The following is a 48797-nucleotide window of genomic DNA, read 5'->3' as shown; positions in this document are numbered from 1 at the left end:
TTAATAAATCCATATATTTTCTTTGTTATGTACTTTAAAATAATAATCATAAACTTTTTATAATTTTATTAATCTCTTAACCTATTTTTATTAACAACGGTAGTATTCCTCCCCTTTTCCTTAGCCTCATAAAGGTTTATATCTGCTCTATATATTATATCTTCGGTATTCATATCTAAATCTCTAAAGCCATATACTCCGAAACTACAGGTTATACTAAACTTATTTCCTTTATGTTCAAGGGTCGTTTCCTCTAAATTCTTCCTAATTCTTTCTGCAATAATTTCTGCTTTATCTTCATCTGTATCATTTAAAACAATTAAAAATTCTTCTCCACCATAACGTCCAATCCAATCACTTCCATTGCTTCTAATATATTTTGAAGCAATTCTCGTAAAATCTTTTAATACATTATCTCCAACTATATGACCATAGGTATCATTAATTTCCTTAAAATAATCTATATCTGCCATTATAACAGACATAGATTTTTGTTCCCTTATAGATTTCTCAACATCAACTTCTAATCGCTCTCTTATGTACCTTCTATTATATACACCTGTAAGATCATCTATTAGGGTAGTTTCTTGTATATTTTTCAAAAACTTCTCAATAGATTCTGCATATTCCCTCTCTCTATCTATAATAGCTCCTCCTTTTGATATATCCTTCACTAACTCAACTATATAGGTTTCCTTGCCAATATTTATAGGAGAAGCCATAACTAGAAAAATCCTGTTTTTGTTATACTCTATTTTTACTACTGTTTCATTGCTTTCATATGCTTGTTTAGAAATACAATTTTCACATATACCATTCCTATTCCATAACTCATAGCAATGTGTATCAGTATTTATAGTATTGTTATCTGTTGATAAAATTTTATTATTATTGGGATTAATTATTCTTATCATATCATATATATTTTTAAAGATTGAAAGTCGCTCTTTCACATCATCCATTATATCCATACTTCAAAAACCTCCTTGTTTAAAATATGGCTTCATTTGTTATGTATTTTTTATTTTTCAGCTGTAATAAAGTACATCTCTACATGTAATTCTAAAATATCTTTTATATATATTTTGAAAAAATGATCTAGAATATACTTCTATTTAACTATTCATCTATAGAAAGTACATCTATATATTTCTCTGATACATCATTTGTCAAACTTTCTACACTCATAAGTTTTTTATTAATCTGCTTAGTCCTTGTACCTACAAGCTTATCTAAATCTGTACTTGCTTGATTTAACTTTTTCTGTGTAGCTTTAAGCACCTCTTCAAATTTTCCAAACTCTGTTTTAACTGCTCCAAGTACATTCCAAACTTCACTAGATCTTTTTTCAATTGCAAGAGTTCTAAATCCCATCTGTAAACTATTTAAAAGTGCTGCTAAAGTTGTTGGGCCTGTTATATTTATCTTATATTCTCTTTGAAGAATTTCAACTAAATTAGTTCTTTTAACTACCTCTGCATAAAGACCTTCTATTGGTAAAAACATAATTGCGAAATCAGTGGTGTAAGGTGGGTCTATATATTTATCTCTAATATCCTTAGCTGATTTCTTTATAGCTGTTTCTAACTTTTTATAACCTTCTTCTATTAAACTTTGGTCTCCAGTATCATAGGAATCCACCAAATTGTGGTATACATCCAAAGGAAACTTTGAATCTACAGGAAGGTATACTACATCAGAGGTTTTATCCTTACCTGGAAGTCTTATTGCAAATTCCACATTATCTCTAGATCCCTTCTTAGTTACTACATTTATATCGTACTGTTCTTTAGTAAGAATTTGATCTAAAATTCTTCCCAATTGAATTTCTCCTAAGATTCCTCTAGTCTTAACATTGGAAAGAACTTTTTTTAAATCTCCTACTCCCATAGCTAAGGTTTGCATCTCACCTAGTCCTTTATGCACAACTTCCAATCTTTCACTTACCAACTTAAAGGATTCTCCTAATCTCTTCTCCAATGTACTTTGTAACTTTTCATCCACAGTTTCCCTCATTTTTTCTAACTTATCCTCAGTAGACTTAAGCAACTCACCTTGTTTTTGGGATAAATCATTAAATTTTTCTTTTTGAAGATTATTAAACTCATTAACACTTTTAGAAAATTGATTTTCAAAAGATTTAAGTGATTTTTCTATAGTATTAGAATATGTATCTAGTTGATTCTTTTGAAAATTTGCTATTTCACTCATTCTACCTAAAATAGCATCACTTAACCTTTGTATTTGAAGGTTCAACTCAATTCTAGCTTCTTTTTCACCTTTACGAGATTCTTCCCTATTTCTAGAGATTTCATCTCTAAAGGCTTTTTCTAATTTATCAACACTTTTATCTATATCTCCTACCCTTTGTTCTATATGTAAGATTGAATTCTCAATATCGGCTGCACTGCCCTTTTGCATTCTGCTTCTAGAATCCTTTAATTTTAGAGTAAAATATATATTTATAATTAACAATATAATTACAATAACCAATAAAACTTCCATTATCTCATCCCCAATCTTAAAATTTATATAAGAATATTACTCTCAAATACCGTTTAAAGGCTAAATAGAAAATTTTATCTATTTAGCCTTATATTTAAGGTAAAATAAGAAACATGAAAATATGTTCCCTTGGTCATTATATCATTTTTCAGTATAAAATTACAAATAGATTAAATTGTTAAACTCTTCAATGTTTTTACTATCTATTTAATTTATATTAGATACTTTTCATAAGTACAATTTTAAACTCAGTACCTATGTCCACTTTACTTTTAACTTCTATATATCCTCCTTGGGCTTCAATAATTGATTTACTAAGAGATAATCCAATTCCAACAGACTCAGATTTTCCCCCTTTATAAAATCTCTTAAAAATATTAGGAAGATCCTTTTCACTAATTCCCACTCCATTATCCCTTATTACAATTTTTGTATTTATGGGATTTTCTTCAAGTTCTATATGGATTTCACCATTATAACTATGTTCTACACCATTCTTAACTATATTAATCAACGCTTCTCCTAACCATTTCTCATCATAATTAAACATAAACTTATTTTTATTTTTTTTATTAATCTCTTCTATATTACTTATTACCGTTTCTTCATACATATTACTTTCAAATACTATATTAACTTTATTTTCTGCTGCCATCATTGCAACATTGTCTATAACTTCATAAATAGTATTAACTAAGCTATTTTCCTTCATGTTAAATTCAATTGCTCTTGCATCTACCTTGGCTAGCTTCAATATACTTTTTATAAGCCAATCCATACGATTTAATTGTGTCTTGCTATTATGTAAGAATTTTTCCCTATTATCTTCACTAATTTTCTTATTACTTAAAATATCATTATAAATAATAAGGGCAGATAGTGGTGTTTTTAATTGATGAGATATGTCTGATAATATATTTACTAGAAACTCCTTTTCTTTTTTTAAATCTACCATCTGACTTTGTAAAACTTGTCTCATATTTTTAAATCCATAGGAAAGTTTTGCAAAATCTCCTTCCTTCTCTTCATAAAGATTTACATCATAGTTTTCCTCTAATATTTCCTTTGAGGCTCTTGTCAAATTTCTTACTCGACTATATATACCTCTATACTGAATATAATTTAATAATATTAATAAACCTCCAAATGTACTACCTATAATTATAAATATAAATTTACTATTTTTAAAAGCTTCATTTATTCCATCTATATACATTATATTTATATTGTCTTTATAACCATAATTATCTATAATTTTTTCTCCTAATTTTATCCCTTCCTTTGTTGGCACTTTAAAGGTTGCCTCTACTAAATCCGCTTCAAGATTAGGAAATTTTTCTACCATTGTAGATAACATTGCGGCCTTGCCATCTATATATTGACTCTTTATGTTATTAAAATAAAAAGTAATCCACATATTAACGATAAATATAAATATTATAACTATAAATAATAACACTACGGAACTCTTTTTTAATTCTGGATTTATAAGCTCTTTCATTAATTTCTCCTACTTTCCATTAACAACTTCTTTTATCCACATATAGCCTAGTCCTCTTTTCGTTATAACATATTCTGGCTTACTAGGATTATCTTCTATTTTTTCTCTAAGTCTTTTTATATAAACTGAAAGAGTATTTTCCTCTACATATGCGCCTTCTTCACCAAATAATTCCTTTAATATATGATCCTTGCTAAGTAATATTTCTGGACTCTGTAGAAATGCTAAAAGAAGCCTATATTCCTTTGCCGTTAATGATATCTTTTCATTACCCTTGGATACTTCTGCACTAGATGTGTTAATAATTATATCTCCGGATCTTAAAGTTGTTATATTATTATCACCTTTGCCAACTCTTCTTAAAACTACACGAATTCTTGATAATAACTCCTTTACTCTAAAAGGTTTTGTTATATAGTCATCACCACCTATATCTAATCCCAAAATTATATTTACCTCTTCATCTAAAGCAGTTAAAAATATTATAGGTGTGTCCTTCTTTTCCTTCACGTATTTACAAAAGTCATATCCACTTCCATCAGGTAAATTTATATCTAGAAGTATTAAATCAAACTCCTCATTATTAAATTTTTCTTTTCCATTCTCTATAGAACCCACTCTAAAAACCTGATACCCTTCTTCTTGAAGGGTATATTCTACTCCTAAAGCCAATGCCTCATCATCTTCAACTAATAAAATTCTATTCATTACATAACCTCCTCCATAAAAAAATTTTCAAATTATTTATTAACACTACTTTAAAACTTGCATTTATAACTTAATTTTATCATTAAAATCATATAACATTATAGGGATTTTAAAAAGCTTAGGTTATAATTATATTAAAACAAAAATCCAAAGAATATTTCCTTGGATTTTTGTTTTATCTATTTCTTATTCTTATTTTGGAATAACTGTTTTATTTAATAATATGTCTATATTATTTACTCACCTCTTATACTATCAATAATATTTTGTTTACTTAATCTTCTAAGAGGTATTAATGCCGAAACATATCCCATAATAATTACAGCTACAATAGAAATAACAATACTATTCCATGGTAATGTAAATTTGAAATCCCTAATATTTGACATAGGATTATATAGTATATATGCTAGTATAGTACCTGCTACTGAACCAATAATTCCTCCATATAGTCCAAATAATACACCTTCAAAAGTTATCATTTTTCTCACTTGTTTCCTTGTCATCCCTATAGCTTTTAAAGCTGCTATTTCCTTATTTCTAAGAAGAATATTTGTAGTTACCGTATTTACAATGTTTACTGCACTTATTAAGGTTATTACTATTATAAATCCCATAAGCAATATACTCATTTGCAATTTATACGCCTTTTCACTTTTAGCAGATTCTATTTTATTATAATAGCCAATTCCTGCATTAGTATTTTCTATCTTTTTTAGCGACTTATCTATTTTATCTAAATAGCTCTCATCATTAATTTTTATTCCCATATCTGTAACTCTAAAATTTTTCATCTGCTGCTGATTGCCTTCTATTATATTCTTAACAGTATTCTTACTTCCTATAACATTTAATACTCCTTGATAATCTAAATCACTAAAAGGCTGAACATCCATAATTGCTGCTACCTTAACCTTCTTAAGCTCCTTACTATTAAAGTTCTCTTGTCCATCTGAATATTCCACATCACTAATTAGTATCTCATCTCCTACTTTAAGTTTAGCCATGGGTGCAATAAGACTTCTCTTATCTCCAAAGAATGTTGTTTCTCTAACTATAATTACTTCTCCATCTTTAAGATTATCAATGCTACCTTCCTTAATATATTTCTTAGCCACATTTAACTTATTTTCTTCATAGGCTTGAAATACAACACTAATTTTCGATTTGTCTTTTCCATCAACTTTACTCTTGAATAAATCTTCATCCCTATTTTCTGCTGCCCACTGTCTTACTTCCTTAGGTATAGCAGAATTCTCAACAAATCCTTGAGTTAATATGAAATTATAATGTTTATAGATTTCACTTACCCCTGAAATATTTCTTACTTCTTCAATTAATTTATTATTTATAGCATCTAGTTTTTCAGTATTACCATTATCATGAATGGTAAATGCAATGTCATTATCTTCAGTAACCTTCTCAGAAAAATTATCTGAGAACTTAGCAAAGCTCATAAACGTTACAAATAGAGTTACACTTATAGCCATAGATAATACAGTGATATAAAATCTTCTTTTATTTCTCTTAACATTTTTTAGAGCCATGGCTGTATCTATTTTAAAGAATTTCCCTAAAAATTTACCACTCCTATTTCTCTTTTCTTTCTTAATTAAAGATTGACTACTTATAGCTATTAATGGTGAAATCTTACCTGCACTTCTAGCTGGTAGATAAGCTGAAACATATATAGTTGCTGCTCCTATACCACTACTTAATAATAGTACAAATGGTGATGTTACTACTTTAAGGTTTGAAAATTCACCCAATCCTGACATCTTATTAAAGGTAAATGCAATACAATATACAGCCACTATTCCAAAGAATACTCCAAGAGGAATACCTATAAATATCATAATAGATGCTTCTCTAATTACTAAATTCATAATTTGTTTTTTAGTAGTTCCAATAGCTCTTAACAATCCAAACTGCTTCATTCTTTCTGCTATGCTAATATGGAAAGCATTATAAATAACCACTACTGTAGCCAAAACAACAATTCCTATAACAATGAAAACTATCATAAATAGAGATTTATTCATATCCGCATTACTAGACTCCCCTATAAGTCTTAGTAAATCTTTATTTTGTACTACTTTACTTTTACTACTAACAAGATTAGATACTTCCTTAATCACTTCTTGTTTATCAGCTTCATCCTTAATTTCAACTAATACTGTGGAATCTTCTTTCACATTACTATCATTCTTTATTAAATAAGCCTTTGATATTCCTTCACTTTGATTTTGCCAATCATCTTTAGCTATTCCAGATAAGGTATAATCTTTTTCATCTCCATCTTCATCTTGTATTTTAATTATATCGCCTACTTTAACTTCTTCATCAAAATATCTAAGAATCCACCTTTCAATAACAACTTCATTATTACTCCTAGGTAATTGGCCTTCTTCTAAATTTATATTCATAAGTTTAAATGCAGCTTCATTTAAATAGTTAAGTTCAATGTTTTTATCCTTTATAAATGGAACAGCATTTTTACTAATCATAACCCCTAAACTATTAACATTTATATTAGTTTGAATCTTATTTATTTCATCTTCAGATACATTAGTTATAGCAAGATGAAATGCCCCCATACTTTTCTTTGAATTTTCAATCATAGAATTCTGCACTGTTAATATAAAAGTACATATTGATGTTATAAGTGCTACTGACAATATTATTCCTATTATAGTTAATATTGTCCTTTTTTTATTATCCTTTAAGTATTTTCCACTTAAAGCTTTATAACTATTAATCAATGTTTCTTCCCCCTATGCCATAGTTTTATCACTTTCAATTTTTCCATCACTTAAAGTTATAACTCTATCTGCTTGTTCAGCCACATTCCTATCGTGAGTTATAAGTATTAGAGTTTGATTATACTTTCTAGCGGTAACCTTTAAAAGCTCTATAACTTCCTTAGAATTCTTACTATCTAAATTACCCGTTGGCTCATCTGCAAGAATTATAGATGGCTTATTTATAAGTGCTCTTGCTATTGATACTCTTTGTTGCTGCCCTCCTGAAAGCTCTGATGGAATATGTTTTCTTCTATCTTCAAGACCGATCATAGATATAATTTCATCTAAATATTTTTTATCTACCTTCTCACTATCAAGAAGGGCAGGTAAAGATATATTTTCTTCTACATCGAGAATAGGCATTAAATTAAAGAATTGAAATATAAATCCTATATTTCTTCTTCTAAAGATACTAAGACCAGTTTCATTTTGCTTGTATATGTCTATATCATTTATAAATACTTTTCCACTAGTAGGTATATCTAATCCTCCAATTAAATGAAGTAATGTAGACTTTCCAGAACCTGAAGCTCCTACTATAGCTACAAATTGTCCTTTATCAATGCTAAAGCTAATATCATCTAAAGCACGAACCTGACTATTTCCTTCTCCATAATACTTCTTTAAGTTTTCAACTCTTAAAATCTCCATACATAATTCTCCTTCAATCTATATTAAAATTTTGTAGTTACAATAATTTAACTCTTAGCCTCAATAGTATTTAGATTAAGGTTGTATTAATCACTACACTTCTCTTTACAAATATCATTATATATATTTAACTATTTTTTCACCATAAACCTTACCTTACATAATTAATAGTTTTCTTACATTTTAGTCATATAAGAAAGAGTGTAGCAAATTGTCATTAAACAAATTTAACTACACTCTTCCAATTCTAAAAGTTAATTATATAACTCCATTTCTAAATCAGTAGTAGATGAATGTTCAAATTCACATATATCATATCCAGATACACTTAATTGAAAATCCTTCTTTTTTCCTCTCCCTATATACCCTTCATAACTACTATTAGAAGTTACTGAATTAAAGTTTTCTTCATTACCTAAATCAGCTCCATCAAAGTATACTCTACCTCCAAGATTATCTTTTAAATTAACCTTCATAGCATAATTGTCAAAATCAGTGGTATACTCTACATCCCTTCCAACTAATATAACATTTTTTCCTATTGGCATGTAGGATTCTATATTTATATAATTAGCATTGATGGTAACATTATTAGGTAGCACTTTTCCTTCTCCATAATCCTTATAAGTACCTCCTGAATATACCCTAGCATTATTACAATCTATTTTAACATTTTCAGCATTTATAAATTCCCTTAAGTCTATTTCTAAATAATTGCTAGTTTTAATATTAATATTTTTAAGAGTATTATTATGTGGTAAATTTACATATCCCCCTCTAGGACTTGTAAAAATCAATGTATCTTTCAAAACTTTACTATCCTTTATTGTTAGGTTTGTATAATAATTACTATTAAAATTAATGTCTACTCCCACTGGAACTTCTATAACAATTTGAGCATTATTATTTTTTTCTTCCATAAGTGTGTAAATAATTGCATCATAAGATTTTTCAAAAAATCCCCTTATATTTTTTGCTTCAAAAAAATTATACATAGTTCTGTCTCCTACAACTTTAAGACCCTTTGTATTAGCATCATAGGAAGTTTGTACCTTCATATCATTTTCTATATATTCTAGTACCTTAACCCTTGTATTTTTATCTGATGAAGATTTAATTTCTACATTATACCCTTTATTTTCTAAGGATGAAATATCAACAACATCAACTTGTTTATCTGTTGCGAATACTTCTCTTTCCGAAGGAGTTGCATTTATTATTTCTCTTTGAACTCTATAAACTTCATTTGCAATTTTAGGCATCATATATGCTCCACTTATAATGGACCCTGTAATTCCTACTGCAAGAAACACTCCAGCCACAATAAGAGATTTTTTCCATCTATTCATTAAATTTTTCCTCCTTATCATCTATATTTTCTGCTTTATAATCTACATCTATATCTTCTGTAAAAATAGGCTTTTCTTCGTAAGCCTTATCTTCTACAGAAATTTCTTCTATCTCTTCATTTTTCTCAGTAGCACTTTCAGTATTCTTCTCATTACCTTCAGTGTTTTCTTGTTGATTTTTAACTCTTACATACATATTTCTAGTTTTAACCCAAGATATATAGCTCACTACTAAGTATTTTAATCCTTTATATACTAAACAGTATAAGATCCAACACAAAATAATAAATCCAGTCCATGCTATACAAGCAAAGAATCCAAACACTCCCATAGATATATCAATTCCACACAGGAAGGCAGCTCCTAGATAACCTATAAAGTTTGCAATTGACATTCCAACAAGTCCTAAACCACTGGCTATCATAGACATAACTATTGTTAAAGCTGGGAAAAATAATAAAATACTTATAACAACTATTATTAATTTTACTCCAGCAGAAGATATCTTTCCGTTAATTACTGAATTGGAATCTAAAAATTCCTTAGTCTTATTACCTGCCTTTTTTCCTTGTCTCTTTACATTTTTCCAAAGATTTTTAGCGTCCTTAGAAACTTTATCTTTAAGTTCACTATTGCTACTACTTGTAGATTTGCCTTGTCCCTTCATCTCCTCAGTTAATTCTTTTGCAATGCTCTTAGGAGAACCTAATGTTTTTATAATCTCCTCATCACTCTTTCCCTGTAATTCTCCATTTAAGAAAAATTCTTCATAGTCTCTTAATATATCATTTATCTCAAGTTCACTAAAAGCTCCCTTTAAGTAATCCCTAAGTATATCTAAAAAATCATTTTTAGTCATTATTCTTATTCTCCTTCCTATAACATCCTAATATTAAATTTACATCCCTTACAAACTCATCCCATTCTTTAACTAAAGTACTTAAATTACCTTTTCCATAGTCTGTAATCCTATAGTATTTTCTATCTGGGCCACCTTCTGACTTCACCATATAGGTTTCAAAATTTCCTTCTGTAGTAAGTCTTCGCAATAATGGATATATAGTGCTTTCCTTTACTGACATAACTCTTGAAATATTTTCTACAATTTCATACCCATACATATCTCTGTCATTTATAAGTGTGAGAACACAGATTTCAATTACACCCTTTCTGAGTTGTGTACTCATATCTAAACCTCCTTTATTAAGTTTTAACAACATACTTTTCTTTATATATATTTTAACTATCCTTATACTATGTAAAACACAATAGTGTCTTAAAAAATATAGAAGTTACTGTGTATTACACAATCCTTCTAAACCTTTAGCAACTTCACTATGTAAAACATAGTAGTCCCTTTTAAATTTGGTACTACGTTTTACATAGTACCCTTACATACTTATGTTATCATAGTATTGTGTTATACACAATAGATACATATTAAAAATTTTATAAATATATTTAACTCCTATATTCTAATTAGTGTACAAGTTCTTTATATTAAAATAACCAAGGCTTTAAGCCTTGGTTATCCAATGTTAAACTAAATTATTTATAGCTTTCATATACTTCTTGAATCTTATCCCAGTTAAATAAGTTCCAAATACTATTAACATAATCTGGTCTTACATTCTTATATTTTAAATAATAAGCATGTTCCCAAACGTCGATTGTTACAAGTGGTTTTTTACCTTTACTTAAAGGAGATTCTTGATTTAAAGTAGCCATAACTTCTAGCTCACCATCACTATTTAAAACTAGCCATCCATAGCCTGAACCAAATTGTCCAATAGCAGCTTTAGAAACAGCTTCTTTCATATTTGCAACACTTCCAAAAGCTTTATTGATTTTTTCAAGTAATTCTCCCTTTGGTTCACCTTTTCCTCCTGGTGTTAAAATACTAAAGTAAAAATTGTGGTTTGCCACGCCTCCACCTTGATTAATAACTGCTTGACGAATTTCATTTGGAATACTATCTAAATTCTCTAACAATTGTTCTAAAGTTTTACCTTCAGTAAGAGCTTCATGTCCTTCAAGTAATTTGTTAAGATTATTTACGTATGTTTGTAAATGTTTGCCGTAGTGAGTTTCTACTGTTAAAGCATCAATGTGTGGCTCTAATCCATTGTATTCATAAGGTAATTTAATTTTATCATATGTCATTTTAATCCACCTACCCTTTCCATTTATAACATATGCTTATATTTTACCACTTTTCATCCATATAAGCACTAATAAAAATTTTTACTTACAATTTATTATTATAAATTATTTAATATATTATTCATTAATATTTCATATACATTAATATGTTCAAATTTATTTTAAAAATCAATAATTAAGGAGCGATATTTTATGAAATCCACACTATTAATGTGGGAATGCATTGGTGCAATCATGATTTTCCTAATAGGTGCATTAATACATTTTGGCTATGAAGCAACAAACAAATTATCTTTTACTTCTGGTATCTTTGCCGTTAATGAAAGTATATGGGAACACTGTAAGCTTACCTTTTGGTCTCCTCTAATCTTTGCTATTATAGAATATTTTTTCGTGGGTAAATATGTAAATAATTTTCTCTTTGCAAAGACTCTAAGCGCTTATATTACAACAATTTCAATGTTAGTTCTTTATTATGAAATGCTTAAAAAGAATGGCCATCACTCACTGCTTAAAGATTTAATTATCTTTGAAGTTAGTATTCTAATAGGACTATTAGTAAGTTATAACTTAATGTTACTACCTGAATTTCCACCAATAATGAATAAGATAGCCATTATTATGTTAGTTGGAGCTACATTCATATTTTACCTATTTACTTATTGTCCACCGAAGTTACCTATATTTTATTGTCCCGTATCCAATTCCTATGGTATCAAGAATTAAATTCTCACAACAAATATTATTAAAAATGACTGTATCAAAATTAACTAAATGTTAATATTTAATATAGTCATTTTTAAAATTTATTATACCTTAGGTATTTCTATTATAAATTCCGTTCCTTCATTAACTTCACTTTTAACTTTTATATTTCCTCCATGAGCTTCTATTATTGCCTTTGATATGGTAAGACCTATACCAGCTCCTCCTGTAGCTCTAGTTCTTGATTCATCAGCCCTGTAAAATCGCTGAAAAATATAAGGTAAGTGCTCTTTAGAAATTCCTATGCCACTATCCCTTATGTGTATTATTGCTATATTTTTTCCTTCATTACAGGTAATTTCAATTATTCCCCCTTGTTCAGTATATTTTATTCCATTTGAAATGATGTTTATTAACCCTTGAGTAATTTTATCTCTATCTACATTTATAATAAAAGTTTCTAATTTATTGTTCACACTGATATTTTTATCATGAAGTTCCTTTTCAAAATTAATTAGAATCATTTCTACTAATTCCTTTATATCAACTTCATTTTTATTTAAAATCAAATCTTCACTTTCATATCTAGAAAGATGCTCTAAGGAACCAACTAACCTACTTAATCTCCGTACTTCCTCATGAATACTTTGCAGCCTTTCTTCTGTAGGCTCCCAAATTCCATCTATTAATGCCTCCAGTTGTCCTTGCATGGTAGTTAATGGAGTCCTAAGTTCATGAGAGATATCCTTAGTCATGATTTTTCTTATCTTTTCTTCTTCATCTAAACTAAAAGCCAAAGTATTTACTGAACTAATCATTTCATTAATTTCTTTTATATTGCTTTCCTCTTTTATTTTATTTTTATATTTGCCTGTAGCTATGGAATTTGTGGCTTTAACTACGCTTCCTATAGGTTTACTTATTGAAGTAGAAATTAAAATTCCTATAAATATGGAGATACCTAAAGAAAAAATCCCCACAAAAATTAATATATTATCTAAGGTTTTAAAAAAAATCACATCAGAATCATTATAATAAAGGGGACCATAATAGCCTATTTCAAGAATCCCCGCATATTTTTCATCTATTTTCAAATTATATACTTCCTCAGTATAATCACCTTTATATCCTGGATTTACAATGCTCATATTGTAACCCATTCTACTCATCATTGCCTCACACATACTACTATTATGAGTTTTAGCACTCCATATTACATTATCTGAAATATCTTTTATGCTTATAATAAATCCATTATTTATAGCTTCAATCCCTATGTCTTCTATATTTTTATTATCCCATTGTCCATTTTTATAAGTATTACTTATATCTTTAATCAGTGATTTTTTTCTTCCTTCTATAATATCCTCTAGATATCTATTAAAGTTTTTTTTCATAAATATATGAGATGAAAAACTAATTAAAAGAATAATTGTCATAGAAAATAATAAAAAAGTCAAAGTAAGCCTATGTTTCAATTTCATCAAATTATTCACCACCAAACTTATATCCAATGCCGTGAACTGTTAATATATATTTAGGATTTTTACTATTTTCCTCTATCTTACTTCTTAAATTCTTAATATGAGAATCTATTATTCTATCATAAACATCACTATCATCCCCTAGAGCTCGATCAAGAAGTTCTCCTCTAGAGAATACTTTCTTTGGACTTTCACATAAAGCTAAAAGTATCTTGAACTCCGAAGGAGTTAATTCTACTAAATTATTACCTTGTCTTACCTCATAAGTATCTAAATTTATAACTAGGTCTCCCTTATTAAAGGATAAAACATTATCCTGTTTATAATTCAATGCTCTTTTTAACACTGCATTTACTCTAGCCACTACCTGCTTAGGGCTAAATGGCTTTGTTATATAATCATCAGTCCCTAGAGAAAAACACTTCAAGATACTTTCTTCCTCTACCTTGGCTGTTAACATTATTATAGGAACCTCTGATTCCTTTCTTATGATTTCACAAATTTTTTCTCCTGATATATCTGGTAACATTAGATCTAGTATTATTAATCTAGGATTGTATTGTTTATATTTATATATAGCTTCACTTCCATTTATTGCTGTTATAACACCATAACCAGCTTTCTTTAGATATGCTTCCAAAACTTCTAAAATTTTAACTTCATCTTCTACAATAAGTATATCCACTTGCATCTATACTCCTCCATTAATTTAAAACTTATTATAATATACTTTCTAATTATAATAAATCATTATGAAGATTCTATGTAGAATTCCTCCATAAAATCTACACAACTTAAATATATACTTTAGCTACTATCTTAAAATTAAGTATGAGGTGATAATTTTGTCTAATAAATCTATAACCCTAAATATTGATAATATGGTATGTACGTCTTGCGAGAATACTATAATAAGACATTTAAAAAAGATTTCAGGAGTTACAATTGTAAAAGCAAACTATACTAAGGGAACCGTCCATGTTGAATATGATGCTGAGAAAGTATCCTATTCTACCATAGTTGCTACTATTGAAAAATCCGGCTACAAAGTTACTAGTGATAAAAAAAAGAGTAACTCAGAACTTTTACCCATTATGGGAATAGTCCTTATAGCCTTACTTATGATACGCCTTGGCAAAGGTACTGGCGTATTTGATATGTCTTCTGCTTTAAGTAGTAAAGTTAGTTACATTGCTCTATTTACTATTGGTGTTTTCACATCTCTACACTGTGTGGGTATGTGTGGTGGAATAATGATGTCCCAAAGTATTACATCTTCTATTGTACCTGAAAAAAACAAATTTAAACCTGGACTTATGTATAATTTAGGCCGTTTAATTTCTTATACGGTTTTAGGTGGTATCGTAGGTGGTATTGGTAAAGCTTTTTCTCTTTCCTTTGGAGTTCAAGGCTTCATAGCAATAGTTGCAGGTGTATTTATGGTAATTATGGGTTTAAACTTATATGGTTTTAAAGCCCTTAGAAAATTTTCTATAAAGCTTCCTTGGAGTAACTGTAACTCCCAGAAAAAATTTAGAAACCCTCTTATAGTAGGATTTTTAAATGGGTTTATGCCTTGTGGTCCCCTACAGACAATGCAGCTTTATGCTCTAGCTTCTGGAAGTGTCATAGCTGGTGCAACTTCAATGTTTTTCTTTGCCCTAGGTACAATTCCTTTAATGTTAGGCTTTGGAGCTATTGCTAATGTACTTAGTCAGAAAAATTCCAAAAGATTAATTAAATACAGTGGTGGTATTATCATAATTTTAGGTATTATTATGGCTAATCGTGGCTTGTCTTTAATAGGAGTTAATTTAATGCCTAATTCCTTATCTTTAGGTGGAAATAATAATACAACTATATCCGATAAATCTTCAGCTAGTAAAGCAACAATTTCTAACGGAAAGCAAGTTATAAAGATTGCAGCTAATAATCAAGGATATACTCCAAATGTAGTTTATATTCAAAAGGGAATTCCTACAGAGTTTATAATTGATGGTGAAAGTATTAACTTCTGTAATAATAAAATTGTTATTCCATCTATGAATATTGAAAAGACTCTATCCTCTGGAGAAAATGTAATAGAATTTACTCCAGACGCTGGAGACATAAACTACAGCTGTTGGATGGGCATGCTTAGAGGAACAATAAAGGTAGTAGATGATTTAAATTCTATAAATGATTCTACTATACAAAATGATATAGATAGTGAATTTTATTATCCTTCTAATGATTCTAATAACCAATTTTTTAATGGTGGTTTTTCTTGCCATTAATAAAAAAAGAAGTATTAAGGAAATTTCCCTTTAATACTTCTTTTTTATATGCATTTTATATAATATCTACTTTTAAATAACTCTTTAATATTAATTCACTTACTAAATTCATCTATTAATATTATACTTTTATTTTTAAATCTAGAACTTCAGAAATAGTTACTAGTACCTTACTATCTACTTCAGCAATTATACTATGGTCTATTCTTGCATCGAAAGGAAGGAAATCACCTTTTTTTAATCTAAACTTTTCTCCTGTTTTAAATTCCATAGTTATATCACCTTCATATATTTGAATTGATGCATAACCATTATGAGTATGATAAGGCTTACCACTCCCTGCTACAAAGTTGAAGAATATAGTCTTAAACTTTTCATTTGATGCTATAACTTTAGTCCTAATATCTATATCATTCATACTTATAGGTACTAATATATTTTTATCTAAACTCATTTTTATTTCCTCTTTTCAAACTTATTTTGCTTCTTATAATACTTGTATACTAAGGTTCTATTATATATACATAAGTAAAATCTATGTGAAAGATATTAATTTAATGCAGCTAATAATTTCTCTATGTCTAATCCATGAACTATAGCAGCTTCTGCAAGAGTTTCTGCTTGAGCTGATGGGCAACCTACGCAACCCATACCAAAACTCATTAAAATTTCAGGAGCTCCTTCTTTCATTCTTATAACTTCACCTATTGTCATATCTTTATTTATCATATTCTTTTCCTCCTATAATTTGAATTTTTATATATAACTAATAATTTAAAATTATTAGTATCTCTTACAAGTTAAAGTATACTAAAACACTCTGCTATATTCGGTAACATAGGTTACAGAATAGAAAATTTTTATAAAAAAAGTATTCAAAGGTAAACTCCATTTACCTTTGAATACTTCATTACTTGTAATTCTAGCTTTCCATGAACATTTTCATATCATCTTCTACATTAGTTATTCCACCAATACCAAAGTTATCTACAAGAACTTTAGCAACATTTGGTGATAAGAATGCTGGTAATGTTGGTCCTAGATGAATATTTTTAACTCCTAAGTATAATAGTGATAATAATACTATTACTGCTTTTTGCTCATACCATGCAATATTATATGATATTGGTAGGGCGTTTACATCATCAAGCCCAAAGACTTCTTTAAGTTTTAGAGCTATAACAACTAATGAATAAGAATCATTACATTGTCCTGCATCTAGAACTCTTGGGATTCCTCCAATATCTCCTAGGTTTAATTTATTATACTTATACTTTGCACAACCTGCTGTTAAGATAACTGTATCCTTTGGTAGTTTTTCAGCAAATTCAGTATAGTAATTTCTTGATTTGGCTCTTCCATCACAACCAGCCATAACAAAGAATCTTTTTATAGCTCCAGTTTTAACAGCCTCCACAACCTTATCAGCCAAAGCTAATACTTGATTGTGAGCAAATCCTCCAACTATTTGTCCTTTTTCTATCTCTGTAGGTGCTTTACACTTTTTAGCCATTTCTATAATCTTAGAAAAATCTTTTATGCCATCTCTATTAGCTTCTATATGTGCACATCCTGGCATTCCAGTTGCACCAGTTGTAAATAATCTATTCTTATAAGACTTATCTGGAATTACTATACAGTTTGTAGTCATAAGAATTGGACCATTGAACTTTTCAAACTCTTCCTTTTGCTTCCACCATGCATTTCCATAGTTTCCTGCAAAATGTTTATATTTTTTAAACTTAGGATAGTATTGTCCAGCAAGCATTTCACCATGAGTATAAACATCTACCCCTGTTCCTTCTGTCTGCTCTAACAACATCTCTAGATCCTTTAAGTCATGTCCTGAAATTAATATTCCTGGATTTTTTCTAACTCCAATATCTACAGTTGTTATTTCTGGATGCCCATAGGTTTCAGTATTGGCTTTATCTAATAATGCCATACCATCTACTCCATATTTTCCTGCTTCTAATGCAAGTGCTACTAAATCATCAACAGTTAAACTATCATCTAAAGTTGCAGCTAATGCCTTAGCCATAAATCCATGAATTTCTTTCTCATTATATTTTAGGTTCATAGCATGCTTCATATATGCTGATAATCCTTTTAATCCATAAGTTATAAGTTCTCTTAGACTTCTAATATCTTCATTTTCTGTAGCAAGCACTCCAACTTTTTCAGCTTTAGCATCAAATTCTATAGTATTATCTGCTGTCCAAGCTACTGCATCTGCCATTACTATTTCTTTCTTTTGTAGACCAAATATCTTTTTAAAGAAGCCTCCAGTTATTTTTACTTCTCCAACTTGTCCACCAGCACTAACAACTTTTCTTTTTAAAGTTTCTCTTAATTTTAAAGTTTCTTTTACTCTATTTAAAATAGCATCTCTATGGAAGTTAGCATTAGTAATAGTAATAAATAAATTTTCTGTAATATATTTATCTACTACACTATCAGTAACATTTACTTTTCTTCCTTCATTACTTACAATAGCTAATCCTTTAGTTACATATACTAATAAATCTTGAGCCTTTGCAACTTGCTCATCTTTACCACAAACACCCTTTATAGTACAGCCTTTACATCCTGCTGTCTCTTGACATTGATAACAAAACATTGACATAAATTTCTCATCTCCTATTAAATTGTTATTATTGCTTTTCACAAGTTAAAGTATACTAAAGTACAAAACAATATTCGGTAACATTCGTTACCAAAATTCAAAAGAATATATATTTTAATATGCAAATAAAATTTAGATATTAATAAAAATAAATAAAATGAACTTTAAGCACAAACTCTCATGTACTCAAAGTTCATTATTCCGATTATTAAAGATATTTTTTCTCTAACTCCTCTAATATTGAAGTATATTTTTTCATAACTTCAGTATTTGCATCTTCAAATTCAACACACTCTGCATTTATCTTTTCAATGATTTCTTGCTTTAATTCTCTAGTAGCAAATTTATATATTACATTATCTTCTTTGTCTATATGCCTTTCTAAAAGATGAGTATAAGAAATGGCATTAGCAATAATATCTAATATAGCTTCTTTATTACCTGATTTTAAATTTTCAAGTGCTTCACTTAGTCCTGTAATATAAAGTCTTCCTAAATCATGTTCTACAAGCATACCATATTTCACAGTCTTCTCTGCAATAAGTCCAAGCTCCTCCACCATCTTATTAAAAAGAATTACTTCTTCTTTTTTATGGTGATGTGCATCTGCATAATTTCTAATGAAATCTATCATCTTATAGAAATCTTCATAATTTACATTCTTTTCTTCTAGAGATTTGTAAGTAGCTTTTCTAACTACAGTAAGCATACGTTTAATATACTTATGCTCTTCCATCATTAAATCTATAGCATTCATCTTTTCTCCTCCTACTTTCTTTTAATGATTTGAGTTCCATCTCCTAATTCCTCATATTCATAGTTACCATTAACTTCATTAACAAAGGCCTTAATCCATAGTCCTCTTAAGCTATAGAAATAAGAAACATCTCCAGATTCTCTATTCCATATGTCCTTATGAACACAAATTCTTCTACTCCACTGTACCATATATTCTGTAGACACTAGAACCTCATTCACTCTATCACATGGCATTCCATCTAATATATAGTCATTTATTCTATCATATATATCCATAGCATTACTTGCTGGGTCTAACTTTTCTTTAACTTCCTTAGCAGCTTTCATTCCTTGATGAATATAAATATTTTCTAATTTAGCCTTAACTTTTTCATTACTATTTAGTAATTTAGTTGTCCAAGCTGCCATTCTTCCCTCTGCTGAATGTATTTTCCCTTGTAGCCACCCATGGATATTACTTGTATCTATCATATCTTCTAAAGGAAGATTTGGCAGTTTTTCTCCATGATTTTCATTAATCTCCTTAGCTAATGAAGATACATCTAGTCCCTCTTCCTTAGCTAGATTAATTATTTCTTCCTCTAATCCTTCAAACCATAATATTTTGTTAAATAACCAATAATGTACTTTTCCAAGATATAAACTCATATTTTCTCCTCCTACATTTAAATAATTTTAAAACTCAAATCATGTTTATCTTCTATATTGAAATTACTTTATAACGCTAGTTTCAATATAATTGTAAATCATAATCCTTTAGTTAAATATATTTTAACCTGCTTAATTTATATTAACCTTTATAAGCAGATTATATTTTATTAATCTCTACATCTATGAGTTTATATTAATATCTTTATAATTTCGGTAACATTGGTTACCAAATCAAATTAAAAGCCAATATATCAAAACTCTTTATGATATATCAACTTATAAATTATATATTCATCCTATATATAATTTACATTTAATAGTTCTTCAAAATCTTCCCTAGGCATAGGTTTTGCAAATAAATATCCTTGGGCCATTTCACATCCTATCTCTTTTAAGAAATCAGCCTGTTCTCGCGTTTCTACCCCTTCACAAATTACTTCCATATTAATATTTTTCGCCATATCAACTATACTTTTAACAATATCTTTACTCCTCTGTGAATTAGTTGTTTCATCTAAAAATGCTTTATCTATCTTTAAGGTATTAGCTGGAAACTCTTTTAAAAGATTTAATGATGAGAATCCAGATCCAAAATCATCAACAGAGATTTTAAATCCTACCTTTTTTAAACCTATCATTTTTTCTATAAGCCTATCAGCATTTTTCATAAAAGCACTTTCCGTTAATTCAAACTCTACCAATTTAGGATCTATGTTATAGCTTTTAACTAACTCATTAATATCCTTGACTATATTGGGATTATTAACATGAAATCTAGAAACATTTAATGATATTGGAACTACACTTTCTCCATTATCTAATCTTTCTCTTAAACACTGCAATACACTTTTATAAACATACATATCTAAATTTACTATAAACCCATTTTTCTCAAACAAAGGTATAAATTTCACTGGAGGAATTAACCCTTTCTCAGGATCCTGCCACCTAACTAAGGCCTCAGCACCTACAATTTTCTCTGTATTTAAATCATATTTAGGTTGATAATAAACCTTATATTCTCTATTTATAAGAGCCTTATACATTTTATTTTCTATTTCTAATTCCTCAATAATTTTATTTTCAAAACACTTATCATAAAAGGCAATTTTATTTGTATGAGAACCTTTAACTGATTTACGTGCTATATTAGCTTTATTGATAATATCTTCAACCTCTATATCATTAGAATTAAATATATAGATCCCACTTACAACTATTAACCTATAATTTTTTGCAAAAACTTTTTCTAATTGTCTAAAAATATTTTCAAATTTTGTTAACCTATCAATTAATTCTTTTTTATTTGTGTATTCTACAAGTATTAAAAAATTATCTGCAGATACTCTTGCAAAAATTTCATTTTCCCCCATTGAGTTGTATAATTTATTGGATATTGCACAAATAATTTTATCTCCTTCTTCATATCCTAAATTATCATTTATAAACTTAAATTTATCTATGTCACTGTATATAAGCGCATAGGATTTTCCTTTATTAGTCTCAAGTATCTTTTTAGCTCTAACTTTAAACTTATTAGCATTCCATAGACCTGTAAGTGGATCTGTAAATGCCATTTTTTCATAATACTTTGTTCTTCGTTGTTTTACATAAAAAAATATCAAAAGAGATATTATTACTAATAAAGATATAAAAATAATAATTTCTAATCTATATTTAACTAGTACTACCTTTAAATTTATTGGAATAGATTCTTGTACTACATTTTTCATAATAATATCTACTCTAGTTTTTTCATCTATAACATTAATAGCCTTATTAAGTATAGGTATTACTAATGAATCTATATTAGGATTTACTCCAATTGATATATTATAACTTAAATTCCCAATATTCATTGATTTTAAATTATTATCTTTTATACTGCTAATAGCAATATTGGCTGTGTAGCTGTCTAATACTGTTATATCTACTTTTCCCGATTTAACTGCATTAATACAACTAATATAATCATTGTAATACTCAATGTTGTATTGTCCAAATTTATTTTTAAAAGCTTCTTTGTTGATTTTCATATCATTAGGTATAGCTATATCCACATTCTCTGTTTTTATATATTCTTCTCCTTTTCCAACTATAACTAAAGGTAAGGATATATATGGGTTAGTTAATATAATGTCTCTAGAATGTGTATTTTTTTCAATACTAGATTCACTAGCTATTAAATCTACTTTTCCATTTGCCATTAATTTTATAGCTTCTTCCGTATTTTTTACCTGTACATATTCAAATTCTATACCTATTTTTCTAGAGATTTCTTCTAACATATCTCTTACTATTCCAGAGAAGTCACCCTTACTATTCCTATATTCTATAGGACTTAAATAATCTTTATAAGCCACTTTTAACACCGGTTTTCTTTTTATAAAGTCAACCTCTCTTGGAGTAAGTAATGGTTGTTGATTTAAAATACTATTACCATAATATTTTTCTCGTAATTTCATATCAAAATTTAAATCATCTAGTTTTATCTTCCTTAATGCTTCATTAAGTTCATTAGTGATATCATTATTACCCTTTTGCGTTATATAATAAAAAGGGTGAATATCGCATTTGGCAACTAATCTACCACTATTCTGATTTGAAATGCTTCCTAAAACTATAGCATCCACATTACCTAATTCCATATCCGCTATCATTTCTTCTTCAAAATCATAATATACTTTTTCATAAGAGAAATTATTTTGTTTTGCATAACCTTCAAAGACTGTATTTTGAAAACTTTCCTTTAAAAATCCTATTTTCAAGCCATTGAATGCTTCAAAATCTTCATAAAATACACTGTTATTTTTACTTGAAACATACATAGTTGTAAGTTCTATTCCATTTGAATATTCTACATAGTCATATATCTCGCTTCTATCCTCGGTGTACTGAGCCCCACATAACAAATCTATCTCTCCTTTAGATAGCTTGTCTAATAGTTCTGGCCATGTATCATATACATATTCATAATTCCAATTAGTATATTTTGATATTTCCTCGAGATACTCTACTCCATACCCTGAAAAAAGTCCATCTTTATCTTTTTCAATGAAAGAAGGATAATCATAATAACCCACTTTAATTATCTTGCTCTCAGTATCTGAAAACGCTATCATCGTCATAGCTATATTTGTACTTATCAAAAATATTAGTGTTAAGCATAGTAATTTAAATTTTCTCATCATATCCTCTTTTCCTATTGCAAATAATAATATATTTACATACCACTATAATTATCGTACTTTAAAATTATATCTTAAAGCAACATTTATTATAATGATGAAATAAAATTTTTATTTCACTTTCTCCTATTAAAAACAGGTTTTAGATTCATAAATACAAATCTAAAACCTGCTTTAATTTCTTTTAAAAATATAATTATATTCAAAAATTAAAAATTTGATGACTATCCTAATACATTTCTATCTAATTTTTTGAACTCTACCAACTATTCCACCTTCAAGCATTACCTTAATACCTCTTGGATGTACTGAAGAATTAGTTAATAACCTTGTAACTGTTCCCTCTGTCAATTTTCCTGTGCGTTGATCTTCCTTCTTTACTACTGAGACCTTTGAGCCTATTTTTATGTCTGCTCTTTTAGTTCCATCCATAGTTATTTCTCCTTACTTCTTGAATAGATCTCCAAGAGCTGCAAATGGATTATCATTAGCCGCTTCTTGTTCTGCTTCTTTTTTCATTTTCTTCATATAGTTATTAACATCCCTCTTATCAACTTTTCCACCTTTTTCGAATCTCTTATTAAATTGGGATGCCTTTTCTCTAAAGTTACAGTTTGCCCCTGGACATACATAGATTTGACCTTCTCCGTGTCCTTTAAGGGTAAGTTTTTTCTTACATTCTGGACAACGAGCATTGGTAGTTCTACTAACACCTTCTCTGTGACCACATTCTCTATCTTGGCACACATTCATAACTCCAGTTTTAGTCTTAACCTCTAACATGTATTTTCCGCACTTAGGGCATTTTGCACCTGTGACATTTTCATGAACAAACTTATTACCATTGACTTTAACATCTTCAACTAGAGCTCTTGAATATCTTCTCATCTCTACAATGAAGTCCATGGCATCTTCCTTGCCTTTGCTAATATCCTCTAGCTGACTTTCCCACTTAGCTGTTAAAAGTGGTGACTTAAGGTCACTTGGAACTAATTCTATAAGTTGTTTCCCCTTAGATGTTGGAACTATTTCCTTACCTCTTTTTTCTATAGAAAATGAGTTAAATAATTTTTCTATAATATCTGCTCTTGTAGCTACAGTACCTAATCCACCAGTTGCATTTAAGGTCTTTGCTGCATCCTTTGAAACATTAATATACTTATGTGGATTTTCCATAGCTGAAAGTAATGTCCCCTCGTTAAATCTTGCTGGTGGCTTAGTTTTACCTTTATTTATATCTACAGAGTTTATCTTTAATTTATCTCCAATATTAAGCTTTGGAAGTACTTGATCCTTTAACCCATCTTCTTCGCTAGGCTCCTCCATATCTTCTCTATCATATAGTACTTTCCATCCCTTAGATTTTATAACTTTTCCTTTAGCTACGAACTTCTCTCCAGCTATTTCTGTCACTATATTAGTTTGTAAATATTCAAAAGGTGGCATCATAACACTTAAAAATCTCTTGACTACTAAATCATAAATATTTCTTTCCTCTGAACTTAAGTTAGACATATTAGGACTTTCCTCTGTAGGAATTATGGCATGGTGATCTGAAACCCTGCTATTATCTACAAAGCTCTTGCTTGGAGTAATCTTACCTTTTAGGATATTTGTAGCTGCTGCCCTATATGCTCCTATAGATATAGCTCTTAATCTCTCTGGAAGTGTAGCTACTATATCTGTAGTTATATATCTTGAATCCGTTCTTGGATAAGTTAATATCTTATGATTTTCATAAAGTCTTTGCATTATAGAAAGGGTCTGCTTTGCAGAATATCCCCAAATTTTGTTGGCATCTCTTTGAAGCTCTGTTAAATCATAAAGAGCAGGTGATGGCTTTTTCTTTAGGCTTTCAGTTATATCTATAATACTTGCTTCTTGACCTCTAACCTTAACTAGGGTTTTATTAGCTACTTCCTCATTAAAAGTGCTTTGATAATTATTCTTATCAACCCACTGTAGTGAAAATTCTTTAGCCTTGGCAGTAATTGTATAGTAATCCTTAGGAATAAAGTTTTTAATATCTTCTTCTCTTTGAACTATCATGGCTAAGGTTGGAGATTGAACTCTTCCTGCTGAAAGCTGGGCATTGTATTTACAAGTAAGGGCACGAGTAACATTAAGTCCTACAAGCCAATCTGCCTCTGCTCTACACACCGCTGCCTTATATAAATTATTATAATCTTTACCTGGTTTTAAATTTTTAAATCCATCTAAAATTGCCTTGTCTGTCTGAGAAGAAATCCATAATCTCTTTAGTGGTTTTTTTACTCCAGCCTTTTCTATTGTCCAACGTGCCACTAACTCTCCTTCTCTTCCCGCATCTGTTGCAATAACTATCTCATCTATATCATTTCTTAGCATTTGCTTTTTTACTTCATAAAACTGCTTTTGGGTCTTTTTTAAAACTGTAAGTTTCATATGCTTTGGAATCATTGGCAAAGTTTCCATGCTCCACTTTTTATATTTGGCATCATAGTCCTCAGGATCTTGTAGTCCCACTAAGTGACCTAGTGCCCAAGTTACCACATACTTACTACCCTCTATGTATGCACCCTTACTCTGATTGCATTTTAAAACCTTAGCTAAGTCTCTACCTACTGAAGGTTTCTCTGCTAGTACTAATATCTTTCCCATCTTTTACTTCCTCTCTTATCTACAGTATCTATATTAAGTATTATTAACTTATTAATCTAAATCTTATCTTTTGTATTATATCATACTTTATCTTAGGATAAAGAGAAAAATGGTAAAAGAAGGCTATGAACCAAAGTCCATAGCCTTCTTAATATATTTATTAAACCTATTTTTCATACATTCCACTTGGTTTTTCAGATAAATTAACCATAATATTCTTCATTTGAGTATAAGCATCTAGGACAGATTTATGAGTTTCTCTACCTATTCCTGAGTTCTTATATCCTCCAAATGGTGCTCCAGCTGGGAAGCTATTATAAGTATTTACCCATACACGTCCTGTTCTAATACCTCTAGCAACTTGTATAGCTTTATTTATGTCTCGAGTAAATACCCCTCCACCTAAGCCGTATTCGCTATCATTTGCCATGGCAATTACTTCATCTATTGTCTTGAATTTAATAACAACTCCTACAGGTCCAAAGATTTCTTCTCTAGCAACTCTCATGTCATTAGTAACATCAACAAGTAGAGTTGGTTTCATGAAGTAACCATTAGCAGCATCGCCTTCAGTGTATCTTTCTCCACCTGTAGCTACTTTAGCTCCTTCTTTCTTACCGATTTCTACATAGCTAAGAATTTTATTAAGTTGAGCCTCACTTACTTGTGCTCCCATTTGAGTATTATTATCTAATGGGTTACCCACCTTAACCTTTTCAAAAGCTTTAACTGCTTTTTCTATAAATTCATCATAAAAATCTTCTTGTACAAAAATTCTAGATCCTGCTGAGCAAACTTGTCCTTGATTAAACAGAATTCCTAGTTGAAGTCCTTCTAGAGCTATATCTAAATCTGCATCTTTAAAGAATATATTAGCAGATTTCCCTCCAAGTTCTAGAGTTGCAGGAATGATATTTTCTGCTGCTGAAAGTCCAATTTTTCTACCTACTTCTGTTGATCCAGTGAAGGCTAATTTATTAAGGCCTTTATGATGTTGTAGATATTCTCCACTTTTAGAGCCTCTGCCTGTAACTATATTAATTACACCCTTTGGAACTATATTCTCTATTAATCTCATAAGCTCAAGTACACTTAATGAAGTTGTGCTTGATGGTTTAAATACTGAAACATCCCCTGCTGCTAATACTGGAGCAAGCTTCCATGCAGCCATTAAGAATGGGAAGTTCCAAGGTACTATTTGTCCTACAATCCCAATTGGTTCTCTTAATATTATGTTTAAAGTATTTTCATCAAGCATTGTTGAGCTACCCTCATCTGAACGAATAACTCCAGCAAAATATCTAAAGTGATCTGCTGCAAGAGGTATATCAGCTCCTGTAGTTTCTCTAATTGGTTTTCCGTTATCCATAGTTTCAATAGTAGCTAAATACTCTGCATTGTCATCAATGACATCTGCAATTTTGTTTAACACATCTGCTCTTTCAGCAACTGTTGTTTTTCCCCAAGTTATAAAAGCTCTTTCAGCTGCTTTAACTGCATCATCTACATCTTTTTCTGTAGCATCTGCTATTTCAGCTAAGAATTCTCCGGTAGCAGGATTGTAAGTTTTCAATACGCCTCCATCAGAAGCCTCTCTCCATTGACCATCAATATATAGTTGATATTTTTCTTGTAATTTTATATTCATATTAAATCCTCCTTGTCCACTCTTATAATGATTTAGATTTTTTCTATCTCTTAATTTAATTTTATTATAATCACAAAATATCTTTCTAGGAAGTAGGCACTTTATTCTCATTAACTATACTTTTTGTGACATAGTATCATAAATGATACTATTATATTAATAAATAATAGTAGAAAATCTTATAATAATGTAAATAGTGGATTTAAAATTTAACATATATAAAATTCATGGTATAATGCAGAGTATGTTATAGACTTTTTTATATGTAGTTAATTCTTTATACTATAATATAATAAATATACTATTAGGACGGTGAATATAATGGATAAGAATTTGCTATGCATATTCCCTAGACATGAAGAATGTCATATGAGGAATCAATGAACTAAGTACTCTACGTGCCCCATGGTTGTGGTACAAAATCTTCTATCTGGTAAATGGAAATTATTAATTTTATGGTACTTAAGTTATGGTACCTTGAGATTTAGTGATATTAAAAAGAGGTTACCTAAAGTAACTCAAAAAATGCTAACTTCACAATTGAGAAGTTTAGAAGAAGATAAGCTTATATCTAGAAAAGTATATCCTGTAGTCCCACCTAAAGTTGAATATAGTTTAACTGAAGTTGGTAAAGAAATCATACCAATTCTAGAAATGATGCATTCCTTTGGAAGTGAATATTTAGATGCTGGTTTATTAAATACTGAAGAAAAGGATGAAGATAACACTGAATTAAATTAGTTAGATCTTTCTATTTAAACCTATGTAATAATTGAAGAAATACATATAAACAGATTTCTAAGTATCAGTATTTTCGATACTTAGAAATGTTATCCAGGGACGTAGCAGCTCTAATACTCCCACTTTGAAGAGATGGGAGTATTAGAGCTGGTAGTCATCAGATAAAAAGTGCACAATGCTAATTAGCATTGTGCACTTTTTATAACAGTTGTGTAATCTCAATATATTGGTAGCAGAGTGGTACAACATTTAATTATTTTTGTTTGTCCATTTAGATTTTAAAATTGACATTTCATATAGGCTCCAATAACCATCCTTAGCCTTTCTTACATCCTTTAATAATTTTTCTATTACAAAACCAACCTTTTCATAGCATCTAACTGCACCCTTATTAAAATCAAAAACTCCAAGAGTTATTTTCTCAAATCCCATATCTTCAAATCCACTTCTTAAGATTTCCTTTAATGCCAAAGCACCTATGCCTCTACCTCTTTCCTTTTCTTCTCCAATTAAAAATCTACATACCCTAGCAATCTTATTTTCTCTATCTATTTCACGCAACTCCACTGTTCCTATAATTTCTTCTGTACTAATGGAAATTATCTTATATATAGAGGTATCCACCACTTCCTTATTTTTCTCATCTAAGAAATACTTTTCTACTTGAGAAAGGGTTAATGGATACTTATATAAAGGTCCAGCCCATTGCAATAGATCATTAGCAGATTTATTCCTATTCCATTCCACAATTTTATATAAATCTTCTTTTTTAATTAGTTCTAATCTTATCATTTCATATCCTCTATTTCTTATAATTAGTAACTCTAAGACTTATTAGAGTATAGTGTCTTATTTAAGATTTTCTGAATAAATTTTGTCTTTCTCTCGCAGTAAGTATCAGCATCGTATCTATATTCTTTAGCTAGCTTTGTTTTCAATGCTGCATAATCCTCTCGTGCATCTCTATTTGTTCTAAGATGATTTCTTAATGCAATATGCTCTAAATATCCTTTACCATCTTTAGGACATACATATAAGTGATATGGCATAAATCTATTTTTCACATAACTAAAAGCCTCTCTATCTTCAATGCCTAAATTCCCTTCATGATGATATCCAGCTTCTTCTAACCTCTTCTTTATTTCAGGGAAATTATCATAACTATCCATAACCACATCTATATCGATGATAGGTTTTGCAGAGAGCCCTTCCACTGAAGTACTTCCAACATGTTCAATTGATAAAACTAAATCTCCAATATAAGAATCTAGCATGTCCCTTATTTTTTCAAATTCTAACTTCCATTTTTCGTTATAAGGCTCAATAACAATAACTTTTGTTCTAATTGACATAGATTTATACCTCCTTTACACATCTAATGTAGTACACCCTACTTATTTTATATTTGCTTCATAATGATCTTCATTAAGTCTCACTATTTCAAGTTCTTTTATATTCTCATTCAATTTCAATGCTAAACTTTGAATTCCAAAGAACTCAGTGAAAGTATGACTACCGATAATAAGATTTATCCCTTTAAACTGAGCATATTGAATGGTATACAAATTACATTCACCTGTAATGTATACATCACACTTATTTTCAACTGCTTCCTTAAGGCAATCTGTTGGCCCTCCATTACCACAGACTAAACCTACCCGCTTCACTTTTTCGTCATTAAACTTCCAAGACTTAACTGGTTCTTCAAGTAGATTTTCAATTTTTTTTACTAATTCATTAAACTCAATTTCTTCATCATATTCTGCCACTCTACCAAAATATAATCCTTCCCATTGGTGAGTTCTTTTAACATTTTCTAAATTCAATTTTTTTAACAGACTATCATTTGTTCCAAAGTTACAGTCATCAAGTGGCAAGTGATTATAGTAATGACTTATACCATACTCTTCCAATTTCTCTCTGCATGCCTCTTTTAATCCATATATTTCATCCCATGCATCGTGGTGTGTCACCATCATATCAACTCCATGAATTCTTGCTTCTTCTATAGTTTCAAGGGTTAGGTTAACACAGTATCCTAATTTTTTAACTTTTTTACCTGCATGATATGTGATCCCAGATTCATTAGAAAAGATTTCCTTACTTGTTACATTAAAAAGTTCATTAATTCTTTTAACAATATGTGAAACGTCCATATACTTCCCTCCATTTTCTTCCTTGCATTCAGGTATATTTTCAACTGTAGTACAGAAACTTGTACAAGTTAAACAATGACTAATAATTGCAAAAACAATTATCCTAGTCTTAAAAATTTCATTGCCTATAAAATTAAATGTTAAATCACCATCTATAAAAGACACTAAAAATGTCCATATTAAAAAGTCTTAACTTCTTTTCTATCTATATCAACAATTCGAGTTCTAGTATCAGCTTTAGATATAAATATTTCTTCTCCATTACTATCTATGCAATAGGAAATAGGAATAGATATACCACAATTTCTATATGAACCATCTGCATGACTTGTTCCAATTACAATGGTTTTATAGATTCTAGCAATATTTTTCGCCTCTGTTATCCACTGTTGAAATTGTTCATCACTAAACATTCCTACACCAATTGGATGAGCAATAAAGTTTATAGTTTCATTAACTCTTTGTAAATCTCTAACACCTTTCAAAATTTCCATACATAGTAAATAACCAATATTCATTTTATTATAATTAACCACTAAAGGATTATATAATTTCTCATTATCATCTGGTGGTGTTTTAGCTCTCTCTAATATTTTCTCTCCATGATTATTGATTATTACTGCTCTATCTTTGTTATTCATTCTATAAGACGTAATAATCATCACTCTATATTCTTTTGCAATGTTACAAACATCCTTTAATAATTCTTCATTAGCTAAATACCCTTCAGGATATAGTACAATATCAACTTCTCTATTATTTATTATTTCATTACTAATCTGCTTAAGCCCATTTTCATGTAGTGGTTGTCCTATTAATATCTTCATCTTCGTTCCCCATTCCATAGTTAAATATTACCTTGCCATTAGTTTAATCATAGAACCCTCTACTAATTTAAATCATTTAAAGATTTAATTATAGGGTACTTACTTTCAATATCATTCCTATCATATCTATCAATTAGAATTGGAATCATACCAAAATCTTCTGCCGCAATAAGATTTGATTCACTATCATCTATAAAAATTACTTCCTCTGGTTTTACTCCGATTTCTTCAATAGCTATTTTAAAAAGTACCTTTTCAGCTTTATAGGAGCCATAAATTGATGACATAACAAATGTAGAAAAATATTTTCTTAGACTCTTATTAATAAATACTCTTTCTAAGGATGGCCATGTATCTGAAACAACCCCTAAAATATATTTATCTTTTAATCTTTGTAGCCCAGGTTCCACATCATCAAAAAAATAAAATTTATCATCATTATATACATTATCACTTGCCAAAGAATTAATTATTTCCTCATTTATACTCGTATACTTTATTTCTTTTAGTACTATTTCATAAAACTCCTTGAACATCGCAAATTCATCTTCTTCTGTTTTTACTAATAATATTTTACTAATATGATCACAGGCTTTATTCATTGCTTCACTTAATTGATCTTCTGTATATTGAAAGCTTGTGTCATTAAAAATATTAAAGAAGTTAGGTGTAATAAACCAATGCCCTGTCCTAGGTACATTTAAGGTTCTTCCCGAATCAAATAAAATAGCTTTAATGTTGTTCATATTCATTATAAATTTCCTCCAAGCCCACAGTAAACATTTTCATTGTTTCTGTGTATACTTATTTATTTTCCCTCATATTAAATTCTTCTACATTTAGCATAATTATGGAATTTTCTATTTTTCCATCAACTGTTGAATATTGAAGGTTGAAATAAAGATTATTCTTAATAAGACCCAACTGTTCTTTATTGAATAATTGTTGTGAACTAATTTCTCCTATACTTTTATTCAACAAAAGTTCACCAGATAAAGATGTTCCTTTATTATCCCATCCATTTGAAACTGCTTTTGATAAAACCAAATATTTATCTCCTTCTTTATCTAAATAGATATTTTGAGAATATGATTCAATTTGTTCTTCTTTGCTTCCTATATACTGTATATTGCCGCCAATAACTATATGCCTGTTAGGAAATAGAATAATTAACCCTTCTGTTAATCTTATATCTGTGTTTTCTCCCTGAAATGAATACACTTTAAATTCTTGGTTATCCAGCTTAGTTTTGTACCAAATAGTTGTACCAATGAATATTATATTAGTTATAACTAAAAAAAATACAATCCAAAATATAAATGATCTCTTCATACATTTTTCCTCCTATTTTACTACCAAATCAGCATTTTCAATTGGTGAATAATCTAAGATATATCTTTCTTCCGCTGGGAAGTAACGCCTCTCATATTTACATTTTATATCCTTCACTCCACCTATATACCCATCTCTTTTTATAACTCTACTTAATCTTATTTCTTGTGGTACATCAAGATAAATTATAAAGTCTATATAATCTTTTATCTCATTTCTTTGTAGAAATATCCCTTCTAAAAGCAAAACAGTACCACGTTCTATTAAAACTTGTTGTTTAATATATCCATCATTTTCTTTATCATATAACTCTATTAATTTATATATTTTATCTCCTCTTTTTACAGGTGATAAAATTTCTTTCACTAAATAATCATATCTCCACTGTATATTGTAATAACAATCCCATTCTTCTTTAGACTCATCATATCTAATATGTTTTGGATGTATAAAGTCATCAATATGCAACACATAAGTATGATACTTTTCCTTTTGTAATTGCACTTTTAATGAATTAACTATTGTGCTTTTACCCGCTCCTCCTAATCCATCGATTCCAATAACATAAATTCTATTAGAAATTTTTTGGTTTCTTAATTCCCTTAATAAGCACTCCATTTAAGACTCCTCGCTAAATAATATTATTATTTTGCTTTTTTATCATTTCTTCAAGCTTATTCATCCGTAAATTAATCTCCTGAAAATGTTGTAACATTCTTTCTTCATGCTTTTTTATCTTTTCGGGAATGTAAACTGTAATATTATAAATTACCCATAATATTAATATAATTAAAATGTATTCCAATGCTTTGCCTCCTACATAATATCTAACTTGTAAATAGCAATTCTTTTATTGCATCTATAATTGCATCTGGTTGAGTTTCATTTATACAGTGATTACTATTTTTAACTACTCTTACATCACTCTTACTTGATAACTCTTTTAACCCACTAGAGAGTTCTTGTGATAATCTTTCAATTCTTTCTGCTTCTATTTTAGGTATTCCTTCTTCAATCATTTCATTTATAGAATAAACTGGGTCTTCAATTAGTACTATTAATGGACAATCTGGAAAATTACCATATTTACTCATATACTTTACATTACTTCTCAAGTCTTTTATTTCAGAGAGTTGATTTATATATATTTCTGGTCTTACATGAAACTCCATAAGTTCCCTTTTCATATTAATTGGTAATTTAAAATCTACTTCTGATAATTTAGGTTTCACCTCTTCTATTAATTGTTCTTTACTATACTTAGAATATGTTGTCCATAACTTTATGTAAACTTCATCTGAGGTACTTTCATCCGATATTGGAGTTTCTAACTTATCATATCCATCCTCTCTATTCATTGAAGCAGATTCAACAAGTACTACACTATCAACTTTCTCAGGATACATTCTTGCAAAGTGTTGAACACACAGTCCGCCATAAGAGTGTCCTACCAATATAACTTTTTCTTTAATATTTAAGTTATCTAATAATATATTTAAATCCTTTGCAGTTGTCATTGTATTACTACCTTCACTATTAAGCCCACTATTTCCAACACCAGCTCTATGAATTGCAATGACTTTTGTATATAAGGATATATTATCTATAATATTTATCCATTCATAAAAACTTCCACCCATTCCTGGCATAATTACTACTGTTTTCTTACTATTTCCTTTAATTAAATATTCTAACTTTCTTCCCTCGATATCCATTAACTTAATCATAATCTAAACTCCTTAGACTAATTATTTTTGTATATTTTTACAATATATAATTATTATACCTTATTATTAACTATATCCCTATAACTTTTACACATTTTTACTCTTTTAAATCTTAAAAAGATTAATTATAATAAATCTAATTTACTTTTTATAAATCATACACTTTAAAATGAATAATGCTATAATTTATTTATTAATGATAATATTGTATTGGAGGGAATTTTAAAATGAAAGTCTTATTAATAAACGGTAGTCCTAATGAAAAAGGATGTACTTATACTGCTTTATGTGAAATAGCAATGGAACTAGAAAAAGAAAATATACAATCAGAAATATTCCATGTGGGCAAGGCTCCTATTAGAGGCTGTATGGGATGCGGTCACTGCTATAAAAGTGGTAGTGAAAGATGCGTTTTCAATGATGATACTGTTAATATTGCTTTAGAAAAAGCTAAGGATGTTGATGGATTTATCTTTGGTTCTCCAGTTCACTATGCTGGTGCTTCTGGTATGATTACATCATTTTTGGATAGATTTTTCTATGCAGGTAGTGGATTTGAATATAAACCTGGGGCTGCTATTGTAAGTTGTCGTAGAGGTGGTTCCTCTGCTACCTTTGACCAATTAAATAAATACTTTACTATATCAAACATGCCAATAGTTTCTTCACAATATTGGAATATGGTTCATGGCAATACTCCAGAAGAGGTAAAACAAGACCTTGAAGGTATGCAAACAATGAGAACTCTTGGTAAAAATATGGCTTGGCTATTAAAATCTATAGAGACTGGTAAAAAAGCCGGAATATCCTTACCTAAAAAGGAAGAAAAATTAAGAACCAACTTTATAAGATAAAATGAAAACAAAAGTGCTTTTCAAAATATCTTACTAATTTCATGTAAGATGTCTTGCCAAGCACTTTCAATTTATTTATATAAAGTTCACTTTACTCTTCATATCCTTTTGGATTTTGGCTTTGCCATCTCCAAGAGTCTTCACACATTTCTTTTATGCCTTTTTCAGCTGTCCAGCCTAACTCTTCATTAGCCTTTCTTGGTTCTGAATAACAGGTCGCAATATCACCAGGTCTTCTTGCAGTAATTTTATAAGGAATTTCTCTTCCACTAGCCTCTGAAAATGCCTTAACTATATCAAGAACACTATATCCATTTCCTGTTCCTAAATTATAAGTTACAAGACCTGAATTAGTTTTTAATTTTTCTAATGCTTTTAAGTGACCTTTAGCTAAATCTACTACGTGAATGTAATCTCTAACTCCTGTACCATCTGGTGTGTCATAATCATCCCCAAATACACTAAGCTCCTTAAGCTCACCTATAGCAACCTTTGTAATAAAAGGCATTAAATTATTTGGAATACCACATGGATCTTCTCCAATAGTTCCACTTTCATGGGCCCCTACTGGATTAAAGTAACGAAGTAATGCTATATTCCATGAATTATCAGAGCTATATAAATCTCTTAAAATTTCTTCTAACATTAGCTTTGTTCTTCCATATGGATTTGTAGCAGATAGTGGTGCTTCCTCTGTAATTGGAATAATTTTTGCATCTCCATAAACAGTAGCTGATGAGCTAAATACAAAATTTTTAACTCCATATTTTCTCATTAATTCTAAAAGTACAAAAGTGCTAGTTAAATTATTGTGGTAGTACTCTAGGGGCTTAGCCACAGATTCTCCCACAGCCTTAAAGCCTGCAAAATGAATTACTGAATCTATAGTATTTTCACTAAAAACCTTGTCCATATCTTCCTTGTTTAAAACATCATATTTATAGAATTTAGGCTCTTTTCCTGTAATCGCCTTAATTCTACCCTTTACTAACTCTTTACTATTACTTAAGTTATCTACAATAACAACTTCATACCCCTCTTTTAATAGCTCAACAGTAGTATGACTACCGATATAGCCCATTCCTCCAGTTACTAAAACTGCCATGTAATACACTCCATTCTACTTTATTTATGTCAAATTTTAATTTATATCATAGCACTCACCTATATTGACAATACTCAGATAAATATCTTCTTATACAATTATATCTCAAATTGTAAAATTATTAAAGAAAAAAGAGCTATTAGTTCAGCTCTTTATTTAAAACCCTTAAGAATTCCTTAATAGTATCTTTATCTACACTATAAAAAATTTTATTATCTACCTTTTCCATATATACTAATTTAGCTATAATTAAAGCATTCATGTGATAAGAAACAGTAGCTGTAGTAAGAGAAAGAGCCGCTGCAATTTCTTGCCCAAACATAGATTTTTTCTTAAGCATCTTTATAATATTAAATTTACTTTTATCGCTTAGACACTTTAATCTATCAATTAGGATTTTTTCCTCATTATCATTTCCTACAGAAGCACTCAAAAGTTCATAAAACTTCCATCCAAAGTACATATATTCTCTTCTTTTATTATTAAAAACAGGGCTTATGGTTGATAAAAATGATACTGAATTAAATCTAATTATACTTGGAAAGATATAAATATCATCTTCCCACTGATCAAAGATTTTAATACCTGTGGAATCAGAGATAAATTTAGGGTTTTCTTTAATTAACTCTCTAAAATCATATATAAATTTTTCTACTTCTTTTTCCATAACCTTAAAAGCTTCCTTAAATACATCTATAGAATTTATAATCATATCAATAAGTTCGCTTAAATACTCCTTTGGATTTTGAGAAATAACCGTAAGCCACCACTTAGATTCACTGTCTAAAGTACATCTTTCTATAAGATAAGGCATAAATTCTTTTTCTGCATCTAAGCTAGATAAATCATCCTTATCAGGAAAATCATCTCTAAGATAATCATCTTGACATAGAATTTCCTTCATAGCAAGTTCCTTTAGTTCCATGGAATCTAAATTGCGAATTCTACTACGTCCCTCAATTAGTTCCTTCTCGGTTATGTTGTTAACAAAAATACTAGCTATACAATGTGTTTTTTCATGAACTTCACTAATATCATTAAAGAATATCTTAAGTCTATCCATAGGTATCTTATTTCTAGTCTTAAATTTTTCGATAAATTTAAAAAAGCTTTTTAAATCCTTATTCATATATTTATCTATATCTTCGCCATACTTTTTAAAACTGTCCCTGAGCTTGTTAACTATTTTTTCTTCATTAACTATAAAATAAAGAGTATTTTTCACTTCCTCAATTAAATTAATGTTATTCTCTACTATATATTTCATATGAAACTCCTTCTCTCGTCCTTCAGATGAGTAAGTTCCAATAACTAAATCAAATATTTAGATTGTCACTTAAATTTCCTGCATGCTTTTATTATAACGTTGACATAGGAATAATACCACCATACCTATTCCGAATATTAAGAATAGTTGAGCTGTGCTTAAGAATACACAAAGACTCCCTACTACTAACGATCCTACTGGTGTAGCTGCCATGCATAATGAATTAAGTATTCCTGCTGCTCTTCCCAAATATTGTTGTTCTGTTTTTTGCATAAAAGTTATATTTACTATCATCATAAATATACTAGCAGATGCACCAAATAAAAAGCCTACTAAAATGATAGTTCCATAAAGGACTAAATCAACACCTATCATAGGTACAAATGCTAGAGATAAATATGCAGTTCCTAGGATTACCCCCGATATTATAAATAAATTAATTCCTTTAAATTTTTCTGCTATTTTAGGATATATAGCACCACCAATAAGCATCCCTGCAGTTAAGCTAAAGCTAATCATAGCAACTACTTCAGGCCCCTTTAACAACTCTTCATTTACATATGCAACTCCTAAAGTGTTAAAAGGTATCATAAATAAATTAATTAATGCGGCAAATATGGTTATTGACATCAAAATTTTACTAGTCTTTAAATAGATAAATCCATCCTTTAAATCTCCCAAGTACCCCTTCATATTTAGCTGTTGTTTCTTTAAAATCTCTTCTTTATATCTGACCATAGCCATAAATATCCCGCAGAGAAAAAAACTAACTGCATTAACAATCATTCCGCCACCAATACCAATAACTGCAATGATTCCAGCTGCCACAGCAAGTCCTACTAGCTCTACAATTCTAGATAAAGTAGATTGTACAGCTCTTGCATATGCAAACTTTTCTTTTTCAATAATTAATGGATAAGCTGCTATTGCGGCTGGTCCTTCAAAGGACTCAAAGGTAGAATTTATAAAAGTAAATATAAATAAATGATATGGCTTAAGTATGCCAAATATAAACATTAATGCTGTGATAGTTACTACAGTGGCTCTTCCTAAATTACAAAGGACAACCACATTTTTTTTCTTTTTATAGTCTACAAACACACCAGCAATAGGTTGAAATAATATTGTTGGAATAGCATTAACTCCAAAAATTAAAGCCATTAACGCAGTACTGCCTGTAATTTCATATACCATCCATCCATAGGCAATGGTGTCAATAGAATCCCCAAATCTTGAAATAAGATTACCAATGATAAATAAGCAAAAATTTTTATCCATAAGTATGTCTTTATATCCTATTTTTTTCTTTTCTACAGCTAAATCCATAACTATACCACCCTTACATAATTTATATATTATTAAATTTTCTTCCTATTATTAGTTTATGATTATATTAGATAATTGTCAATGCCAATTAGATATATATCTAACATAAATTAAAAATAAAAAGGTCAAGAAGTATTTATTCAACATCACCCTTTATTAAGGTGTTTTGCTACTTCTCAACCCTTTATTTCTTAATTGTTTTTTTCTTCATTGTTATCTAAACATTTTAAAAATAGCTCTACTAGTTCTGGATCAAATTGGGTACCTGCACATCTCTTTAATTCTTTAATAGCCTCTTCTTTATTCATAGCCTTTCTATATACCCTATCATGAGTCATAACATCATAGGCATCAGCAATAGCAATAATTCTTGCCATAAGCGGTATTTCTTCTCCTGCAATGCCTAAAGGATATCCACTACCATCCCATTTTTCATGATGAGTTAAAACACATTTTGCCACATTCATTATTTCACTAGAAGCATTGATTATTCTAAATCCCTTTTCTGCATGAGTTTTCATCACTTCAAATTCATTTGTTGTAAGTGGACCTGGTTTTAAAAGTATATCTTCCTCAATGGCAATTTTTCCAATATCATGAAGTCTAGCTATTATCATTAATTCATCCATTTGTGAGCTCTTAAATCCATATCTCTTTCCTATTTCCAACGCATAGGATTCTACCCTTTCAGTATGCTCTTCTGTTTCCATATTCTTAGCTTCCAAACTCTTTTTTAATGAGTTCATCATGGAGCTTCTAACACTATTATGTTCTAAGAGTTTTTGCCTATATACCCTCTCTTCTACTTCTTTAATACACTTATCAATATCTTCTTCTACAGAATGCTTAACCACTTCACCAAGAGCAATACTAAGTTCAATGTAATTATGTTTATACTTCCTACATTCACTTTTTATTTTTTCAACACTTCTCTCACAGCCGCTTTCATCACAGTTTGGCAGAAGTATCATAAATTCATCTCCACCCCATCTAAAAACAAAGCCTTTATCACTACAAGCTTTATTAAGAACACTAGATATACTTTTTAGTAGCCTATCGCCTTCTAGATGTCCTAATGAATCATTAACTAGCTTTAATCCATTTACATCACCCATAATTATTCCTAAAGGAAGGTGTTCCTCATTATTTAATTCACATATCTTTTCTTCAAAATAAGTTCTGTTATATATTCCTGTTAGAGCATCATTATAACTCAAATATCTAAGCCTATCCTCTAATTTTTTTTGGCTAGTAATATTTCTAGCCAGCCCAACAATTCCCAAAACCTCACCTTTTTTATTTATGACAGGAGCCTTAAAACTTTCTTCTATAATTCTATTTCCATTTTCATCTAAGGTAACCCCTTGAATATATTTTGCTTCTTTACTCTCCATTATTTCTTTATCTACTTTAATAAAATTTTCTGCAATTTCCTTATCTGGATAAACTTCTAAGTCATTTTTCCCAATTACATTATCTACTCCAAATTGCTTATAATAGTCATTAAAATTTTTATTGCAACCAATATATCTTGAATCTTTATCTTTATAAAAAATAGCCTCTGGTATTGAGTCTATTATAGTCCTAAGAATACTTTTTTGATTTTGAAGCTCTATTTCTCTTCTTTTTTCTTCTTCAATATTTACAATAATCCCACCCATAGCATTAGTATTACCGCTATCATCAGTGATTGGAAATACATAACACTCTTCTGCTATTTCTACAGTAGTTTCATCATAAGAATACAATTGTAATTTATCTAAACATTCTCTTACTCTTTTATTATATATACTTGCTACTTTCTTCGGAAAGATTTCTTCATAGGTCTTACCTTTTACTTCTTCTAGCTTTAAATTATAACTTTTTTCACAGGCTTTATTAATAAAAATAATCTTTTTATCTATATCTGCAATCCATGCAGCCCATGGCATATTCTGTAAATACAATTCAGCTAACCCCATACTTATCCCCCATATTTATTCCCAATAATTCATCATCACCTTATTCTACCACTTTTCTTCCTATAATATCTACATTTTCTTGTCATACTATGTATTTTTATTCATCCCATATTTATCTAATCTCAGATCTATACACTATTTAATATAAATCTATATAAACTTATAATATATACTCATATTAAATTATCTTATATTATTTAATATGAGTATATCAGCCAAGAGGACAAAGAAAATTATTTCCAAGTTATTTGGTCCTATTAGAAGCTTATTAATTTCTATATCGCCCTCTAATTATCTTTTTCCTTTTCTTCGTAATTCCTTTTGTAATTTAATCTGAAATCTAGGATCATTAGCAATGTAGTAACTTAAAATATCACTTATAGTTTCTCCATCTAACCCTTCAATTCCACCTCTTTTATCTACTTCATCTTCTATAATATCTAAAATATATTCTTCTAGAATTTCTCTTGTTAACTCCTCTCTCTCTCTTATTTCTTCTTCCAGTTCCTCTCTTTTCTCTTTTTCCTCATCAGCTTTTAATCTTTCTTCTATTGATATATATTTATTATTTCTTTTCTTTTGTTTTTTCCTCTTTTTCTTAATTTTACACAAAAAACACCTCATATTAATCCTCTCTCTTTAAAACTCTTTCATTATAAACTTCACCTACTAATCCTTTCTAGTTAATATCTTCCCTAAGAACTCTATTTATATAGTAAACTCCATATCTTTGTTATACTCTGTTCTAGCAATCAAATATCTTTTTAATATTTTAGAAGTGTATACTCTAAAATTTAAGGAGGGTTCTATTTTTATAGAATAACCTTCACTAGTTATAGCTAATCTAAGCTCTTCTATGGTATAACATGGATTATCTAGTTTAGTATATATCCCACCCAATTGTAATGGAGTGTGACTATCACTACCTGTAATTACATTAACTCCTATTTTACTAGATAATTCATATAACTCTCTTCTTACCTCTTTTTCACCTTTTTTGAATATATCTTTAGCATTTAAATCTATAGCATCTAATCTCTTTAGTAGTTCTTCAGGATGATTACATAACTTATGTCCTCTTCTAAAAGGATGTGCTCCTATTTTTAAACATCCATACTCATCAGCTAAATCTAATAACTCTTTAAATTCCACTAAGTTTTCTCTATTCATATAAGGTTCTAGCCTTTCATGAATCTCTAATATAGCCTCTCTCCTTCCTACTAAAACAACATGTCCCTTATCCTTTATGCTCACTTCCATAGCAGGAAAAACAGAAACTCCTTTAACTAAATACCTATGATCTTTGTATTCATAGTTTTCTTTAAGATATTTATATATTTCTTTAAAATTTATAGCATTAAAATGTTCACACATAATTATTCCATTTAATTTATTTTGCTTTGCATATTCAATTTCCTCATTAAAAAATCTCTCATTAAAATCTTTTCTTTTACTCAACAATCCATGGACATGAAAATCTATGTTCATATTAACTTCTCCTCTTAAAATTACTGATAAAATCTAGAATCTAAACTGTAAACTCTCTCTTCTTATCATTATATAGAAATAACACCAGTAAGTTCCCCATATCTGAGTTGCTTCTCATCCATTACACATAAATAAAAGACTGACCCAAAATAATTTTGAGACAGTCTTTGTGCAAAACTAAAATCCGATTTTTTCTTTTCTAAGTCTTTGTATGGCTCTTTTTTCTGTAATTACTGCTACAACTTGACTTTTTAAATTCTTATTTTCTGAGTATTTTCCATGGAAGGATAAGAAATTGAAATTTCCAATAAGAGCAAGATTTTCATCACAAATCAACACCCTTTCACAGGTATCACCCTTCTTTATTTCAAAAAGTTTACCATAGTTATTAAAATCATCTTTAATGATATCTGCTATTCTTTCTGATCCTCTTTCCATTTCTTCCATATTCAAATCCTTATTGGAACCTAAGCCATAAACTATTCTAACCTTAACCTCTCTGTTTAATGCCTCTTTCAAAAGACTATATACTTTTTCCTTATACATTACATGATTATTTATCCAAGGAGTAACTATGTCTATTTCGCTTTTAGCTGCAATTAAAGCTTCTTTGAAAATATCAATGATTTCATCATCCTTTATAGTTTTATAATCAGCTACCCCTAGTCGAGATAAGCTATTCACTATTTCTATAGTACAATCTACATTTTTCTGAACTGAAGTCATATAACTCTCTTCTAATTCTTCTATATTCTTTTTAATATTTTCACTTATTTTTTCATAATTTCCTTTTTTCTTTAGTTCTTCAAATTCATCAGTAATGTTATCCACCATTTGATTAATTTGTCTCTCACTTTGTCTTATACAAACATCCATAACATTATTAGTATGACTCTTTAAGCTTTTTTCAAAGCCATCTAGATTTATGTTACTACTATTTTTAATTTCTCCCTTCATAGACTTGAACTGCTTGTCTATATTCATTCCTATTTGCATCTTTAATGAAGTGCTCTGTCTAGTTAAAATTTGTTCTACTTCTTTAGTATAAATATTCATACTTTCATTTAAAAGCTCATTTATTTCTTTATTAATTCCCCTATAATCTTTTTCACTATTATCACTAACATAATTTTTTATTTTAGTTTCTATAATTTCTATGAGCTCCTCATTATTCTGTGAAAATTTGTTTCTTGCCTCTTTTATTACATCTTCATAAGTATTATTAACAGTTTCTCCCATTTCATTGACTATCTGTTTCTCCACAAATCTTTTTTTCCCTTTCATAGTGGTTGCTAAAACATCAGACATACTATTATTAACTCTATCATTTGCATATTCTATAACATCTCTTTTTACTTTACTTATCTGATTATTAACTTTTTCCCTTATATCATCTTTAATGTCAAAAGTTTTTTCATCAACTGTAACCACTGCTTCTACTTGTTCTTCATGACTCTTCTTTTTTTTCTTTAAATTATACCCCTCAAGCAACTTTGAAAATAGAAATACACATAATGTAGCTAAAGCTATTACTAGTAAAATAGTAATTACTAAAGTTATTGTGCTTTCTCCTAAACTTTTAAACATCATTTTTCCCCCACAATCCTATTTGCATTTAAATTTACTGTAAACACCCCTAAAACAAATAATATATACATTCATAATTAATATACTATATATTATAATATTCTACCAATATATATAAATCTTTATAGTTAAAAGAAAATATGATGAAAACTTTCAAATAAGTATGCTATAATCTATGTTATCCTATTTAAATCTTATGAAAAGGAGTAATAAAATGGCAACTATAACCTTTAATAATATTGTTAAAAAATATGATGAAACCAATATTGCTGTTGAAAACTTTAACTTAGAAATAAGAGATAAGGAATTTATTGTTTTAGTAGGACCATCAGGATGTGGAAAATCTACAACTTTAAGAATGATTGCAGGTCTTGAAAGTATTACAGAGGGTGAAATATTCATTGGTGATAAATTAGTAAACAATGTAGCTCCTAGGGATAGAGATATTGCCATGGTATTTCAAAGTTACGCTCTATATCCCCATATGACTGTATATAAAAATATGGCTTTTGGACTTGAAATGAAAAAGGTACCAAAGGATGAAATTCATAAAAAGATCACTGAAGTTGCTAAAACTCTAGACATTGAAGAACTATTATATCGTAAACCTAAGCAGCTGTCAGGGGGGCAATGTCAACGTGTTGCACTAGGACGTGCTATTGTTCGTAATCCATCAGTGTTTCTACTTGATGAACCTCTATCAAATTTAGATGCAAAGCTTAGAACTCAGATGAGAACTGAGATAATCAAGCTACATAAAACTTTAGGTACAACCTTTCTATATGTAACCCATGATCAGACAGAAGCAATGACCATGGCAGATAGGATTGTACTAATGAAAGATGGCCTTATTCAACAGGTAGATACCCCTATGAATCTATATAATAATCCTTGTAACTTATTTGTAGCAGAATTCATGGGATCTCCTAAAATGAATACCCTAGAAGTTACTCTTATAAACAACTCTAACAATTTTTATGCTAAACTTAATTGCATTACAATTAAATTACCTAATACAGATAAAATTAAGTCTTTATTTAACAACTACGCAAATAAATCTATTATCTTAGGCTTTAGACCTGAAGATATATATGTTGAGAATAACACCATTAAAGATAGTCTAAGCAATATTATTTCAACTAAAGTTGATATTACTGAACTAATGGGATCAGAATCATACTTATATCTAGATTGTAACGGTAACAAGTTAATAGCAAAAGTTCCATCTTCTACAGATATAAAATCAGAACAAATAAATATAGCAATTGATACTAGCAAACTTCATTTTTTTGATAAAGATACAGAAGAAAGAATAAATATCTAATATTATTAAATTTTAAAAGCACCTTCTTAAAGATTATTAGGAAGGTGCTTAATTATTAACCTTTACTTGTTTATCTAATTTATTATCTCTATATTATCTATGCTTTCAATACGGATAATATTAGTTTTAGTAACATTCTTTTTATCTTTATAGGTTATCTTAACCCACTCATCATCTACATCAAGAACTTCACATTCCATTTCGCTTTTGCCTGTAAATACTACAGCTCCATCACAATCAATAATACATTTCACACCAATTAGATCCTTTAACAACTTTGACAAGGCCTCTTCCCCCTTAATCTTTCTTTTTAAATTCTTTAATTCACCTTCTAATTTTTTTATTTTTGATGAATATCCCATCTGAGATAGGACTAGTACAAATGCAATTAACCCAAAATACTCCAAGGAATTAATCCCCTTTCTATAACTTAAAACTTTACTAAGTTGTCCATATCCTCTCATAGATATGAAACTATATAAATATTAACATATGAACCTAGTTATATAGTCATATATAAACCTATATAACTATATAACTATTTAAATAGTTGTTCTGTTCATGCGGGTTTCAGCGTCTTTGCTACTTAAATTAGCTCTTTATAAATGCTTCAATTACTGACTTAACTTCCTCTTTATTTTCCATATATAACATGTGCTTTCCTGAAATAATTTTAATCTTCATGTTAGGAAATATAAAATTTTTATGATGATCTGGTCCTACAGCATAATCTTCATTGCCAGCTACTACAAGGACTGGAATGTTTATTTTTTTAGTAATATCAAAATAATTTTTTAAATACTCTTTATTGCTAAGTCCTTGATTTGCCATAGATGGATTAAAACTATCTATTGTATTACTTACTTCCCTTAATTTTAAAAAATTATCATATTCCTTATATTGAAGTTTATAAAAGATATCTTTTTCAATAAGTCTAGTAACTATCTGTTGCCATTTTTCCATATATGATTTAGCCTCTATGGACTTTAATTCATTTTCAGATAATAATTTTGATCCATGATATATTTGACTCTTAAAGGAATCTTCCATGCTAAGAGTAACATTTAATAAAATAAGCTTGTCTATAGCCTCTCCATACTTATGAGCATAGTTTGTTGCAATAATTCCTCCAAAGGAATGAGCCATGACTATCCACTTTGATATGCCTAATTTTTTTCTAATTTCCTCTATATCCTCTACAAGCCTATCAATAGAGTAATCAGTTTCCTCGTCTCCTTCTGATCTTGCACTTCCTCTTTGGTCAAAATATATCATATTCATAAAATCTTCTAATGCAATTCCACCTAAAACTTCAAAATCAAGACTTCCTTCCCCTGGTCCACCATGGACAAATATACACGGAATACCTTGTCCTGATTGCTTTACATACAAGTTAACCTTATCCCTCATTTCTAGATACATTTATTTCACCTCTTTAAAATATCTTCCTGTTATTTCAATAGTGTTCCCCTCTGGATCTTCTAGTATATCATCCACTTTTTAGTTCTAGGATTATAATCAAGGCATATTCCACATCCAGGTATATTTCTCTTTCTATCAAGACTTTTGTGTATATCATCAATATAACCATCTTTTTTAATGGGATATATGTTGACACCATTACTATATGCATTCTCAAAATCAAATGCTGCCCCACCCTTAAACATATCATAAAGTTTATCTAATATCTCTGATGTTACTGGCTCAATACTTCTTTTTCTTCCCTTTAACTCACTAAGAATTTTGTGATGAATAACCTCTTTATAAACTTTTATATCATTCATATAAACCTTTACTATATAATCATCATCATGACAAAGATAAGCATATCTATTTTGTAAACTATCGAAAGTAAACTTCCTTAAAGGTTCAACTCGATGTGCTAAATACAATAACTCTGCCAGTTCCTCATTACTAACTTTCTCAAGATCATCTTCACATTGAAAATCTACCCAACAAAAATCCCCATAACTATATACATCTTCTTCTATAAAACTTTCCATGTTATTCTGCAAAATATATTCAAACCCTAACTTATGACTCCAATTGCCCTCATCTGGAAATCCCTTTAAAACTAGAATGTTATTAGGTGTTTCTTTAATTCCACTCATAAAGTCCTTAAAGGTCATTCCTGATGTAAACACAGAATTACTTTCTTCATCTATTTTTATATAACAAAACCATGTATTCTTCATTTTATTACGCCTATCCTCTCTAATATGTTCTCTCTATTCATCCATTATATATTAATATTTTATCTTTTTAAAAATATACGTAACAATAAAGCCCCTATCATCTTGACTTTCACTATATTTAATTAACTTAAATGACTTATTTAAATCTTCAAAATCAGTTTGCTGAATCAAGTCATCTTTTCTAATTTTAGTATCTACTTTATGCTTCCATCCAAAACCACATACAAATAAAATGCCATCATCAGCTATACATTCTCTCACATATTCAAGCTGGTTCTTGCTTAATCTATAATGGTTAACTAGAACATTATCAAATGTTCCAATATTTTTTAAAGCATTTATTACACTTAAATCAATTTGCTTTGTATGAACCAAATAATTATTTCTTTTTGCAAATCTATTCAACCTTTCAAGTGCTTTATTGCTAAAATCAATTCCTGTTACTTGAAATCCTTCTCCAAGAAAAAATAAAGTATTTCTACCATCTCCACATGCTATATCAAGAACAGATCCTTTTTTAAAGTATGCTATATTTTCAATTATTGATTTTTCAGCACTCAACGGCTTGTCACTTCTATTTTTAAACTTATCATCCCAATATTCCTTATTTCCCATGTACTCCATACTATGCCCCCTAATTTAACCAAGGTATATTGATATATCCTCTAATTAATCTTGAATCTCCCTTATAAATGTTTTAATAATATTTTTTCTTTTATATCCACTTATATTATGATAAATATCTTCTCGCTTATAATCAGGTTCTATAAAACTGCTATCAATATTCATCAATTTTGCTAAATGTATGTTAAAATCATAATGACTTACTGGTTTTTCGCATGCTATATTTATTGTTCCTTTAAAATGGCTATATATAAGTTCAATTATAGCCTCTGCTAGATCTTCTACATTAATAAAACTTGCATAGAAATTTGCGGTTCTTGAATAACTTCTACCCGTTTTTGAAACTTCCAATAAAGACTTCATTCTAGTATCCATTCTTCCATCATAGTCATAACCATATATACTCCCTGGTCTTACAATTACATGATTAGAATGCCTTTTAACTATACTTTCGCCTTCAATTTTACCGTTAATATACTTTGAAAAATATTCATTAGGCATACGTTTATGAGTAATTACATCTTCAGTTTGATTCTTTCCTTTTCCAAAGGTAGTAGAAATATAAATTAAACGTACATCTTTAGAGATATTAGTAACTATCTCATTTATACCTATTTTAGATAAG

Annotated in this window: 47 protein-coding genes (1 of these 47 only partly in view); 5 read left to right on the top strand and 42 right to left on the bottom strand. The window is 29.1% G+C overall.

Annotation, left to right across the window (positions count from 1 at the left end; genetic code table 11):
• Positions 1-68: 68 nt before the first annotated feature.
• The 10 genes from B3Z56_RS04915 to B3Z56_RS04870 form a co-directional block, all read right to left on the bottom strand.
• Entirely contained in the window at positions 69-971 is a 903-nt protein-coding gene (locus tag B3Z56_RS04915; protein WP_346848905.1) for a GGDEF domain-containing protein, read from the bottom strand.
• 148 nt (positions 972-1119) lie between these two features.
• Complete coding sequence (locus B3Z56_RS04910) at positions 1120-2505, bottom strand: DNA recombination protein RmuC (protein WP_346878367.1); 1386 nt, start codon at positions 2503-2505, stop codon at positions 1120-1122.
• Between the two features lie 217 nt (positions 2506-2722).
• Positions 2723-4006: a HAMP domain-containing sensor histidine kinase gene (locus B3Z56_RS04905; protein WP_346848904.1), complete on the bottom strand. Its 1284-nt coding sequence runs from the start codon at positions 4004-4006 to the stop codon at positions 2723-2725.
• A 9-nt stretch (positions 4007-4015) separates the two neighbouring features.
• On the bottom strand, positions 4016-4714 hold the full coding sequence (locus tag B3Z56_RS04900) for a response regulator (RefSeq protein ID WP_150842884.1): 699 nt from the start codon (positions 4712-4714) through the stop codon (positions 4016-4018).
• Between the two features lie 236 nt (positions 4715-4950).
• Positions 4951-7476 carry an ABC transporter permease gene (locus B3Z56_RS04895; protein ID WP_346878366.1) on the bottom strand — a complete coding sequence of 842 codons (2526 nt, stop codon included), beginning with the start codon at positions 7474-7476 and terminating at the stop codon, positions 4951-4953.
• A gap of 12 nt (positions 7477-7488) precedes the next feature.
• Entirely contained in the window at positions 7489-8169 is a 681-nt protein-coding gene (locus tag B3Z56_RS04890; protein WP_346877870.1) for an ABC transporter ATP-binding protein, read from the bottom strand.
• Between the two features lie 254 nt (positions 8170-8423).
• Positions 8424-9518 carry a hypothetical protein gene (locus B3Z56_RS04885; protein WP_346878365.1) on the bottom strand — a complete coding sequence of 365 codons (1095 nt, stop codon included), beginning with the start codon at positions 9516-9518 and terminating at the stop codon, positions 8424-8426.
• A complete protein-coding gene (locus B3Z56_RS04880) occupies positions 9511-10377 on the bottom strand; it encodes a DUF1700 domain-containing protein (protein WP_346848900.1) in 867 nt (288 codons plus the stop codon). Before B3Z56_RS04880 ends, B3Z56_RS04885 begins: the two co-directional genes overlap by 8 nt.
• Positions 10370-10705, bottom strand: coding sequence for a PadR family transcriptional regulator (locus tag B3Z56_RS04875; RefSeq protein ID WP_035132636.1), 336 nt, complete (start codon positions 10703-10705; stop codon positions 10370-10372). Before B3Z56_RS04875 ends, B3Z56_RS04880 begins: the two co-directional genes overlap by 8 nt.
• A gap of 361 nt (positions 10706-11066) precedes the next feature.
• Positions 11067-11681, bottom strand: coding sequence for a superoxide dismutase (locus tag B3Z56_RS04870; protein ID WP_346878364.1), 615 nt, complete (start codon positions 11679-11681; stop codon positions 11067-11069).
• Between the two features lie 192 nt (positions 11682-11873).
• Between B3Z56_RS04870 and B3Z56_RS04865 the strand changes: the two genes are divergently transcribed.
• On the top strand, positions 11874-12407 hold the full coding sequence (locus tag B3Z56_RS04865; RefSeq protein WP_346877871.1) for a DUF6512 family protein: 534 nt from the start codon (positions 11874-11876) through the stop codon (positions 12405-12407).
• An 83-nt stretch (positions 12408-12490) separates the two neighbouring features.
• Here B3Z56_RS04865 and B3Z56_RS04860 read toward each other — a convergent pair whose 3' ends face one another.
• Both B3Z56_RS04860 and B3Z56_RS04855 read right to left on the bottom strand, forming a co-directional pair.
• Positions 12491-13870 carry a sensor histidine kinase gene (locus tag B3Z56_RS04860; RefSeq protein WP_346848995.1) on the bottom strand — a complete coding sequence of 460 codons (1380 nt, stop codon included), beginning with the start codon at positions 13868-13870 and terminating at the stop codon, positions 12491-12493.
• A 4-nt stretch (positions 13871-13874) separates the two neighbouring features.
• Positions 13875-14561 carry a response regulator gene (locus B3Z56_RS04855; protein WP_035131911.1) on the bottom strand — a complete coding sequence of 229 codons (687 nt, stop codon included), beginning with the start codon at positions 14559-14561 and terminating at the stop codon, positions 13875-13877.
• Positions 14562-14715: 154 nt separating this feature from the next.
• On the opposite strand from B3Z56_RS04855, the gene B3Z56_RS04850 reads away from it, so the two are divergent.
• A complete protein-coding gene (locus B3Z56_RS04850) occupies positions 14716-16146 on the top strand; it encodes a sulfite exporter TauE/SafE family protein (protein WP_346848898.1) in 1431 nt (476 codons plus the stop codon).
• A 121-nt stretch (positions 16147-16267) separates the two neighbouring features.
• On the opposite strand, the gene B3Z56_RS04845 is transcribed toward B3Z56_RS04850, so the two are convergent.
• The 9 genes from B3Z56_RS04845 to B3Z56_RS04805 form a co-directional block, all read right to left on the bottom strand.
• Positions 16268-16600: a cupin domain-containing protein gene (locus B3Z56_RS04845; RefSeq protein WP_346878363.1), complete on the bottom strand. Its 333-nt coding sequence runs from the start codon at positions 16598-16600 to the stop codon at positions 16268-16270.
• A 95-nt stretch (positions 16601-16695) separates the two neighbouring features.
• Entirely contained in the window at positions 16696-16875 is a 180-nt protein-coding gene (locus B3Z56_RS04840; RefSeq protein WP_035131910.1) for a DUF1858 domain-containing protein, read from the bottom strand.
• Positions 16876-17068: 193 nt separating this feature from the next.
• Positions 17069-18772, bottom strand: a complete 1704-nt coding sequence (gene hcp, locus B3Z56_RS04835; protein WP_346848897.1) for a hydroxylamine reductase — start codon at positions 18770-18772, stop codon at positions 17069-17071.
• 208 nt (positions 18773-18980) lie between these two features.
• Positions 18981-19529 (bottom strand): hemerythrin domain-containing protein, encoded by a 549-nt coding sequence (locus tag B3Z56_RS04830; RefSeq protein ID WP_346878362.1) that lies wholly within the window; start codon positions 19527-19529, stop codon positions 18981-18983.
• Between the two features lie 11 nt (positions 19530-19540).
• On the bottom strand, positions 19541-20179 hold the full coding sequence (locus tag B3Z56_RS04825; RefSeq protein WP_346848895.1) for a hypothetical protein: 639 nt from the start codon (positions 20177-20179) through the stop codon (positions 19541-19543).
• 299 nt (positions 20180-20478) lie between these two features.
• Positions 20479-23373, bottom strand: coding sequence for an EAL domain-containing protein (locus tag B3Z56_RS04820; protein WP_346878361.1), 2895 nt, complete (start codon positions 23371-23373; stop codon positions 20479-20481).
• A gap of 237 nt (positions 23374-23610) precedes the next feature.
• The gene (locus B3Z56_RS04815; protein WP_346878360.1) at positions 23611-23802 is read right to left on the bottom strand and encodes a YwbE family protein; all 192 of its coding nucleotides are present in this window, start codon (positions 23800-23802) and stop codon (positions 23611-23613) included.
• Positions 23803-23814: 12 nt separating this feature from the next.
• Positions 23815-26010: a DNA topoisomerase III gene (locus B3Z56_RS04810; protein ID WP_346878359.1), complete on the bottom strand. Its 2196-nt coding sequence runs from the start codon at positions 26008-26010 to the stop codon at positions 23815-23817.
• A 166-nt stretch (positions 26011-26176) separates the two neighbouring features.
• Positions 26177-27658, bottom strand: a complete 1482-nt coding sequence (locus tag B3Z56_RS04805; RefSeq protein ID WP_346878358.1) for an aldehyde dehydrogenase family protein — start codon at positions 27656-27658, stop codon at positions 26177-26179.
• A gap of 405 nt (positions 27659-28063) precedes the next feature.
• Between B3Z56_RS04805 and B3Z56_RS04800 the strand changes: the two genes are divergently transcribed.
• Positions 28064-28399, top strand: coding sequence for a winged helix-turn-helix transcriptional regulator (locus B3Z56_RS04800; RefSeq protein WP_346878357.1), 336 nt, complete (start codon positions 28064-28066; stop codon positions 28397-28399).
• Positions 28400-28648: 249 nt separating this feature from the next.
• Here B3Z56_RS04800 and B3Z56_RS04795 read toward each other — a convergent pair whose 3' ends face one another.
• The 9 genes from B3Z56_RS04795 to B3Z56_RS04755 all read right to left on the bottom strand — a co-directional run bounded on the left by B3Z56_RS04795 (position 28649) and on the right by B3Z56_RS04755 (position 34441).
• On the bottom strand, positions 28649-29191 hold the full coding sequence (locus B3Z56_RS04795) for a GNAT family protein (RefSeq protein ID WP_346878356.1): 543 nt from the start codon (positions 29189-29191) through the stop codon (positions 28649-28651).
• Positions 29192-29223: 32 nt separating this feature from the next.
• A complete protein-coding gene (locus B3Z56_RS04790; protein WP_346878355.1) occupies positions 29224-29751 on the bottom strand; it encodes a GrpB family protein in 528 nt (175 codons plus the stop codon).
• Positions 29752-29793: 42 nt separating this feature from the next.
• Positions 29794-30720 (bottom strand): Nif3-like dinuclear metal center hexameric protein, encoded by a 927-nt coding sequence (locus B3Z56_RS04785; RefSeq protein WP_346878354.1) that lies wholly within the window; start codon positions 30718-30720, stop codon positions 29794-29796.
• Positions 30721-30734: 14 nt separating this feature from the next.
• Positions 30735-31382 carry a hypothetical protein gene (locus B3Z56_RS04780; protein WP_346878353.1) on the bottom strand — a complete coding sequence of 216 codons (648 nt, stop codon included), beginning with the start codon at positions 31380-31382 and terminating at the stop codon, positions 30735-30737.
• A gap of 62 nt (positions 31383-31444) precedes the next feature.
• A complete protein-coding gene (locus tag B3Z56_RS04775; protein WP_150842905.1) occupies positions 31445-32134 on the bottom strand; it encodes an HAD-IA family hydrolase in 690 nt (229 codons plus the stop codon).
• A 52-nt stretch (positions 32135-32186) separates the two neighbouring features.
• On the bottom strand, positions 32187-32714 hold the full coding sequence (locus tag B3Z56_RS04770) for a hypothetical protein (protein ID WP_346878352.1): 528 nt from the start codon (positions 32712-32714) through the stop codon (positions 32187-32189).
• A gap of 12 nt (positions 32715-32726) precedes the next feature.
• Entirely contained in the window at positions 32727-33332 is a 606-nt protein-coding gene (locus tag B3Z56_RS04765; RefSeq protein WP_346878351.1) for an adenylyl-sulfate kinase, read from the bottom strand.
• Between the two features lie 13 nt (positions 33333-33345).
• On the bottom strand, positions 33346-33519 hold the full coding sequence (locus B3Z56_RS04760) for a hypothetical protein (RefSeq protein ID WP_346877883.1): 174 nt from the start codon (positions 33517-33519) through the stop codon (positions 33346-33348).
• A 22-nt stretch (positions 33520-33541) separates the two neighbouring features.
• On the bottom strand, positions 33542-34441 hold the full coding sequence (locus B3Z56_RS04755) for an alpha/beta hydrolase (RefSeq protein ID WP_346878350.1): 900 nt from the start codon (positions 34439-34441) through the stop codon (positions 33542-33544).
• A gap of 227 nt (positions 34442-34668) precedes the next feature.
• On the opposite strand from B3Z56_RS04755, the gene B3Z56_RS04750 reads away from it, so the two are divergent.
• Entirely contained in the window at positions 34669-35295 is a 627-nt protein-coding gene (locus tag B3Z56_RS04750; RefSeq protein ID WP_346877885.1) for a flavodoxin family protein, read from the top strand.
• Positions 35296-35386: 91 nt separating this feature from the next.
• On the opposite strand, the gene galE is transcribed toward B3Z56_RS04750, so the two are convergent.
• From galE to B3Z56_RS04715, 7 genes are all read right to left on the bottom strand, one after another.
• The gene (gene galE / locus B3Z56_RS04745; protein WP_346848881.1) at positions 35387-36400 is read right to left on the bottom strand and encodes a UDP-glucose 4-epimerase GalE; all 1014 of its coding nucleotides are present in this window, start codon (positions 36398-36400) and stop codon (positions 35387-35389) included.
• A 139-nt stretch (positions 36401-36539) separates the two neighbouring features.
• The gene (locus tag B3Z56_RS04740) at positions 36540-37667 is read right to left on the bottom strand and encodes an ArsR/SmtB family transcription factor (RefSeq protein WP_346878349.1); all 1128 of its coding nucleotides are present in this window, start codon (positions 37665-37667) and stop codon (positions 36540-36542) included.
• 69 nt (positions 37668-37736) lie between these two features.
• Entirely contained in the window at positions 37737-38993 is a 1257-nt protein-coding gene (locus B3Z56_RS04735; RefSeq protein WP_346848879.1) for an MFS transporter, read from the bottom strand.
• 191 nt (positions 38994-39184) lie between these two features.
• Positions 39185-40954, bottom strand: a complete 1770-nt coding sequence (locus tag B3Z56_RS04730; RefSeq protein WP_346848878.1) for a sensor domain-containing diguanylate cyclase/phosphohydrolase — start codon at positions 40952-40954, stop codon at positions 39185-39187.
• Between the two features lie 291 nt (positions 40955-41245).
• Entirely contained in the window at positions 41246-41578 is a 333-nt protein-coding gene (locus B3Z56_RS04725) for a hypothetical protein (protein WP_346848877.1), read from the bottom strand.
• Between the two features lie 84 nt (positions 41579-41662).
• A complete protein-coding gene (locus B3Z56_RS04720; RefSeq protein WP_346848876.1) occupies positions 41663-42442 on the bottom strand; it encodes a PHP-associated domain-containing protein in 780 nt (259 codons plus the stop codon).
• Between the two features lie 177 nt (positions 42443-42619).
• Positions 42620-44029 (bottom strand): hypothetical protein, encoded by a 1410-nt coding sequence (locus tag B3Z56_RS04715; RefSeq protein WP_346849299.1) that lies wholly within the window; start codon positions 44027-44029, stop codon positions 42620-42622.
• A 214-nt stretch (positions 44030-44243) separates the two neighbouring features.
• Between B3Z56_RS04715 and B3Z56_RS04710 the strand changes: the two genes are divergently transcribed.
• The gene (locus tag B3Z56_RS04710) at positions 44244-45353 is read left to right on the top strand and encodes an ABC transporter ATP-binding protein (RefSeq protein WP_346849300.1); all 1110 of its coding nucleotides are present in this window, start codon (positions 44244-44246) and stop codon (positions 45351-45353) included.
• A 74-nt stretch (positions 45354-45427) separates the two neighbouring features.
• On the opposite strand, the gene B3Z56_RS04705 is transcribed toward B3Z56_RS04710, so the two are convergent.
• The 5 genes from B3Z56_RS04705 to B3Z56_RS04685 all read right to left on the bottom strand — a co-directional run.
• Positions 45428-45760 (bottom strand): hypothetical protein, encoded by a 333-nt coding sequence (locus B3Z56_RS04705; RefSeq protein WP_346877887.1) that lies wholly within the window; start codon positions 45758-45760, stop codon positions 45428-45430.
• Positions 45761-45944: 184 nt separating this feature from the next.
• Positions 45945-46775 carry an alpha/beta hydrolase gene (locus B3Z56_RS04700; protein WP_346878348.1) on the bottom strand — a complete coding sequence of 277 codons (831 nt, stop codon included), beginning with the start codon at positions 46773-46775 and terminating at the stop codon, positions 45945-45947.
• A 59-nt stretch (positions 46776-46834) separates the two neighbouring features.
• Positions 46835-47548, bottom strand: coding sequence for a hypothetical protein (locus tag B3Z56_RS04695; RefSeq protein ID WP_346878347.1), 714 nt, complete (start codon positions 47546-47548; stop codon positions 46835-46837).
• Positions 47549-47599: 51 nt separating this feature from the next.
• Positions 47600-48172 carry a class I SAM-dependent methyltransferase gene (locus B3Z56_RS04690; RefSeq protein ID WP_346849304.1) on the bottom strand — a complete coding sequence of 191 codons (573 nt, stop codon included), beginning with the start codon at positions 48170-48172 and terminating at the stop codon, positions 47600-47602.
• 45 nt (positions 48173-48217) lie between these two features.
• Positions 48218-48797 carry the 3' portion of an NAD-dependent epimerase/dehydratase family protein gene (locus B3Z56_RS04685; protein ID WP_346878346.1) on the bottom strand. The gene runs 221 nt beyond the window's last position, so the window shows 580 of its 801 coding nt (coding positions 222-801); the start codon falls outside the window, past its right edge — the gene reads right to left on this strand; the stop codon is at positions 48218-48220.

Origin of the sequence: Clostridium sp. UBA7791 (assembly GCF_002480755.1) — a bacterium.
GTDB lineage: Bacteria > Bacillota > Clostridia > Clostridiales > Clostridiaceae > Clostridium_J > Clostridium_J sulfidigenes.
The sequence above is the reverse complement of the archived record's forward strand: the minus strand, read 5'-3'. Positions and strand labels throughout refer to the sequence as shown.

Bases quoted from the DNA above. Each gene is read 5' to 3' on its own strand.
- B3Z56_RS04820 (WP_346878361.1), bottom strand. From the start codon at position 23,373: ATGATGAGAAAATTTAAATTACTATGCTTAACACTAATATTTTTGATA.
- B3Z56_RS04830 (WP_346878362.1), bottom strand. From the start codon at position 19,529: ATGAATGCTATAGATTTAATGATGGAAGAGCATAAGTATATTAAACGT.
- B3Z56_RS04910 (WP_346878367.1), bottom strand. From the start codon at position 2,505: ATGGAAGTTTTATTGGTTATTGTAATTATATTGTTAATTATAAATATA.
- B3Z56_RS04700 (WP_346878348.1), bottom strand. From the start codon at position 46,775: ATGTATCTAGAAATGAGGGATAAGGTTAACTTGTATGTAAAGCAATCA.
- B3Z56_RS04845 (WP_346878363.1), bottom strand. From the start codon at position 16,600: ATGAGTTTAGATAAAAATATATTAGTACCTATAAGTATGAATGATATA.
- B3Z56_RS04750 (WP_346877885.1), top strand. From the start codon at position 34,669: ATGAAAGTCTTATTAATAAACGGTAGTCCTAATGAAAAAGGATGTACT.
- B3Z56_RS04905 (WP_346848904.1), bottom strand. From the start codon at position 4,006: ATGAAAGAGCTTATAAATCCAGAATTAAAAAAGAGTTCCGTAGTGTTA.
- B3Z56_RS04885 (WP_346878365.1), bottom strand. From the start codon at position 9,518: ATGAATAGATGGAAAAAATCTCTTATTGTGGCTGGAGTGTTTCTTGCA.
- B3Z56_RS04695 (WP_346878347.1), bottom strand. From the start codon at position 47,548: ATGAAGAATACATGGTTTTGTTATATAAAAATAGATGAAGAAAGTAAT.
- B3Z56_RS04730 (WP_346848878.1), bottom strand. From the start codon at position 40,954: ATGGGGTTAGCTGAATTGTATTTACAGAATATGCCATGGGCTGCATGG.
- B3Z56_RS04740 (WP_346878349.1), bottom strand. From the start codon at position 37,667: ATGAAATATATAGTAGAGAATAACATTAATTTAATTGAGGAAGTGAAA.
- B3Z56_RS04800 (WP_346878357.1), top strand. From the start codon at position 28,064: ATGGTTGTGGTACAAAATCTTCTATCTGGTAAATGGAAATTATTAATT.
- B3Z56_RS04870 (WP_346878364.1), bottom strand. From the start codon at position 11,681: ATGACATATGATAAAATTAAATTACCTTATGAATACAATGGATTAGAG.
- B3Z56_RS04810 (WP_346878359.1), bottom strand. From the start codon at position 26,010: ATGGGAAAGATATTAGTACTAGCAGAGAAACCTTCAGTAGGTAGAGAC.
- B3Z56_RS04855 (WP_035131911.1), bottom strand. From the start codon at position 14,561: ATGCAAGTGGATATACTTATTGTAGAAGATGAAGTTAAAATTTTAGAA.
- B3Z56_RS04860 (WP_346848995.1), bottom strand. From the start codon at position 13,870: ATGAAATTGAAACATAGGCTTACTTTGACTTTTTTATTATTTTCTATG.
- B3Z56_RS04890 (WP_346877870.1), bottom strand. From the start codon at position 8,169: ATGGAGATTTTAAGAGTTGAAAACTTAAAGAAGTATTATGGAGAAGGA.
- B3Z56_RS04725 (WP_346848877.1), bottom strand. From the start codon at position 41,578: ATGAGGTGTTTTTTGTGTAAAATTAAGAAAAAGAGGAAAAAACAAAAG.
- B3Z56_RS04825 (WP_346848895.1), bottom strand. From the start codon at position 20,179: ATGAGTTTATATCTTGGAAAAGTACATTATTGGTTATTTAACAAAATA.
- B3Z56_RS04795 (WP_346878356.1), bottom strand. From the start codon at position 29,191: ATGATAAGATTAGAACTAATTAAAAAAGAAGATTTATATAAAATTGTG.
- B3Z56_RS04775 (WP_150842905.1), bottom strand. From the start codon at position 32,134: ATGAATATGAACAACATTAAAGCTATTTTATTTGATTCGGGAAGAACC.
- B3Z56_RS04710 (WP_346849300.1), top strand. From the start codon at position 44,244: ATGGCAACTATAACCTTTAATAATATTGTTAAAAAATATGATGAAACC.
- B3Z56_RS04815 (WP_346878360.1), bottom strand. From the start codon at position 23,802: ATGGATGGAACTAAAAGAGCAGACATAAAAATAGGCTCAAAGGTCTCA.
- B3Z56_RS04805 (WP_346878358.1), bottom strand. From the start codon at position 27,658: ATGAATATAAAATTACAAGAAAAATATCAACTATATATTGATGGTCAA.
- B3Z56_RS04715 (WP_346849299.1), bottom strand. From the start codon at position 44,029: ATGTTTAAAAGTTTAGGAGAAAGCACAATAACTTTAGTAATTACTATT.
- galE (WP_346848881.1), bottom strand. From the start codon at position 36,400: ATGGCAGTTTTAGTAACTGGAGGAATGGGCTATATCGGTAGTCATACT.
- B3Z56_RS04765 (WP_346878351.1), bottom strand. From the start codon at position 33,332: ATGGAGTGCTTATTAAGGGAATTAAGAAACCAAAAAATTTCTAATAGA.
- B3Z56_RS04780 (WP_346878353.1), bottom strand. From the start codon at position 31,382: ATGAAGATATTAATAGGACAACCACTACATGAAAATGGGCTTAAGCAG.
- B3Z56_RS04755 (WP_346878350.1), bottom strand. From the start codon at position 34,441: ATGATTAAGTTAATGGATATCGAGGGAAGAAAGTTAGAATATTTAATT.
- B3Z56_RS04735 (WP_346848879.1), bottom strand. From the start codon at position 38,993: ATGGATTTAGCTGTAGAAAAGAAAAAAATAGGATATAAAGACATACTT.
- B3Z56_RS04770 (WP_346878352.1), bottom strand. From the start codon at position 32,714: ATGAAGAGATCATTTATATTTTGGATTGTATTTTTTTTAGTTATAACT.
- B3Z56_RS04900 (WP_150842884.1), bottom strand. From the start codon at position 4,714: ATGAATAGAATTTTATTAGTTGAAGATGATGAGGCATTGGCTTTAGGA.
- B3Z56_RS04875 (WP_035132636.1), bottom strand. From the start codon at position 10,705: ATGAGTACACAACTCAGAAAGGGTGTAATTGAAATCTGTGTTCTCACA.
- B3Z56_RS04840 (WP_035131910.1), bottom strand. From the start codon at position 16,875: ATGATAAATAAAGATATGACAATAGGTGAAGTTATAAGAATGAAAGAA.
- B3Z56_RS04720 (WP_346848876.1), bottom strand. From the start codon at position 42,442: ATGAACATAGATTTTCATGTCCATGGATTGTTGAGTAAAAGAAAAGAT.
- hcp (WP_346848897.1), bottom strand. From the start codon at position 18,772: ATGTCAATGTTTTGTTATCAATGTCAAGAGACAGCAGGATGTAAAGGC.
- B3Z56_RS04690 (WP_346849304.1), bottom strand. From the start codon at position 48,172: ATGGAGTACATGGGAAATAAGGAATATTGGGATGATAAGTTTAAAAAT.
- B3Z56_RS04865 (WP_346877871.1), top strand. From the start codon at position 11,874: ATGAAATCCACACTATTAATGTGGGAATGCATTGGTGCAATCATGATT.
- B3Z56_RS04880 (WP_346848900.1), bottom strand. From the start codon at position 10,377: ATGACTAAAAATGATTTTTTAGATATACTTAGGGATTACTTAAAGGGA.
- B3Z56_RS04790 (WP_346878355.1), bottom strand. From the start codon at position 29,751: ATGTCAATTAGAACAAAAGTTATTGTTATTGAGCCTTATAACGAAAAA.
- B3Z56_RS04915 (WP_346848905.1), bottom strand. From the start codon at position 971: ATGGATATAATGGATGATGTGAAAGAGCGACTTTCAATCTTTAAAAAT.